Origin of the sequence: Mesorhizobium sp. B283B1A, from assembly GCF_020165735.1 — a bacterium.
GTDB classification, from domain to species: domain Bacteria; phylum Pseudomonadota; class Alphaproteobacteria; order Rhizobiales; family Rhizobiaceae; genus Mesorhizobium; species Mesorhizobium opportunistum.
In genome coordinates, this window is sequence record NZ_JAIUIQ010000014.1 from 110,369 (window position 1) to 164,951 (window position 54,583).

47 protein-coding genes (1 of these 47 only partly in view) are annotated in these 54,583 nt (G+C 61.8%); 24 read left to right on the forward strand and 23 right to left on the reverse strand.

Going from position 1 to position 54,583, the window contains the following annotated elements; all coding sequences use genetic code 11:
• The 5 genes in view from LB577_RS14620 to LB577_RS14640 are tightly spaced (each overlapping or abutting the next) and all read right to left on the reverse strand, a layout consistent with a single transcriptional unit that may run on beyond the window.
• Window positions 1-517: the 5' portion of a c-type cytochrome gene (locus tag LB577_RS14620; RefSeq protein WP_224687216.1), read on the reverse strand. 26 nt of this gene lie to the left of the window's left edge; the window shows 517 of its 543 coding nt (coding positions 1-517); it begins with the start codon at window positions 515-517; its stop codon lies beyond the left edge, outside the window.
• On the reverse strand, window positions 514-1,041 hold the full coding sequence (locus LB577_RS14625; protein ID WP_224687217.1) for a DUF3341 domain-containing protein: 528 nt from the start codon (window positions 1,039-1,041) through the stop codon (window positions 514-516). Before LB577_RS14625 ends, LB577_RS14620 begins: the two co-directional genes overlap by 4 nt.
• Window positions 1,038-2,429: an NrfD/PsrC family molybdoenzyme membrane anchor subunit gene (gene nrfD, locus LB577_RS14630; RefSeq protein ID WP_224687218.1), complete on the reverse strand. Its 1,392-nt coding sequence runs from the start codon at window positions 2,427-2,429 to the stop codon at window positions 1,038-1,040. The genes LB577_RS14625 and nrfD overlap by 4 nt, the downstream gene beginning before the upstream one ends.
• Complete coding sequence (locus LB577_RS14635; protein WP_224687219.1) at window positions 2,422-5,406, reverse strand: TAT-variant-translocated molybdopterin oxidoreductase; 2,985 nt, start codon at window positions 5,404-5,406, stop codon at window positions 2,422-2,424. The genes nrfD and LB577_RS14635 overlap by 8 nt, the downstream gene beginning before the upstream one ends.
• Window positions 5,390-6,046, reverse strand: a complete 657-nt coding sequence (locus tag LB577_RS14640) for a cytochrome c3 family protein (protein WP_224687220.1) — start codon at window positions 6,044-6,046, stop codon at window positions 5,390-5,392. Before LB577_RS14640 ends, LB577_RS14635 begins: the two co-directional genes overlap by 17 nt.
• 194 nt (window positions 6,047-6,240) lie before the next feature.
• On the opposite strand from LB577_RS14640, the gene LB577_RS14645 reads away from it, so the two are divergent.
• The 13 genes from LB577_RS14645 to LB577_RS14705 all read left to right on the forward strand — a co-directional run bounded on the left by LB577_RS14645 (window position 6,241) and on the right by LB577_RS14705 (window position 22,332).
• Window positions 6,241-8,688, forward strand: a complete 2,448-nt coding sequence (locus LB577_RS14645) for a membrane-bound PQQ-dependent dehydrogenase, glucose/quinate/shikimate family (protein ID WP_224687221.1) — start codon at window positions 6,241-6,243, stop codon at window positions 8,686-8,688.
• Window positions 8,689-8,694: 6 nt separating this feature from the next.
• Window positions 8,695-9,786, forward strand: coding sequence for an FAD-dependent oxidoreductase (locus tag LB577_RS14650; protein ID WP_224687222.1), 1,092 nt, complete (start codon window positions 8,695-8,697; stop codon window positions 9,784-9,786).
• Between the two features lie 609 nt (window positions 9,787-10,395).
• A complete protein-coding gene (locus LB577_RS14655; RefSeq protein WP_224687223.1) occupies window positions 10,396-11,529 on the forward strand; it encodes a transporter substrate-binding domain-containing protein in 1,134 nt (377 codons plus the stop codon).
• A 4-nt stretch (window positions 11,530-11,533) separates the two neighbouring features.
• Window positions 11,534-12,178 (forward strand): ANTAR domain-containing response regulator, encoded by a 645-nt coding sequence (locus LB577_RS14660; RefSeq protein ID WP_224687224.1) that lies wholly within the window; start codon window positions 11,534-11,536, stop codon window positions 12,176-12,178.
• 249 nt (window positions 12,179-12,427) lie between these two features.
• Window positions 12,428-13,273 (forward strand): nitrilase family protein, encoded by an 846-nt coding sequence (locus LB577_RS14665; protein ID WP_224687225.1) that lies wholly within the window; start codon window positions 12,428-12,430, stop codon window positions 13,271-13,273.
• A gap of 53 nt (window positions 13,274-13,326) precedes the next feature.
• Window positions 13,327-14,478, forward strand: a complete 1,152-nt coding sequence (locus tag LB577_RS14670; protein ID WP_224687226.1) for a substrate-binding protein — start codon at window positions 13,327-13,329, stop codon at window positions 14,476-14,478.
• A gap of 64 nt (window positions 14,479-14,542) precedes the next feature.
• The gene (locus LB577_RS14675; protein ID WP_224687227.1) at window positions 14,543-15,376 is read left to right on the forward strand and encodes a branched-chain amino acid ABC transporter permease; all 834 of its coding nucleotides are present in this window, start codon (window positions 14,543-14,545) and stop codon (window positions 15,374-15,376) included.
• Window positions 15,363-17,141 carry an ABC transporter permease subunit gene (locus tag LB577_RS14680; RefSeq protein ID WP_224687228.1) on the forward strand — a complete coding sequence of 593 codons (1,779 nt, stop codon included), beginning with the start codon at window positions 15,363-15,365 and terminating at the stop codon, window positions 17,139-17,141. The genes LB577_RS14675 and LB577_RS14680 overlap by 14 nt, the downstream gene beginning before the upstream one ends.
• Entirely contained in the window at window positions 17,134-17,856 is a 723-nt protein-coding gene (locus LB577_RS14685) for an ABC transporter ATP-binding protein (protein WP_224687229.1), read from the forward strand. Before LB577_RS14680 ends, LB577_RS14685 begins: the two co-directional genes overlap by 8 nt.
• A gap of 965 nt (window positions 17,857-18,821) precedes the next feature.
• Window positions 18,822-19,106: a hypothetical protein gene (locus LB577_RS14690; RefSeq protein WP_224687230.1), complete on the forward strand. Its 285-nt coding sequence runs from the start codon at window positions 18,822-18,824 to the stop codon at window positions 19,104-19,106.
• The gene (locus LB577_RS14695; protein WP_224687231.1) at window positions 19,099-20,058 is read left to right on the forward strand and encodes a hypothetical protein; all 960 of its coding nucleotides are present in this window, start codon (window positions 19,099-19,101) and stop codon (window positions 20,056-20,058) included. The genes LB577_RS14690 and LB577_RS14695 overlap by 8 nt, the downstream gene beginning before the upstream one ends.
• 28 nt (window positions 20,059-20,086) lie before the next feature.
• Window positions 20,087-21,190, forward strand: a complete 1,104-nt coding sequence (locus LB577_RS14700) for an HNH endonuclease (RefSeq protein ID WP_224687232.1) — start codon at window positions 20,087-20,089, stop codon at window positions 21,188-21,190.
• A gap of 83 nt (window positions 21,191-21,273) precedes the next feature.
• Window positions 21,274-22,332: a hypothetical protein gene (locus tag LB577_RS14705; RefSeq protein ID WP_224687233.1), complete on the forward strand. Its 1,059-nt coding sequence runs from the start codon at window positions 21,274-21,276 to the stop codon at window positions 22,330-22,332.
• 103 nt (window positions 22,333-22,435) lie between these two features.
• Here the strand turns inward: LB577_RS14705 and LB577_RS14710 are convergent, their stop codons facing one another.
• Both LB577_RS14710 and LB577_RS14715 read right to left on the reverse strand, forming a co-directional pair.
• The gene (locus LB577_RS14710; RefSeq protein WP_224687234.1) at window positions 22,436-22,825 is read right to left on the reverse strand and encodes a hypothetical protein; all 390 of its coding nucleotides are present in this window, start codon (window positions 22,823-22,825) and stop codon (window positions 22,436-22,438) included.
• Window positions 22,822-23,901 (reverse strand): LPD7 domain-containing protein, encoded by a 1,080-nt coding sequence (locus LB577_RS14715; protein WP_224687235.1) that lies wholly within the window; start codon window positions 23,899-23,901, stop codon window positions 22,822-22,824. Before LB577_RS14715 ends, LB577_RS14710 begins: the two co-directional genes overlap by 4 nt.
• 473 nt (window positions 23,902-24,374) lie before the next feature.
• Here LB577_RS14715 and LB577_RS14720 point away from each other — a divergent pair, with 473 nt between their 5' ends.
• The 5 genes from LB577_RS14720 (at window position 24,375) to LB577_RS14745 (ending at window position 30,472) form a co-directional block, all read left to right on the forward strand.
• Complete coding sequence (locus tag LB577_RS14720) at window positions 24,375-24,863, forward strand: hypothetical protein (protein ID WP_224687236.1); 489 nt, start codon at window positions 24,375-24,377, stop codon at window positions 24,861-24,863.
• Between the two features lie 475 nt (window positions 24,864-25,338).
• A complete protein-coding gene (locus LB577_RS14725) occupies window positions 25,339-26,130 on the forward strand; it encodes a hypothetical protein (protein ID WP_224687237.1) in 792 nt (263 codons plus the stop codon).
• Window positions 26,131-26,444: 314 nt separating this feature from the next.
• Complete coding sequence (locus LB577_RS14735) at window positions 26,445-26,813, forward strand: hypothetical protein (protein WP_224687265.1); 369 nt, start codon at window positions 26,445-26,447, stop codon at window positions 26,811-26,813.
• A gap of 120 nt (window positions 26,814-26,933) precedes the next feature.
• Entirely contained in the window at window positions 26,934-29,516 is a 2,583-nt protein-coding gene (locus tag LB577_RS14740; protein WP_224687239.1) for a DEAD/DEAH box helicase, read from the forward strand.
• A gap of 299 nt (window positions 29,517-29,815) precedes the next feature.
• On the forward strand, window positions 29,816-30,472 hold the full coding sequence (locus tag LB577_RS14745) for a hypothetical protein (RefSeq protein WP_224687240.1): 657 nt from the start codon (window positions 29,816-29,818) through the stop codon (window positions 30,470-30,472).
• Window positions 30,473-30,749: 277 nt separating this feature from the next.
• Here the strand turns inward: LB577_RS14745 and LB577_RS14750 are convergent, their stop codons facing one another.
• Window positions 30,750-31,376, reverse strand: coding sequence for a hypothetical protein (locus LB577_RS14750; RefSeq protein ID WP_224687241.1), 627 nt, complete (start codon window positions 31,374-31,376; stop codon window positions 30,750-30,752).
• Window positions 31,377-31,771: 395 nt separating this feature from the next.
• Here LB577_RS14750 and LB577_RS14755 point away from each other — a divergent pair, with 395 nt between their 5' ends.
• On the forward strand, window positions 31,772-32,026 hold the full coding sequence (locus tag LB577_RS14755) for a helix-turn-helix transcriptional regulator (RefSeq protein WP_013530375.1): 255 nt from the start codon (window positions 31,772-31,774) through the stop codon (window positions 32,024-32,026).
• Here LB577_RS14755 and LB577_RS14760 read toward each other — a convergent pair.
• The 5 genes from LB577_RS14760 to LB577_RS14780 all read right to left on the reverse strand — a co-directional run bounded on the left by LB577_RS14760 (window position 32,007) and on the right by LB577_RS14780 (window position 37,746).
• Entirely contained in the window at window positions 32,007-33,260 is a 1,254-nt protein-coding gene (locus tag LB577_RS14760) for a tyrosine-type recombinase/integrase (RefSeq protein ID WP_224687242.1), read from the reverse strand. The two genes, LB577_RS14755 and LB577_RS14760, sit on opposite strands and share 20 nt — an antisense overlap.
• Before the next feature lie 315 nt (window positions 33,261-33,575).
• A complete protein-coding gene (guaA, locus tag LB577_RS14765; protein ID WP_023767418.1) occupies window positions 33,576-35,138 on the reverse strand; it encodes a glutamine-hydrolyzing GMP synthase in 1,563 nt (520 codons plus the stop codon).
• A 55-nt stretch (window positions 35,139-35,193) separates the two neighbouring features.
• On the reverse strand, window positions 35,194-35,859 hold the full coding sequence (locus tag LB577_RS14770) for a 5'-methylthioadenosine/S-adenosylhomocysteine nucleosidase (protein ID WP_224687243.1): 666 nt from the start codon (window positions 35,857-35,859) through the stop codon (window positions 35,194-35,196).
• On the reverse strand, window positions 35,859-36,317 hold the full coding sequence (locus LB577_RS14775; protein ID WP_224687244.1) for a PaaI family thioesterase: 459 nt from the start codon (window positions 36,315-36,317) through the stop codon (window positions 35,859-35,861). Before LB577_RS14775 ends, LB577_RS14770 begins: the two co-directional genes overlap by 1 nt.
• A 139-nt stretch (window positions 36,318-36,456) precedes the next feature.
• Window positions 36,457-37,746 (reverse strand): RsmB/NOP family class I SAM-dependent RNA methyltransferase, encoded by a 1,290-nt coding sequence (locus LB577_RS14780; protein WP_224687245.1) that lies wholly within the window; start codon window positions 37,744-37,746, stop codon window positions 36,457-36,459.
• A gap of 318 nt (window positions 37,747-38,064) precedes the next feature.
• Between LB577_RS14780 and LB577_RS14785 the strand changes: the two genes are divergently transcribed.
• The gene (locus tag LB577_RS14785) at window positions 38,065-38,742 is read left to right on the forward strand and encodes an MIP family channel protein (protein WP_023767421.1); all 678 of its coding nucleotides are present in this window, start codon (window positions 38,065-38,067) and stop codon (window positions 38,740-38,742) included.
• A 69-nt stretch (window positions 38,743-38,811) separates the two neighbouring features.
• Here LB577_RS14785 and katG read toward each other — a convergent pair whose 3' ends face one another.
• Entirely contained in the window at window positions 38,812-41,022 is a 2,211-nt protein-coding gene (gene katG / locus LB577_RS14790) for a catalase/peroxidase HPI (RefSeq protein WP_224687246.1), read from the reverse strand.
• Window positions 41,023-41,184: 162 nt separating this feature from the next.
• Between katG and LB577_RS14795 the strand changes: the two genes are divergently transcribed.
• Window positions 41,185-42,093: a hydrogen peroxide-inducible genes activator gene (locus tag LB577_RS14795; protein WP_224687247.1), complete on the forward strand. Its 909-nt coding sequence runs from the start codon at window positions 41,185-41,187 to the stop codon at window positions 42,091-42,093.
• Between the two features lie 36 nt (window positions 42,094-42,129).
• Here LB577_RS14795 and LB577_RS14800 read toward each other — a convergent pair whose 3' ends face one another.
• The 4 genes from LB577_RS14800 to LB577_RS14815 form a co-directional block, all read right to left on the reverse strand.
• On the reverse strand, window positions 42,130-42,882 hold the full coding sequence (locus LB577_RS14800; protein ID WP_167313596.1) for an amino acid ABC transporter ATP-binding protein: 753 nt from the start codon (window positions 42,880-42,882) through the stop codon (window positions 42,130-42,132).
• A 50-nt stretch (window positions 42,883-42,932) separates the two neighbouring features.
• Complete coding sequence (locus tag LB577_RS14805) at window positions 42,933-43,877, reverse strand: amino acid ABC transporter permease (RefSeq protein ID WP_224687248.1); 945 nt, start codon at window positions 43,875-43,877, stop codon at window positions 42,933-42,935.
• 56 nt (window positions 43,878-43,933) lie between these two features.
• Window positions 43,934-44,791 (reverse strand): ABC transporter substrate-binding protein, encoded by an 858-nt coding sequence (locus LB577_RS14810; protein ID WP_224687249.1) that lies wholly within the window; start codon window positions 44,789-44,791, stop codon window positions 43,934-43,936.
• A 121-nt stretch (window positions 44,792-44,912) separates the two neighbouring features.
• Window positions 44,913-45,926 (reverse strand): isopenicillin N synthase family dioxygenase, encoded by a 1,014-nt coding sequence (locus LB577_RS14815; protein WP_224687250.1) that lies wholly within the window; start codon window positions 45,924-45,926, stop codon window positions 44,913-44,915.
• 103 nt (window positions 45,927-46,029) lie between these two features.
• Here LB577_RS14815 and LB577_RS14820 point away from each other — a divergent pair, with 103 nt between their 5' ends.
• Together LB577_RS14820 and LB577_RS14825 are read left to right on the forward strand one after the other, a co-directional pair.
• Window positions 46,030-46,974 (forward strand): nucleoside hydrolase, encoded by a 945-nt coding sequence (locus tag LB577_RS14820; RefSeq protein ID WP_224687251.1) that lies wholly within the window; start codon window positions 46,030-46,032, stop codon window positions 46,972-46,974.
• Between the two features lie 125 nt (window positions 46,975-47,099).
• Entirely contained in the window at window positions 47,100-47,774 is a 675-nt protein-coding gene (locus LB577_RS14825; protein WP_224687252.1) for a TetR/AcrR family transcriptional regulator, read from the forward strand.
• 58 nt (window positions 47,775-47,832) lie between these two features.
• Here the strand turns inward: LB577_RS14825 and LB577_RS14830 are convergent, their stop codons facing one another.
• Window positions 47,833-48,357 carry a hypothetical protein gene (locus tag LB577_RS14830; protein WP_224687253.1) on the reverse strand — a complete coding sequence of 175 codons (525 nt, stop codon included), beginning with the start codon at window positions 48,355-48,357 and terminating at the stop codon, window positions 47,833-47,835.
• A 99-nt stretch (window positions 48,358-48,456) separates the two neighbouring features.
• On the opposite strand from LB577_RS14830, the gene LB577_RS14835 reads away from it, so the two are divergent.
• Window positions 48,457-49,365: a LysR family transcriptional regulator gene (locus LB577_RS14835; protein ID WP_224687254.1), complete on the forward strand. Its 909-nt coding sequence runs from the start codon at window positions 48,457-48,459 to the stop codon at window positions 49,363-49,365.
• 48 nt (window positions 49,366-49,413) lie between these two features.
• Here LB577_RS14835 and LB577_RS14840 read toward each other — a convergent pair whose 3' ends face one another.
• The 4 genes from LB577_RS14840 to LB577_RS14855 all read right to left on the reverse strand — a co-directional run bounded on the left by LB577_RS14840 (window position 49,414) and on the right by LB577_RS14855 (window position 54,478).
• On the reverse strand, window positions 49,414-50,517 hold the full coding sequence (locus tag LB577_RS14840; protein WP_224687255.1) for a calcium:proton antiporter: 1,104 nt from the start codon (window positions 50,515-50,517) through the stop codon (window positions 49,414-49,416).
• Window positions 50,518-50,735: 218 nt separating this feature from the next.
• Window positions 50,736-52,508, reverse strand: a complete 1,773-nt coding sequence (locus LB577_RS14845) for an AMP-binding protein (protein WP_224687256.1) — start codon at window positions 52,506-52,508, stop codon at window positions 50,736-50,738.
• A 147-nt stretch (window positions 52,509-52,655) separates the two neighbouring features.
• Window positions 52,656-53,360, reverse strand: a complete 705-nt coding sequence (hisG, locus tag LB577_RS14850; RefSeq protein ID WP_224687257.1) for an ATP phosphoribosyltransferase — start codon at window positions 53,358-53,360, stop codon at window positions 52,656-52,658.
• Window positions 53,357-54,478: an ATP phosphoribosyltransferase regulatory subunit gene (locus LB577_RS14855; RefSeq protein WP_224687258.1), complete on the reverse strand. Its 1,122-nt coding sequence runs from the start codon at window positions 54,476-54,478 to the stop codon at window positions 53,357-53,359. Before LB577_RS14855 ends, hisG begins: the two co-directional genes overlap by 4 nt.
• Window positions 54,479-54,583: the final 105 nt, after the last annotated feature.

The following is a 54,583-nucleotide window of genomic DNA, read 5'->3' on the forward strand; positions in this document are numbered from 1 at the left end:
TCGCACGAAGATCGTCGGGCAAGGTGCTGGCAGGCACGTCGTGTGAATATTGCAAAGCCCTGATATAGGCGACGATCGCCCAGCGGTCTTCCGGCGGCACGCGCGCGGCATAGGGAAACATGGCGCCATAGCCATTGCTGATGACGTCGAAGAAATGCCGGTCCGTCGCCTTGCGCAGGGCATCCTGATGATAGCTCGGCGGTGGCGGAAAACCGCGCTGGACCACCATGCCGTGACCGTCTCCGGTGCGGCCATGGCAGGGCGAACAGAAGATGTCGAAGCGTTGCTGGCCGCGCTGGAGCAACGCCAAGGTGATCGGATAGGGAAATTTATCCGGCGTTGCCGTCAGGTCGGCGTCCCTCGTCACGGTGCCGTCGGCCGGCATCCTGGCCGACATGCCGTCCGCGAACTGTGTGCTGCTGGCGAGCGGGTCGTAGCGCGGCTGGTCGGCCATATCCTGCTTGCAGCCGGCGATGACCAGGAGCAGCGGCAAGAGAAGCTTCAGCGCCTTCTTCATGCCTCCACCTCCTCGACCGTTACCGCGCCAAGCCGCGTCAGTTGGGCCTTGGTGATGCCCTTGCGATATTTCGGGTCGGTTGCCTCGACGAGCAGGTAGAACTTCCCACCGCCTGCATAGGTGAAGCTCTTGGCGTTGAAGACCGGGTGATGATATCGCGGCAGACCATTTGCCCACAGCATGCCGCCGAAGCCGGCAAGGGCCGCGCCGAGGATGGCAGCCTCGAAAGCGATCACCGTGAAGGGCGGCCAGGAATGCAGCGGCCGGCCGCCGACATTGATGGGAAAATCAACCTCGACCGAATAGAGGATCAGCGTGTAGACGAACACCGCGCCGGCAACGGCGCCGGCCAGCACCGCCCATGGCAGCCGCGTCTTTCGCATGCCGAGACTATCGGCAAGGCCGCGCACCTCGAATGGCGAGAATGCATCCATGCGCCGATAGCCTTTGTCGCGCATCGTGAGAGCCGCCTCGGACAGCGCGTCCGGATCAGCGAAAGCCGCGATGACACCATAGAGGCTCACGTCGCGCCGCCCTTCTCCTCAGCCAATTCCTCGACCTCGAAGATAGTGATCGCCGGCAGGATGCGGATGAACAGGAAGACCAGCGCGAAGAAGGTGCCTATCGAACCGAACAGGATGCCGAAATCGAGCCAGGTCAGCGATTGCTCGCCCCAGGAAGACGGCAGGTAGTCGCGGCTCGGGCCAGTCACGACGATGACATAGCGTTCCAGCCACATGCCGATGTTGATGACCAGCGCGATCGCGAACAAAAACGGCATGTTGAGCCGCACGCGTCGTACCCAAAGCAGCTGCAGCACGACGCAATTGCAAAACAGCATGGTCCAGAACAGTGGCGCATAGGGGCCGACGGCGCGTTGGACCATCATGGCGCGCTCGTAGGGCCGTCCTGAATACCAGGCAAAGAAGGCTTCCGATGCGTAGCCGTACATGACCACCATGCCCGCGGCGATCATCAGCTTGGCGGCATTGTCCATATGGCGAAGCGTGATCAGGTCTTCGACCGCGAAGGCCCAGCGCAAGGGAATGGCGATGGTCAACACCATGGCAAAGCCGGAGAGCAGCGCGCCGGCGACGAAGTAGGGCGGGAAAATCGTCGAATGGTAGCCCGGCGTGATGGCGAAGGTGAAATCGAGCGCGACAATCGAATGCACCGACACGACCAGCGGCGTCGCCAGCGCGGCCATCAGGAAATACACGGTCTGGTAGCGCGCCCAATGGAAGGCTGAGCCGCGCCAGCCGAGCGCCAGGATGCCATAGAAGACTTGCCCGGCACGCGATTTTGCACGGTCTCGCAGCACACCAAGATCCGGCACCAGGCCCATGTACCAGAACAGCAGCGAGACGGTTGCGTAGGTGGAGATCGCCGCGAAATCCCAGACCAGCGGGCTTCGCCATTGCGGCCAATGCATGTGCGTGTTGGGCAGGGGCAGCAGCCAGTAGAAGAACCATGGCCGGCCGAGATGCAGGATCGGATAGAGCCCGGCCATCGCCACGGCAAACAGCGTCATCGCCTCGGCGAAGCGATTGATCGAGGCGCGCCAGGGCTGGCGTAATAGAAGCAGCACGGCCGAGATCAGCGTGCCGGCATGGCCGATGCCGATCCACCACACGAAGCTGGAGATCATCGTTCCCCAGACGACGGGAATGTCGACACCATAGGCGCCGACACCGACAGAGATCAGATAGGTGATCGAATAGAGAAATAGCAGCACGAGAACGAAACAGGCGAAGAACGCCGCCCAGAAGAACCGCGGCAGCTTGCCTTGCAGAACGATCGCACTGATGCGGCCGCTGATTTCCGGAAAATCATGACGGCCGCGCAGCACCGACGGGCCGGACGGGTTCCCGTTAGCGTTAGCCTTGGCCCTGGCCGCGACCGCCTCAGCCATCGCCGGTCTCCGTGCCAGACTTGCCGGCGATGCGGCCATTTGGATTGGTGATCTTACCGAGATAGGTGGTGCGCGGTCGCGTGTTCAGCTCTTCGAGCAGCGCATAATTGTGCGGCGTACTCTTTTCGCGCACGACTCTTGAGCCCTTGTTGTTGAGATCGCCAAAGCTGATCGCCTCGGTCGGACAGGCCTGCTGGCAGGCGGTCACCACCTCGCCATCGGCGATGTCGCGGTTTTCGATCTGTGCGCGAATGCGCTTTTCGGAAATGCGCTGGACGCAATAGGTGCATTTTTCCATGACGCCGCGCGAGCGCACGGTGACGTCGGGATTGTGCACGGCCTGCTGTGGGCCGGCGCTGTCCTTATCGAAGTCCTGATAGCCGAAGAAGTTGAAGCGACGCACCTTGTAAGGGCAGTTCTGCGAACAGTAACGCGTGCCGATGCAGCGGTTGTAGACCTGTGCATTCAGGCCGTCATGTGTATGGGTGGTTGCGTTGACCGGACAGACCACCTCGCACGGCGCCTTCTCGCAATGCATGCAAGGCACCGGTTGGAAGAAGATGTCCGGATCGTCGACGGTGCCCTCGTAATAGCGGTCGACGCGCAGCCAGTGCATTTCGTGGCCACGTGCTACTTCGTCCGGCCCGACCGTCGGGATGTTATTCTCCGCTTGGCATGCAGAGACACAAGCCATGCAGCCTATGCAGGCCGACTGGTCGATCGCCATTCCCCAGGCTTCCTGGTCATAGCTCCAGTCGGGATAGAGCGACTCCGTCGGAACTGGCGGCACGCCCTCGCGCACGAAATGCGGATTGCGCTTGAAGGCATCCAGCGTGGCGTGGCGCACGATCGCCCTGCCCTCCATCGCCTGATGGTGCTGGGTCGTCACCACACGCGCCGAACCATCGCGCGCGGTCAATACGAGACCATCCGCGGACCAGGGCGCATCGGCGGTCCGCAGCGCAAAGGCATCGTACCCGCCAGCCAGCGCGGCCACCGACCCGATCTTGCGCCCGAAGCCCAGCGACAGCGTCACCGTCTCGTCCGGTTGGCCGGGCGTGATCCAGACCGGCGCGTCGATATCCCTGCCATTGCGCGCCAGGTTGACGGCCTGGCCGTTCTTGAGCCCGAGACGCTCCGCTGTGGCGGGCGAGATCAGCGCCGCATTGCCCCAGACAAGCTTGCTCAACGGCCGAGGCAGTTCCTGCAGCCACGACGCATTGGCATTGCGCCCATCGCGCAGCCAGGGATCTGCGACGAAGCGAACCTCCAGCCGGTCCGCGACAGGCGGTCTTGGCGAAGCGGCGTCAATATCTGACGGCATGGCGATGGCGACAGGGGCAGTGGCACTGTCAGGCACCACGCCATCGCGCAGCGCCTTGCGCCAGCCGTCCTCGTCCATGGCCTTCCACGTCGCACGCACCAATGCCCGCGCGTCGGCATCGTAATCCGCGCCGAGCGCGGCAAGCAGCTGATGCAGGCTCTTGCCGCCAAACAGGGGCTGGATGAGCGGTTGCACGATCGAAGCTGTGCCGTCATAGGCACGGATATCGCTCCAGCCTTCCAGTTCGTGCGCGGCGGGAATGTGCCAATGAGCCAGAAATGCCGTCTCGTCGCGGTAGAGTCCCCAATGGACAAGAAGCTTGAGCCTCGAAAAGGCCTTGCGGACATCGACGTCTGAGGGTGCCGTGTGCAGCGGATTGGAACCGACAACGACGACCGTGTCGATCGAGCCGCCGGCGATAGCCTGGCAAAGCACGGCAAGGTCGCCATCGTTCGGCATGACATCGGGAGGCTCGATGAATTCCAGCGTGTTGCCGATGGCGCCAAGCCCGGCATTCATGGCAAAGGCCACCGAATGGACAAACGGTCTCTGGTGCGCACCGGGCACCACCAGCGCGTTGCGGCCGGCGGTGCGGAGATCATCGACAAGCGCGCTTGTCCAAGCCGGCTCCAGCGGCGACGAGGCGGCCACCGCGTTGCCGTCGTCGACCGCGGTCTTGATCGCCGCCGCAATGCTTTCCACTGCACTCGGCCTGACGGGATGGCGGTGATCCGCCGCGGCGCCCGTGATCGTTGGCGTCGACTCGACGACGTAAAGACGGCTCATCGTGTCCGAGGATTTGCGCACGCGACGCCGTCCCGCGAAATCGCGGGCATAGGCCAGACGACCTGGCCCCTCCCCGAGAAAGTCGGCATCCAGGCTGACGATCACATCGGCGCGGTCGAAATGGTAGATTGGCGTCAGCGCTCTGCCGAACAGCTTCGTCGTCGCCTGCTCACCGGAGATAGCCGCCAGTGGATCGTGCCGGAAGACACGAAGCTTGGGATAGCGTTTCTTGAGCCCCTCGATCTGAGCTTTGGTCGTCGGCGATGTCGTCACCTCGGTCAGCAGAGCGAGGCCTTGTCCGCCTGAGGTGGCCCATCCACCGGCAAGCCCTGCGATGTCCTTCAGAAAGTCATCATAGCTGGCCGGCTCGCCCTGTTTGAGCGGCGTGCGAGATCGCTCGGGATCGAACAGCGACAGCACCGAGGCTTGCATGATGGCATCGGTTGCACCGCGCGATGCCGGGTGATCCGGATTGCCCTCGACCTTGGTCGGCCGGCCTTCATGACACTCGACAACAGCGCCGATGCCGTAGCCATCACTGGAGAGAGCTGTCGCGTAGTTGAGCGGCTTGCCGGGAATGACGTTTTCCGGCTGGCGCACATAAGGCACGATGTGCTCGGCCTCGCTGCAGGCCGTCAGGCCGGCCAGCGACAGCGACGCGCCCATCAGCTTCAACATGGTGCGGCGATCGACAGCCAGAGGCATGCGTTCGGCGATCGCCGGAAACTCGGCTTCGACGAAGCGTTGAAATTCGGCTGTGTCGGCCAGTTCGTCCAGGCTTCGCCATGGTTCATGCCTCGTGCCGGCGAGCCGAAGTGCCGCAAGATCCGAGGCCGAGACCGGCTTGATGTCAGCGGTGGCAGACATAGCAATCCGTCATGGTCTCTGGGTGGATGTCGAGGATGCTGATCAGCGACCGCCTGATCTGTTCGATGTCCCGCGGCGGCTTCCAATGCAGGAGGAAGACATCCTGCGGCGGACGAAGATTGGGGCCGGGATCGCGGTGGCAGCCGAGGCACCATTCCATCGACAGCGAATGTGCCTTTTGCATCAGCGGCATGTCGTCGACTTCGCCGTGACAGGTCTCGCAGGCGACACCCTTGGCGATATGGATCGAATGGTTGAAATAGACGAAATCCGGCACCGAATTGACGCGCAGCCACTGCAGCGGCTGTCCCGAGACGAGGCTCGCACGCACCGGCGCCAGCATCTCGGCATTGGTGAATATTTGCGAATGGCAGGTCATGCACACTTCGGTCGCGGGCAGTCCCGCCGATGCCGACGTCTCGACGCCGTTGTGGCAATAGCGGCAGTCCAGCCCGATCTCGCCGACATGGTGCTTGTGACTGAAGGGGACAGCCTGCGCGATCGGGCGTCCGACGCCGGTGATAAAGCCGGAACGCAAAAGCGCGGTTCCGCCGATGGCGACAAAAATCGCGAAAAAGCAAACGCCCCACAACACAAAGCGGGCAATCCCATTGGCATTGCTGGAAAAAACCTGCGGCATCCCCTGGCCGATTTGCGTGGAGACAGCTTTTGGATTGAGCGCTTAACGGGGGCGATGCAGCAAAGGTTCCGCCAGCGCGACCGGCTCACAAAATGGTGACCCCAACCCGAGGCTGAAAAATAGACAAGCCCGCAACCATGGGGAATGGCCTGCGTTCGAGATGATCACCACCGACAGACACGGGAAATTTTGCCATGTCCACCGGCCTCGCCAATTCGCCCACTGACTTCAGCCGTTCCGGCCTCGCCTTCTGGTGGACCGTGTTCGTAGGAGTGTTGCAGGTGATACTTGGGTTGCTGATTGGCGCCGGCGGTGGCTGGCTTATCGCACTGGGCGGCTCCTGGTATTATCTGCCAGCCGGAATAGCACTCTTGATTTCAGGCGCTCTGCTGTTGCGCGGCAACGTTGCCGGCGTCTGGCTCTACGTCCTGACCTGGATCGCCACGCTCGCCTGGGCCTATTGGGAAGTCGGCATGGATGGCTGGGGCTTGATGCCCCGCGTGCTGGCACCCACCGTGATCCTGGTTTTTGTCCTCTTGACCCTGCCCGCCTTCGGCCGTCGGCGCGTGAATCGGCTTGGCGCATACGCGACCACATCGGCAACCCTGGTTCTTGCCTGCGCATTCGGCTTCCATCATCTCACAATGACGGCGCGGTCGCAGGAAACGCCCGCAATCGCCCCCGCCACCACAGCGACGCCAACGAACGGCGCCACCGGGCAACCCGACATGGCGGCACACCCTGCCGGACCCGATTGGCCGGTCTATGGCGGTTCCGAACTGGCGACCCGCTATTCGCCCGTCAAACAGATCAATGCCGGCAATGTCTCGCAACTGACCAAGGTCTGGGATTTCCACACCGGCGACATGCCCGACAAGGCCGCCAAGGACATGTATTCGCCGGAAAACACGCCGCTTGAGGTAAATGGTCATCTCTATGCCTGTTCGGCCAAAGGCATCGTCATCTCCGCCAATGCAGCCACCGGCAAGGAGGAATGGCGATTTGATCCAAAAGTACCTGACGATGCCATCCCCTACGGTGCCAGCTGTCGCGGCGTCGCCTACTATGCCAAGCCGGGCGCAGGCGCCGGTCAGCCATGCGCCACGCGCATCGTGTGGGGTACGCTGGACGCCAAATTGATCGCCATCGACGCCATGAATGGCAAGCTCTGCGGCGACTTCGGCCAGCAGGGGATTGTCGACCTGACGCAAGGGATCGGCGAGACCGTGCCAGGCTGGTACTCCGTGACGGCTCCGCCGATCATCGTGCGCGGCATCGCCGTCGTGGGTGCCCAAGTAAAGGACGGTCAAGCCGAGGATGCACCATCCGGTGTCGTGCGAGGTTACGACGTGACCTCGGGCAAACTCGTCTGGGCCTGGGACATGGGCCATCCTGATCGCACGGGCGCGCCACCCGCGGGCGACACCTACACGCGCGGCACGCCGAACATGTGGACCGTCGCCGCCGCCGACCCGCAACTCGGCTACGTCTATCTGCCGCTCGGCAACGCCGCCGTCGACTATTACGGGGTCGATCGCAAGGATTTCGAAAACCAGTACAATTCCTCGATCGTCGCCATCGATGTCACGACAGGCAGGCCGGTGTGGCATTTCCAGACCGTGCATCACGACCTGTGGGACTACGATCTTGGTTCCCAGCCCACGCTCGTCGATTTCCCGACGGCGGACGGAAAGGTTCCCGCAATCGTCGTGCCCAGCAAGCAGGGGCAGATTTACGTGCTCGACCGCAAGACCGGCAAACCGCTATTCCCGGTCGATGAGCGGCCGGTGCCGTCCGGTGGTGTCGAACCCGACAAGCTGTCGAAGACGCAGCCCTATTCCGGCTACGCACATCTCGATCAACCCGCGCTGACCGAAAAGAAGATGTGGGGCATGAGCCCGCTCGATCAACTCTATTGCCGCATCCAGTTTCACCGCGCGTCTTATCAAGGCGAATATACACCGCCGACAGTCGACAAACCCTTCATCGAGTACCCCGGTTACAATGGCGGCTCCGACTGGGGCAGCGTCGCTGTGGATACGGACGACGGCATCCTGATCGCCAACTACAACGACATGCCGAACTACGATCAGTTGCTGCCGCGCGAAAAAGCCGATCAGCTCGGCTTCAAATCCATCGCCCAGGGAGGCAGTTCCAAAAAGGCAAAAGATATTGGCGACCCGCAGATGGGCTCTCCCTATGCCATATCAGTCAATGCCGGCTGGCGGCTGTCGACTGGATTGCTCTGTTCCGAACCCCCGTACGGTCATATCCGCGCCATCGATCTGAAAACCGGCAAGACGCTGTGGGACGAACCGCTCGGCAGCGCGGTCGAAAATGGACCGTGGGGCATTCCCTCGATGCTGCCGCTCGACATCGGCACACCGAACAATGGCGGGCCGCTGGTGACGGCGGGCGGGCTGATCTTCATCGCTGCTGCGACGGACAACAAGCTGCGTGCCATCGACATCAAAACCGGCAAGCTGGTTTGGCAGACCGACCTTCCGGCCGGCGGGCAGACCACGCCAATGACCTATGAGGTCGGTGGCAGGCAGTACGTCGTCATCGCTCCCGGCGGCCATCATTTCATGGAGACGAAGGTTGGCGATGATGTCATCGCTTACGCATTGCCGAAAAGCTGATGTCCAATGGCGCGCGATCCCTCCATCCTGATTGTCGGAGCCGGCCCGACAGGCCTGACCCTGGCGCTTGAACTGGCCAGGCGCGATGTCGCATCCCGCATCATCGACCGCAAGGACGGACCGACACCGCTCGCCAAGGCGGTCGGCATCAGTTCGCACAGCCTCGATATTCTGGAACCCAGCGACGTCTCCGCCCGGCTGCTGGCCAATGGCCTGAAAATCCGCGGAGCCTGTTTTCACGCCAACGGCCAACCCCTCGGAAGGATCGATTTCTCGGTTCTGCCTCATCGTTACAATTTTCTGCTGTCGCTGCCGCAAAGGGAAACGGAAACCATAATGGCTGCGCGGTTGGCGGAATTCGGTATCGCGGTCGGATGGCGCAATACTCTGGTTGACCTGCAGGAAGCCAGCGACGCGGCCACAGCGCGGATCGACGCCCCCAACGGCCAAAGTGAGGAAACTTTCGACTACGTCTTCGGAGCCGATGGCGCGCAAAGCGTGGTGCGCCACGCCATGGCCGTGGAGTTCGAAGGATATGCGCATCGCAGGCAATGGAGCATCGCCGATGCCGACATCGACGAATGGCCGTACGAACCGGTGGCTGCCCACGCATTCCTGCACCGAAATGGCGATGTCGGTTTTATCATTCCGATCGGCCAGAACCGCTACCGCGCGGTATCCAACACCGACGATGCGCTTGCCCGCGTCCCTGGCGCCTACCAGGTCGTCCGCCTGTTGCGGACTGACCGGTTCCACATCCCCGCGCGGCAAGCGACGCGCTACCAGAACACCCGCATGTTCCTGGGAGGCGATGCGGCGCATGCGCATTCTCCGCTGGGCGCCCGGGGCATGAATCTCGGCATTGAGGATGCGGCATGTTTTGCCAGGCGTTTTGCCGAAGGCACGCTTACCGGCTATACCGGTGAGCGATGGCCGGTAGGGCGGCGCTGGATCAAACTCAGCGAGCGTGTCCTGTCGATGGCGCAATCGGACAGTCCTGTCCTGCAGACATTCAGGAATGCGGCCTTTCGGGTGGTCGGCCGCTTGCCGACACTCCAAAGGCCATTTCTCAAGCGCGTCGCCGGTTTGAAGGAATGACGCGCCCATCGTAAACCCAAGCCTGGAATTGCAGCCTAAACGGCATCTGTCGGATAGTTGGTGCGGTCTGGTGAGTCGCTTTGGAAAGCGATTGATAATCGACGGGACGGAGCCGCAGGCTGACCGAGGTTCGGGCGGCCCACAACGGGCCTAAAGCGTTTTGGGTTGAGTTGAATTTTCAACTACAAAATCGATGGTTATAGTGGCCCCGGGGGGTCAGTACTTTCTACACAAATCAATATTTTAGCGGCTGGTTCGCCAACCCATATCTCTCGTATGATCTCGTATGGTCTGGCGAACCCGATAACAATGACTCCGCTTGAATGTCAGCTCCGCGCCGCATGTCAGCTGTTGACGTGATCTTTGCTGTTGCCAGATTGCAGACATTGCCGGCGCCCCTGAACATCGTAGTTGCGTCAACTTTGGTTCGATCAGAGAGCCCGCTAGATCGTCGCCCTCTGGGCGTGTTCCCAATATATTAGAAAAAACGCAGGGATGAAGATCAACTCTCCGGGACCGGTCGCAACTACGGCCGGCTGTCCCGATGGCGATTGCCATGAGGCCTCGCGTGCAATAGGCCTTTGCCGGAAAAGAGCAGGGAGGATTGCCGTGACAGGAACAGCCCAGACATGGCGCGTCGGCATCCTTTTTTCGCGCAGCGGCATCACCTCGGTCACCGAAAGCGAGCATTTCTACGGGACGGCGCTTGCCATCGAGGAGATCAATGCCGGCGGCGGCGTGCTGGGGCGGCAGATCGAGCCCATAGCCTACGATCCTGGTAGCGACCCCGAGGCGTTTCGATCGCTCGCCCGCAGGCTTCTGACTGAGGACGACGTCAATGTCATCTTCGGCTGTTCGATGTCGGGTAGCCGCAAGGCCGTGCTGCCGATCGTCGAGCGCTACAACGGCCTGCTTTGGTACCCCTCGATCTATGAGGGCTTCGAATATTCAGAAAACGTCCTCTACACCGGCGCCACGCTCAATCAGAACACCTTCGCGCTGGCCGACTTCATCCTGCAGCGCTACGGGCCGCGCGTATTCATGGCCGGGTCCGACTACATTTATCCGCATGAATCCAACCGGGTCATGCGCGACCTTTTGGAATGCAAGGGCGGCACGATCGTCGAGGAACAATATGTGCCGCTCAATGCCGACGAACGCCGGATGCGCCGGCTGATGGCCGACATCGAGAAGGCCGCCCCGGACGCGGTGTTCTCGACGGTGATCGGGCGCAGTGCGCAAATCCTCTACAGGCTCTATGCCGAAGCCGGCATCGACCGGGCAAAGCGGCCGATCGCCAGCCTGACCTTGGCCGAAGGCGAGATCCGCGTCATCGGCGCCGAGCATTGCACCGGCCATGTGCTGGCTGCCCCTTATCTGGCGAGCGTCGACAGCGGCGAGAACCAGCGCTTCGTCGGCGAGCTCGCCCGCCGGTTCGGCGACCGGACGACGGCGACCATGTGGTCGCAAACCGCCTATACGCAAGTGCATCTGTTCGCCCGCGCGCTGGAGAAGGCGGGAACCCTCGACACCTTCCGCCTCAGCCAGGCAGCGCTTGAAGTCGACTATGCGTCGCCGGAGGGACGGATGATGTTCGACCAGGAAAACCGCCACGTCTGGTCGACACCACGCATCGGCATCGCCAACGCTGCCGGCCAGTTCGACATTGCCTGGCAGTCGCAGGTCGCGATCCGGCCCGACCCCTATCTCGCCTCGACCCATTTCGAAGAGCCGTGGCTGTAAAACTATGACGGCAACGCTCAAACGCATCCTCAACGATCTGCGGCAAGCGAAGATCCTCGTCATCCATCCCAAGGACGAGGATGGCGCGGCACTTGTCGATCATTTGCGGCGCCTCGGCTGTGAGGTGAGGGCGGCGTGGCCGCCGCCGGCTGCGATCCCTGGCGACATCGATACGGTGTTCGTACAGGTCGGCGAGGCGCCGACAGACGCGATGGTGTCACTGATCGAAGGCGTCAGTGCGGCGGTGGTCGCCATCGTCACCTATGAAAGCCCGACCTCGATCAAGGCGATCATCGATCTCAACGCCCATGGCGTCATCACCAAGCCGCTCAGGCAGCTTGGCGTGCTGACGCAGTTTGCGCTCGCGCGCTATCGCTACGGCTATGAAGGACGGCTGGCCAACAAGGTGCGCAAGCTGGAGGATACGCTGAAAGGGCGCAGGACCATCGAGAAGGCGGTCAAGGTGTTGGTCGAGATGAACGGCGTCGACGAGGAGACTGCTTACAAATTGATCCGCGACCAGGCGACATCGAAGCGCGTCGCGCTGGTTTCCGAGGCCGACGGCATCCTCGCCGCGCAGGAAGCGATGCGGGCTTTCGGCTTCGGGATTTCCGCGCAAGGCAATCAGAAACAGCCGAACGATCGATAAGGTGTTGACGGCGGGGCGCGGTAGAAATCTCCTATAACCGGCTGATTTAACTTCTATAAATTGAACTCATCACCGTCCCTTGGTGTCGGAATCTTTGGCTCTTGACGCAGTCTTCGGTCCGTGCAACTTCTTAAAGCACGAGCAGGTTTGCTCTTCGGCAGGAATGCCGTTTCACATTGATGGCTATGTAGCCCTTGGCTCGCGGATGACTTCCGCGCCCAAGGGTTTTTTGCGTTTGGAGACAGGCCTTTGGCACTATCGGCGACAGCATCCGCGGACCTCCGTCTGGCCTGCATCCAGTTCCAACCGGCGATCGGCCGGCTGGACAAGAATCTCAGATCGATGGAGCGGCTGATCCGCCAGGCCGCCGGCCTCGGCGCCTCGGTCGTGGTGCTGCCGGAACTCGCCGACAGCGGCTATGTCTTCGACAGCCAGGAAGAACTCGCCGAACTCGCAGCACCCATTCCGGAGGGACGCAGTGCAGCGCTGCTGTGCTCGCTGGCCAGCGAACTCGGTCTCCACATCGTCAGCGGCCTTGCCGAGCGCGACGGCGACCGGTTCTTCAACGCCGCCATGCTGTGCGGGCCTTCGGGTCCCATCGGCACCTATCGCAAGCTGCATTTGTGGAACCGCGAAAAACTCTACTTCCAGCCGGGCAATCTCGGCCTGCCGGTGTTCGAGACCGCGATCGGCCGCATCGGCGTGGCGATCTGCTATGACGGCTGGTTCCCGGAGACCTACCGGCAGCTGGCGCTAAAGGGCGCCGAGCTGGTCTGCGTGCCGACCAACTGGGTGCCGATGCCCGCTCAGGGCGACCACCCGGAGCCGATGGCCAACATCCTGCACAAGGCGGCCGCCCACAGCAACGGCATCTACATCGCCTGCGCCGACCGTGTCGGCATCGAGCGCGGCCAGCCCTTTGTCGGCAGGAGCCTGATCGTCGGCCCGACCGGCTGGCCGATCGCCGGGCCGGCCAGCGAAGCCGACGAGGAAATCCTCATCGCCACGATCAACCTCGGCGAGGTCGCCAAGGCGCGGGCGCTGAGCGAACGCAACGACGCCATCGGCGACCGCCGCAGCGACGTCTACGGATAACCAAGAAGAAGCCGGCACTACCCGGTACGATCAACCAGAGAAAGGGGAATACCATGAAGAACAGAGCAGTGATCCTTGCCTTCGCCAGCGCCGCCCTGAGCAGTGCCGCCTTCGCCGCGGACGGTCCGATCAAGATCGGCATCCCGGTCGGCTTGTCCGGCGCCAACAGCGTCGTCGCGCCGTCGGTGGTGCAATCGGCCGAACTCGCGGTCGCCGAGATCAACGCTGCTGGCGGCGTACTGGGACGCCAGCTTGCGCTGGAGATCGCCGACGATGCCTCGGGGGCAGCGGGCGCCCAGAAGGCCTTCGATTCGCTGGTCTTCCAGAAGGAGGTCAACGCCGTCATCACCATGGAGACCAGTGCTGCCCGCAATGCCGGCCTGCCGATCATCTCGAAGGGCGACATCCCCTACATCTACACCTCGTTCTACGAGGGCAAATCCTGCAACGCCAATCTGTTCGTCAATGCCTGGGTGCCCGAGCAGCAGGTGCCGCCGATCGTCGACAATTTCATCAAAACGCAAGGCGCCAAGAAATTCTTCCTGATCGGCTCGGACTACGCGTTCGGTCGCGGCATGCTGGAATTCGCCAAGGCCTATATCGAGAAGTCTGGCGCCAGCGTCGTCGGCGAGGAGTATCTGCCGATGGAAGGCAGCGACTGGACAGCGATCATCTCCAACCTGAAGAGCTCCGGCGCCGATGCGGTGATTACCTCGACCGCCGGCGGGGCACCCAACGTCACCTTGACCAAGCAGCTGCGCGGCGCCGGGGTCACCATTCCCTATGGCAACCTCGCCGTGGATGAGGGAACAGCCAAGAGCATGGGCGCGGACGCTGCCGGCATCTTCATTTCCGCTTCCTACGTGACCAGTATCGGCAGCGACGCCAACAAGAGCTTTCTTGCCGCGATCGAGAAGAAGTTCGGTGCCGAGCTGCGCACCCCCAATGACCTCTCGGTGCCGGAATATGAGGGTATCTATCTCTACAAGGCCGCGGTCGAGAAAGCCGGGTCAACCGACACCGCCGCTGTGCTCGCAGCACTTGCCGAGGTATCCTTCGCCGGCCCGCGTGGCATGGTCTCGATGAGCAAGCAGCACCATGCTCCGCTGACCATGTATCTCGGCCAGGTGAAGGCGGACGGCTCGGTGACGGTGGTCGACAAATTCGAAGGCGTCGACCCCGGCCAGCAGTGCCCGAACCTGTAATCGCCCCTCTAATCGCAACGGGGCGGCCGTGTGCCGCCCCGTTCCACACCATCGGGGACCTGCCATGACGCTTCTCCTGGACATGGTGACGACGGCGGCGATCCTGTTCATCGTCGCTGCCGGCCTGCTTGCGATCTTCGGCGTGCTGAAGATCATCAATTTCGCCCACGGCGCCTGGCTGACCATCGGCGCTTACTGCGCGGTGGCGACGGCCGGCCTCGGGCTCAATCCCTGGGCAGCGCTGCCGATTGCCTTTTCCGTCGGCGCAATCCTTGGCGGCATCACCGAACTGGCAATCGTGCGGCCGCTCTATCGCCGGCCGCTCGACGCCATCCTGGCGACCTGGGGGCTGGGCATCGTCATCGGCCAGCTGATCACGCTGTGGTTCGGGCGCGACGTGCAGTTCACTCCCAATCTTCTGTCGGGCACGGTCGATGTGTTCGGCATAGGCTATTCGCTTTACCGGCTGTTTGCCGTCGCGGCCGCACTGATCATCGGGCTTGCCTTCACCTTCCTGCTCGAAGGCACGCGGCTCGGCCTGTCGGCGCAAGCGGTCATCATGAACGAGATGCTGGCGCGCGCGCTCGGCATCGACACGGCGCGCGTGCGGCTCGCCACCTTCATGATCGGCACCGGACTGGCGGCACTCGCCGGCGTGCTTCTGACGCCGCTGACCAGCGTCGATCCGAACATGGGCGTCGCCTGGCTGATCGGCTCGTTCATGCTGGTCATGGTTGCCGGCTCGTCTTTCTCGACGCTGGCCATCGCCTGCCTCGTTTTCGGTGGCGTCCAGGTTCTGGTCAGCACCTTCGTCAGCCCCATTCTTGGCGGCATCACGGTGGCGGTCCTATGCGCCCTGGTGCTGCGCATCAGCCCGAAGGGATTTGCCCGTGCCTGAGAGCCGTTCCATCCCGCCGAGGGCCTGGGTGTTTGCAGCGCTCGCGCTTGCGACGGCGGTCGTCATCATCATCGGCCCTGCGCTGTTCGACCGCTTTACGCTCAACGTGCTGACCCGCTCGATGATCTACGCCATGCTGGCGGTGACCGTCGACATCCTGTGGGGCTACACCGGGGTGCTGACCTTCGGCCAGGCGGCGTTCTTCGGCACCGGCGCCTATGCCAGCGCCATGGTGCTCAGCCATCTCGGCTCGACGCCCGCCTTTCTGGCATTGGCGTTTGCCCTGGCGATCCTCGTGCCGGTGCTGCTCGGCGCCTTCGTCGGCTGGCTGTCGTTCGGCCATGGCTCGACGCCGCTCTATGCGACGGTGATCTCGCTGGTTGTGCCGATCGTTGTGACGCAGCTGGTGTTTTCGGGTGGCGTGTGGACTGGATCGAGCAGCGGGCTGGTCGGCTATTCCGGCCTGCCGCTTGGCCTGCCGGGATATTTCAGGTTTGCCGGCATCTGCCTGATTGTCACCACTGTCGTCGCCCTGGTCTTCACCCGCTCCGACGCCGGCAAGCTGCTCATCGCCATTCGCGACAATGAAGCGCGCTGCGCCTATCTCGGCCTCGATCCGCAACGGCTGAAGATCGTGCTGACAACGATCCTCGCCGGCGTCGCCGGCATTGCCGGCTTCGTCTATGCCAATGCGTCGGGTGTGGTGGCGCCGGAAAATACCGGCTTCGTCTTCGGCACCGAAATCGTCATCTGGACCGCCCTTGGCGGCCGCGGCACCATCATCGGGCCTGTCATGGGCGCGATCGGCATCGACTATCTAAGCGCCCAGCTTTCGGGCGACTTGCCCTTCCTGTGGAACCTGGTCGTCGGCGCTCTTTTCGTGGTCATGATCATCCTGTTGCCGAACGGGCTGGCGCAATTGTTGGCAATGCTGATGCCACGCCGCAATGCCGCGCAGACCAACCAAGCCGGCAGCCCGGCCATCGCCGTCGAGACGGCCGGGAACCGCAGCGCCGAGGGCGACCGCGTGCTCTCCGTCAGCGGCCTCGGCAAAGCCTTCGGCAGCCTGCAGGTGCTGCAAGGTATCGACCTCGACGTTCGGTCGGGCGAACTGGTCAGCCTTGTTGGCCCCAATGGCGCAGGCAAGACGACACTGATGCGATGTCTCAGCGATGGCACTGAGGCCACAATCGGAAGCGTCAATATCGCAGGCCGCAACATCAGCGGCATGACACCGGATAAAATCGTGGCGCTTGGCGTCGGCCGCAAGTTCCAGGTGGCGAGCGTTTTCGATAGCCTGACCGTAGCCGACTGCCTGCGCATGGCACGCGCCTCGCGCCAGGCGCCGAGCCTGCTCCACCGCTCCGCCACGCTTGGATTGCCGGCCGCCGCCACCGATATCTTGCGTTCCACCGGCCTCGACCAGATGCTTAGCCAACGGGTGTCGCTGTTGTCGCATGGGCAGAAGCAGAGTCTCGAGCTCGCCATGGTCGTTGCGCTCGAGCCAAAACTCATCCTGCTCGACGAGCCGACGGCCGGGCTCACCAAGGTCGAGCGCACCACCATCGGTGCGACGCTGCAGAAGCTGACCGGCGACCTTGGCTTCGCCGCCATCCTGGTCGAGCACGATCTCGATTTCGTCCGCGACATCTCGACCAGGATCGTCGTTCTCCACCAGGGCAAGCTGGTGCTCGACGGTAGCGTCGACGACGTCGTCAATTCCGAAATGGTCAGGACGATCTACTCGGGAGCCGCCCATGCTTGAGGAAGCCAAAACCACCGTGCCGAAACTAGCGCTGTCGAACATTACGAGCGGCTATGGGCCGGTTGCCATTATCGAGGCGCTGTCGCTCTCTATCGCGCCCGGACAGATTTTTGCGCTGATGGGCAAGAACGGGATGGGCAAGACCACGGTGCTCAAAACCATTCTCGGTTTCGTGGCATTGCGTTCAGGCGACATCCGCCTTGACGGTACGTCGATATCAGGCCTCTCTCAGGCCTCGCTGATCTCATCCGGTGTCGGCTATGCCCCTCAGGAGCAGGCCCTGTTCCAGGATCTCAGCGTGCGCGACAACCTGCGGCTCGCTCTGCGGTCGGATCGCGGCTTTGCGCAAGCAGTGGAGCGGGTCTGTGGGCATTTTCCGTTCCTCGGGGACCGCCTGTCGCAACGAGCCGGAACCCTATCCGGCGGCGAGCAGAAGATGCTTATTCTGGGCCGCGCTCTGATGTTGCGGCCAAAGCTGCTGCTGATCGACGAGATTTCCGAAGGCCTTCAGCCGTCGGTCGTCGAACGCATCGCCGCTGTACTCAAGGAAGAGCGCCGGGCCAACGGCACGACGATCCTGATCGTCGAGCAAAACCTGCCCTTCGCGCTGGGCATCGCCGACAGTTGGGCTGTGCTGAAGCTTGGTCGGATCGATGATGCCGGCGAGGTTGCGGAGGGAACGGCGGGCCGAGTTCTTCAGCACCTGAAGATCTAAGACGTACGCATCTGGCCTGGATACTCCGAACCCATTCAGCCCCTGGACTGCGGTGCGGTGCATTCCGCCTCCGTTGCAACCGAGTCCACGGAAGCCCACCATAAATCAACAATATCAATGCGATGCGCGGAGGTTCGCCAGTCTTGACTTGGCTGACCAAGTCAAAAAATTCCGCTAAGTCATTGATAAACAACGATAATGGTGGGCCCGGAGGGCGAACGAAAATTGATGATTTTGTTGAGTTTTTCCTGGGCCAAGATCTGAAAGCTTCCCGTATCGTTCCGCATGCTCCCGTGGCAGTCAACTGTGGCTAACCTCGTTTGCGAACGTTCGGAGACATGCTCCAGAATGACCGCATTGGGGACGGGAGCGGACTGGCAGCTTACGGTATGATGATTTGCGATGCAGCCGTTCCGCTCCTGGCCCATCTAGCTGACGGTCAAAACCTCCTTGGGTATGTCCGATAGTATGAAAATCGTATTTCACACTGGCGGGCGCGATCTACACATGTCTGCCGCCAGGCGAGTGAGCACGCCCTTCATACGGGTGGGGTCGCAGGTACAATCCCATCGCCCCCGGACGGCATCGAACCGCCGACCTTCGGTTACAAAATCGATGGCCGGTGATGTCGGTGAGTCGTTTTTGGAACGCAATTGAATCAGCGCGAAGGAACCGCAACCAACCGAGGCGCGGGCGGCCCACAATGGGCCCAGAACGTTTTGGGCTGAGCCGAATTTTTGACAACAAAATCAAAGGTTATGGTGGGCCCGAAGGGACTTTGCGAGGAATCCGCCCGTAAGTATTTGATTCTAAAACACGAATAGCGCTGGCGAAAATCGCTCAAATCAAGAAACGTACACCTGATTGGTGTACGTGCAGGTGTACCGTCCCAAGGATTCCCTTGTCAACAATTGAGAAGCAAGAGGGAATCGGTCAGAGATCAGACAGGGTGGAGGAAGCGAACGATGAGCGTCAATTGGGGCGAAGACGACTTGGCGCGGCTGCTGGCTCTTGAGCACGCCTTTCATGCCCTTGCCCTATTCTCAGCCTACAACTACGCCCATCTCGATGGAACTACCCCAAGCGCCGCCGTGAAGCAGTTCCGGGAAGCTGTCGAAGGCTCCGTATACGATACCGGACAGGCTCCGAAGGCCGTACAAGTGCTCATGAGCAAGCATCTGAAGAAGATGTTCGACCACGTGGCCGCAATGGCTGTCCACGCGGACCAAGGATTCAGAGGCGATGAATGATATCTACGAGAACGCCATCGCCTCGATCAGGCTTGGTATCCAGGATTTTCAGTCCAACGACGATCTTCGGCCGATAAGCGCGCTACGGAACTTCTACGCGGGGGTGCTGCTTCTCGGGAAACAGTGCCTTTTGAATGCTGCGCCAGACGACGCCGATCCCATGGAAATCCTTGCATCGAAATTCGCCCCCATTTTGGACGACGACGGCGAGGTAGCATATGCAGCCAAGGGCCAGCAGACTATCGACCTTGCGGAACTCCGTGAGCGCTTCAAGGGTTTCAAGCTCACATGGCCTGCTGGCGACATCAAAGGCCTTCAAAAGCTCCGGAATGACTTTGAGCACTACCACTCTGCAACGCCGAAGCCAGCGATACGACAGGTGATAGCCGATTGCTTTCCTTTGGTGGAAGGATTCTTCGCAATACTGGAGAAATCGCCCAAGGTTGAGCTTGGCGGCACGTGGGATTTGATGCTTGCAGAACGCGCGTTCTTCAGAAAGCTGAAAGACACGTGCAACGCGACATTTCAGGAAATTCCCTGGTGGCCAGAGATCGCCGAGCGCGATGATATCTCGTGCCCGAACTGTAGATCGTCGCTCGTTTACCAGAAAGACGACGCCAACGGCGAACCGGGTGACATAGAGGGATGCTGCAAGGCATGCGGCGATACATTCTCGGCCGAGAAGACCGTCGAGATAATTGTAGAGGCAGGCTTCGGCATTGACGGCTATATGGCAGCCAAAGAGGGGCTGGAGCCGACGATTCACGACTGTCCTGAGTGCTACAACGCCACATATGTGGAAACAGGCATCACCGTAAAATGCTTCTTCTGCGGCTACGCGGTGGGCGGCGACTGCGCGAGGTGTGGTGAGTCACTTAGTATAAGCAACAAGTCTATCAACAATCCTCGACTCTGCGACTACTGCGATCACATGTTGTCGAAGGATGACTAGAGTCCTGAGACCTGACAGGGCGTGCCGGATGGCACGATCTCGAGCTCGCGACCCGTTCCTGTTCAGTCCCCGATCGGAGCGTATTCGCCATCATGTTGAATCGTCCACACTTCGTGTTTTTGACAAAGAACTGAATGCTGCCATCAACGACGGTTCTTATATTCCCCTAAAGCAGTTACAAATTCTCCGCCCTATAACGGGAAACAGCTTCGTGGCCAAAGAAGAGGCAGACACCTGGGAACTCGACGAACCAGCGGCGCGCACCCACTCCCCTCCAGGTTGGCCGATCGAAGTGATCGAGTTCAATGCAAGTGGGAAGGCGCCAAAGAAGTATGGACCGAACACCTATCGGTTCGGAGCTTCCCTCACGCTGAGCGTGATTCTTCCAAGGCGGGGATGGTCGCTTGTCAAGCAGACGAAGAACTACGCCTACTTAACACCACCAGCAGATCAGCCAGGCCCCAACTTCCGGATCTCAATAGCAGTTCCACCCGCTTCTGAATGCTTGGCCATCGCGCGGAGGTGTCACGCTCGTGCCGAATCCTGGGCATACCAACTTGGCGAGTGGCCGGCATGGTATCTCCATGAACGAAATCGCGACATGCGCCGCTTATGGCGTGACCCGGTGACAGGAGAGATGGTATCGGAGTTGCATCCCGCCCCGCCGGAATCCAGCCTTTCCATTGGTCAGTGGGGTATCTGGGAGATGCACGTCACCGGGGTCGCGGGGGACTTCGTGATCGGACGGGTCCCTCCCACCACGGCGACGGACGGCGGTCTGGGCGTCCCCGCCGCCGTCCTAACCGAAGGCGAGCTAAAAACGGTTGAACTCACGAAATACGAACGCAACGCTGAAGCTCGACGAGAGTGTATCAGGCACTTCGGCTACCGATGCCAAGCATGCGATCTCAGCTATGAGGATAGGTATGGCCCGATTGGCGCCGATCTCATCCACGTTCACCACCTAACGCCTCTCTCGCAGATCGGCGAAGCCTATCAGGTCGACCCAATCCGCGATCTGGTGCCGCTCTGCGCAAATTGTCATCACGTCGTGCATCGCCGAAATCCGCCGTATTCAATAGCCGAGCTGAGAAGTGTGATCACGGAGCGGGCAAAACGCACATTGGCGTAGCCCGGAACTTGCAGCGAACAGCGAATATTCTTGAACAGAAGCAATACGATACCGATCTTACGGTCACACTGGAGTTACCCTGCATGGCTGATGATAGCGAACCCATCACCGTCGGTGATTCCGAGGAGCCTACAACGCTGCCAACTAACGTTGGTGTTAGCCTCAGCGGCCCATTTGAGAGCGAGGACAAAGCTCGCGAGTTTGCCTATCGAGTATTAGGGTCGATGAGGGTTCTCGGCAGATCGATGGACCTCAGCGGGGTCGATGGCGTTACCATTTCTGGGGACTACCATGAAGCTTTGACCGCCCTCGATCGCGGCATTGAAGGCCTCCGACCTTTGACGGCCTCCACCGACGAAGACGGCGTAATCGGCATAGCAATGGCACCAGCGGTTTTAAGAAACGGAAAGCTCAAAACCCACTTGGTCTTCCACGTCCAAGCGATCCTCGGCCTTGCAGAACCTGAGTCCGAATTATTCCCGTTGGCTGTCCATACCCTTGCACACGAATGCGCTCATGCGATGCTGCATACAGCATTCGACAAGCGATTTCCGAATGTGATTTTACGTGAAGGCGCATCGAACTACTTCGACCGTTTCCGACTAGAGGTCACCGATGCATGCTGGGAAGAATACGGCGCTACGCGGGCGAGCGCAGACTGGGGTACAGACCCGACGGACGGTTATGTCAGCACGTTCGTCAAGGCACTCTCGGAAACAGACCAATCGGCGAATGAATTCATTTTGTCCTATCGGACACATGGCGACATCGACCAAATTCTTGCAGAGGTCCCGCCGCTATATGGCAACCTCATCAAATGGGCATCCTATCTGATTGGAACGATGCATGGCCTTGATAAGAAGATCGCTGATCTTCCCGAATTGGCCGAAGCACTCAACGGTCGTTGGTTCTCCGAGTATTTCGAAAAGCTCGAAACCGCTTATAGGAAACTCTGGGAACGGCTTGGCGAGTGGGATGAGCGGGCCGAATTCGATCCAATCGGTGACATCGCGATCGACGTTCTCGAAAGGGGCGGAATAAAGCTGATCAAGACCTTCCCTGACAACACCAAGGTCGAGATTCCTTTTCGAACATGGAACACCCCTATGGGCGGCCTGCTCAATCTAATGAGGCAGTTCTAGTCGGCCAGCGTCAAAACCTTTTCAGGGAGCGCATCCCCTGGCCGGGCATCCGGAACTCCTCGGCGAGGGCGGAAGGCAAGCACACGTCAGGGCCATGCGCCGCCTACATCCGGACACGGGACAGGATAGCAAGGCCTTCGCGGCGCCAGTCGCGGAGAGCCTGACGACGGTTGCGGGTGACTTCCTTGAACAGACGCTGCCAGTCGTGCGTTTCGCGGGCGCGCAATTCGAAAAGAGCCTGAAGAGCGTGGTCTTCGGCAATGCGGGCGTCCAGTCCCAGCCATGGGCACCATGGGAGGCCGGGGCGGCGTACCAGACGGAAGGCTTTCCCGTCGCGTCGGCCGGCGGCCTCGGTGGCATTCGATTCCACCCAGCATTGCGTTGCCGGATCGAAGCGCGCGAACTCAGGATAGGTCCGCCCGTGAGCGCGGGCGGACACATAGCGCCGGAGGGCGTGGGCTTCGTCCTGATTTTCGTGGCTCACGAAATTCAACGGGGCCTCCTCTCCTCATAGTCGAGGTCTGGGAACGGCGGAGGAATATCCATGTCGTCGGCCAGCACGGGGAGCCCTTCCTTCTTCCTGCGGGCTTCCTCAGCCTCGCGGGCGGTCCTGCCGAAGCTGCGGAAGGCAGGGAGGGCGGCAACGACGTCGGCCTCGGGTTTCCCGACCATCTTGCCGCGCTGCTCGTCGTCCAGGTGCATGGTGACGAAGGCGGCAAGCTCGCGGTCGTTTCTTTCGAGCTTTTCGAGAGCGGCGGCGTCACCGGCGGCGGCCTCGAGAACGAGGCTGGCGACAGCCTTGTGGTTCCGGATCGCCGACATCTCGTCGTGCTCGGCGCGGACTCTGAGCTGGTCGCCCTCGAACGCGCGGCGGACATCCTCCGAAGGCTCGTAGAGCTTGCCCGTCTCGGCATCGTAAACAACGACGCCTTGGCGCCGGGCCTGAAGCCATGTGGCGTCCTTGAAGGAGCGTCCGCCGAAAACCTCCAGCGAGGAATCCCACTCGTCCACGGCTTTCGTGATCATCGCGCGGACAGCGGCATCGCTGGCGGCGGGGCCGTGGATTCGCAGTTCGTCGCCGAGATCCTGGAGCCTGCATTTTCCGATCTCGATCCAGACGCCATCCGGGGCCTCCACCACCTTAGTGAAGCCACGGCTGCGCCACCTGTCGGACAGGGATTCGACGCGATCCGGAGGAAGCTGCGGAACCTCGTCCGGGTTCCGGCGAGGACGGGCACCGTCGGCCTTGCGGCGGAGGCTCTTAAGCTCCTCAAGCCGCTCGATGTCGTCCAAGTCGTCGGCCGCCTGGAGAGCGGCGACAAGGGCGTCGGCCTGGCCGCGCCGGCCGAAGACCTTCGCCATACGGTTCTCGATTTCGGCATGCCCGCCGTCCTTAGTGGCGATGCGGATAAGACCGGGGTTCGACGTGTCAATGAAATGCAGGGAACCCGCCCAACTTTCGGCGTTCGGGAGGTCGGGGAAGCGCTCGCGGAGGAGTTTCTGTTTGAAGTCGGCGCGGCTCCGTGGGTGGATGCCTGCGCGGCCTTGGCGGGTTGCGTTCGTTGCCATGATTTCCTCCTCGGTTTCGTGCAATTCGTCTTCAAGAATTCTGGCGTTGCGGATGCTTGAAACAAGCGCGGTGCGACGGTCGTGGCGCTTGCGCTTGCCCTACGGCGCGGCGGTGGGAACGTTCGCGTCGGCGCTGGGCTTTCTCGCCAGCCTGTTCCTCGGATACCACATCATCGTCGGCATCGTGTCTTCCGCCCATTCGGGGAAGGTGCTCGGCGACAAATTCCATCAGACATGGGCACCGCTGCGCGTTGTCATCGGCTTCGGGATGCTGATCCCGATCGCGGGCGGGTTCTCCGCCGCTCACTACATGCTACGCGATCTCGTCGCCTTGCCCGGCATCAACTTGGGCAACGCGGCATGGCTGACGTTCGAGGTCGCAACGGATGACACACCGATCGTTGCCCGCCCGGCAGGCGGCTCCAGACTGGTGCTTGATATCATGGAACATGAGATCTGCGCGGCAGTGACAAATGCGGCGGGAAACACCTGGGGCTTCTACCAGGCCCTTCCGCCGGCGAACGGCGACGAAGTCGGCGCGGGTCGCCGACCCGCTGCCGCCCGTTCCTCTGCGGGAGGAAAGGGAATCCGTCTATGGAGAGAGATACACGGCCTTCGCCGGCGCGATCGGCGTGACGGAACGGTTCCGGCTCTCCGGCAGGCCTTCGCGGGCAGAGCTATACGAAGCGGCGGAGGCGGTCGGCGGAGCCGTCGATCGGCCGCGCGCGAAGCTGCGGCGGCAGCACGTCCTATACTCCCTGGAAGCGGCGGGGATTCCCGTAACCTGGCGGCTGAAGAAACTGTCCCTCGCACAGCTCCAGGAGCATTCCGAGTTGCTAGGCTTAACGGTGTATGTCCCCACCGTCGCGCCGCGTTCCGGCACGGCGATGAAGGCGTTGAAGGAGGCCGGATTCGGATTCTCGAAACGGCCAGACGGCTCCCTCGTCGGCTTCGACCTGTAGGCGAGATTCTGCTGCGCAACGCGCACCGCTGGATCATTGCGGATTCGGAGAAGGCGGCCGAGCTTCTGGAAGCGGCCACGGCCGGGGAGAGGCAGGAAAAAGCGGCATATCAGGAGAGGGTCAGGGAGTCGGCTGCGCAGCACGAAGAATCCATGAAGCCCTTCCGCAACGCTTGTGCGGAGCGCGGGATCTCCTTCGGCATGACTATGAGCGATGCGGGGAAGGAACTGTTCTACGAGGTGTGGGAGGAAGTAAGAAAGAGGGACCAACTTTCAGTTAGTCCCAACGACCCAAGGTTAGGCCCTGACGGGCCTCCCCGTGGGAACAACGGGCCGCCGGAATGACCGTCAAGTGCGGTTCCGGACATGACAGGGAAGGGAAATGGAAGGGCTTCCGACAGGAGCAACAGGGAGCACTGCCTACGGACGCCTCTATCCGATAAAATCGCCGTGGGCTGATTCTAAGGGAGGGGCGAATGTTTTGGGGGCGGCTGCATGGCGCAAAGTTTTTGGACGGCGCAGCGTTCGGAGCGTTTCTTTCCTCCGTCTTTTTCTTGATCTTGTTCTGGTTGATCGACATCGCCGACGGCGAGCCGTGGCACCAATACCTGACAGCTCTAATGGTAACCGTCGCAACTCTGGGGGCTGCGAGCATCGCCGTTTATACGTCAAGAATTCAGATTCAGCAGAACGGCGACCAGGAGCGCCAACGGCAAGAAAAATCCAATCGGGCTGCCGTTGCTATGCTGCCCTTGGCTCTGAGCAACATGTCAGAGGTTTGCTGCAACAATATGAAGCGACATTTCTCGGCGGAAGACCTCGTGCTGGGTGGCGCCCCTGTGATGGAGTTTATGGCCATTGATTCGGAAACGGTTGCGATCCTCAAAGAATGCATCCAATTTGGAGACGACTATACCCAAATGAAGCTCGCCAACATGATCCGAGCCTACCAAGTGTTGAGGGCACGAAACGAAGGCATACGTCCTGGGCGTCATGTTCGACCGGACCAACAGAGCGTAGCCATCGATCATGAGCTAACCAATGATGTCCTGCATTGGGCGACTTTGCACGCGCTGGTGGACAACGCGTATAGCTATGCGCGGGGCGAAGTGGAGACGATCGCAAGAGATTGGGACAAAGATCTCGTCCGGAATGCCATGGAGACAAACGGCATCGATATGGAGACCTTCCCCAACATCAATGCAATCTACGAGAGTCGCTTAGAAAAAGGACGACTGGAGATGTTCCGAGATCGGCCCGGGACCTGATGATTTCCCCGGGGACTTCAACAGGAGCGACCCGGGGATCGGCTTGGCCCCGTAAGGATGCTAGACGCTAGAGGAGGACGGGAGCCCTTGTCTCAATGTTCTACCGGGGGATTTCCCAGCTCGATGTATCGGCCCAGTGTGCGCAGGTAAGCGACGATCTCGCCGCGCAAATGATCGCGGTTCCCATAGACACGCTGGATTCGAGCCAGGTCTGGGCAAGCAGCCCTGTATTCTGCTTCGGATAGATCAGAGTCCCCGACAACGTACCTGTCGTCTCCGACTGCCCAGATGTTGCACCCTGCCTCGATCACGTCATGAACAAAGGCGGGGATTTCCTCAGCCTTCATAATGGTATTCCTCCTGTCCTGATGCCGACATATGCAACCGACAGTGGATGCGCAATTTTGAAATTCACCCAACTTCAACCGACGACGTCGTCACAGACGGCGGGACTAGCCCTGGCGGTAAGGGCCTCCGAGGACAATCGCGGCAACAAGAGGCAGGCTTGGAAAGTCGTCGTTCGACTCATCTGCCAGAATAAGTATGTCGAGCCAACTCCAGACATTCCCGACGCAATTCCATTTGCGGACAACCATGCAAAAACGGAATTTGCCCTTGCCAGAACACTTCCACCATCAATGAACCTTGTCCATCTTGGAATAAACCCCGGAATTGACGTCTAGGGGGCGTGCAATTTCGGGAGAATTAGATATTCCGAGGCAGCATAGGGTACCCAACCTCTGGATCCGGCGAACAACCACGGCGTTGCAAGTCAGAACGGCAGCGCAGCAAGGAAATACGGCATGGCATTCAAGCTCGGTGGAACTTCCAGTATCTCGCTCGATAGCCCCGAGCGCATGTTTCTCGACTTTAGCGATCGCGCGTTCAAAGGCCTGTTGACCCACCAAGGTCATGTTCTGGCTGAGTATCAGGCGAAAGCATTAGGCGCGGGTAATGTCGCTATCAAGCTGCCCACAGGAAGCGGGAAGACGCTCGTCGGAATTCTGATCGCCGAATGGCGCCGGCGGCGAATGCAGGAGCGTGTCGTCTACGTTTGCCCAACCCGGCAGCTTGCTCACCAAGTAGTCGAGGAAGCTCGCACCAAATACGGAATGCGCGATGCGGTTGCTGCGTTTGTCGGACGTAAGGCCGACTACAATCCTGCGGACAAGGGACGCTTCCAATCGGGTGATGTCATCGCGGTCACGACCTACGGTGGCCTGTTTAATGCCCGGACTTTCTTCGATGAACCGCACTGCCTAATCTTCGACGATGCGCATGCCGCCGAGAACTACATGGCGCAGCATTGGACCCTCCAGGTTAACCGGATCGGCCACCCAGCGCTCTTCAGCGTCCTGGTCTCGATTCTAAGTTCAGTCCTGTCGCCGCTTGACGCCAAGCGTCTGCGCGATGATGCACAAACGGCGTGGGACATTTCGTGGGTCGAAATGGTTCCCGCCGAGTTTGTGGCATCGATCGAGCCGCAATTATTGGCGGCGCTAGACGAGCATCTTTTGGATGATGATCTGCGATGGCGTTGGCGAGAGATTCGCAATCATCTCAGTGCGTGCCGGCTTTACATCAGCACGAGCGAGATCATGTTTCGTCCGCTGATCCCCCCCACATTGCGCTACGAACCCTTTGCGAAGGCCAAGCAGCGTATCTTCATGTCGGCAACGCTCGGCGAAGGCGGCGATCTCGAACGGGTAACAGGCGTTCCCCGCATCCAGCGGCTAAGCGTATCCGACGATTTCAACGCGCAGGGCGTCGGTCGGCGGTTCTTTATCCTGCCTGGCCGGGCGCTCGCGGACGATGAGCAGCACGCCTTGCAGTGCGCTGCCATTCAGGAAGCCCAAAAGGCGGTTGTACTTGTCCCTGACTTCAGGACGGCCAAGATCGTGGAAGAGGAGATCGCTTCGACAATCCAATACCCCGTGTACTCCGCGAGTCAGATCGAAGAATCCAAGCAGGCCTTCGTCCAAGCGCCGCAAGCGGTGGCAGTACTCGCAAATCGCTACGACGGAATTGACTTCCCAGACGAGCAGTGTCGTCTGCTGATCATGCGTGGGCTCCCTGCGGCCGCTAATCTGCAAGAGCGGTTCTTGGTATCTCGCATGAGCGCGGGCCTCCTTCTCGCCGACCGAGTTCGCACCCGCGTGGTGCAGGCCGTAGGTCGCTGCACGCGGTCAGCAACCGACTATTCAGCGGTGATACTCCTCGGGGAAGATCTTCACACATATATTAGCAAGCGCGAGACGCGAAGCGCGCTCCATCCGGAGCTTCAGGCTGAACTAACGTTCGGCATAGAGCAGTCCGGGACAAGCCAGGAGATGCTCGACAATCTCCTTCTTTTCTATGCTCGCGGCGAAGAATGGCGCGGTGCAGAAAATGAGATCAGGCGCCTACGAGGCTTGGCCACACAATCGAATTTGCCCGCGCTCGAGCAATTGCGCCATGCAGCCGATCACGAGGTCGCCTACCAATACGCTATGTGGGATCACAATCCCACTGGCGCACTGGAGGAAGCGAGGCATGTGCTGACACTTCTGCAGGATGGGGGGCTGAAGGGCTATCGCGCGCTGTGGAATTATTTGGCAGGAGATGCAGCGAGTCAGGCGACCCGCGCTGGGGGCGTCGACTTGAGTGGCGTGGCTCGCGAGTACTACACAATTGCGGCGAAAGCATCATCCGGCATAACTTGGCTGCGGCAGCTCGCCGGGCTGCGAGAGGCGCAACTTGTCGAAGACAGCAAGCCCGGAATCTCGGCCGCTCCTCTGATTGAGCGGCTTGAGCTGCGGTTCGCTGAACTGGGAACGAGGCACGACGAAAAATTTGCGAAAGTCGAGCGCTTGATCCTTGAGGGGATCGGGCAAGATGCCTTTGCCCCGTTCGAAAATGCGCAGAAGGAGCTCGGACTCCTGCTCGGTTTCGACGCTGGTAATGAGGAAACAGACGGGGCGCCGGACCCCTGGTGGGTAGCAGATGAATCCTTTGCGATCGTATTCGAAGACTTCACGGAGGCACAGTCAACTACGCTGCTTCCTGTCAACAAAGCACGTCAGGTTGCGAGCCATCCAACATGGCTGCGACAGCGCCTTGGTCTGGGCGACCAAGCGAAAATTGTCCCGGTTCTTGTTAGCGGGATCTCCGGGGCGGCACCCGAGGCAGCGGTTCATCTTCAAGACGTTGCCTTCTGGCGCACCTCCGAGTTCCGGGTGTGGGCCACTAACGCGCTTAGGACAATTCGTTCGCTAAGGACAACTTATCCAGGACCTGGTGACATGTTTTGGCGCGAGGAGGCGATGGCAGCATACGCAGCGAATGGAATGGATCCAGCTAGTTTGAGTCAGCGACTTCAACCGATCAGGGGGGTGGCGACATTCTGAGCTGCCTTCTAGCCAATCAGCTCGCGATGCGGTTTGACGGAAGTCGTGCGCTCGGCCCGCACTGAGACCATCAAATAATCGCGCTACTGAATGTGGCGTCCGGACCGAGGGACCAAGCACGGAAGAGCAGAAAGGGGTCGGTCACGCCTTTCGGTCAACGGAAGTGCCAGCCGGAGCGCCTTTGCGCCACGCTCCACGAAGTCCGGCACGCCAGCCTTCAAGACCGCGACAATCGCGTCGGACGACGAAAGGAGCGGCATCCCACGACCGCGACAATCGTCCAGCGCGTGAAGTGTGAATTGCTGAAGGCAATTGCCTCCCCCTACACCGGACCAAAGTTGGAACAGCTTCACTACGTGATTGGCGTGTCCTTATCACTGACGGTAAACGACAGTGGCGAGCTTGCGCCCTCTTTGTCGTATATTTCTAACGCCCAGTTTACCTTCGACGCTGGCTTTAAGATCGCTAAGGCCCGTGAGCAAAACTTCACGCAGAATCTTTACTTCTCCGTCGATCGGCTGATTGCCGACCGCAAAATCGCCGCTGCATACAGTCGAAAGACAGGAACAAAAAATCGGTTCGAGGAATGCCCCAGCCCGTCCGAGACAAATCTGGATGGCGAGCTTGGCCTAGACAAGGTCGTTGCGCTTGCCTTTACCGCCCAATACTCAGATTCGAACGCGAAGCTGAATGGTGCCGATGGCGAGTTCGGCGGGTACGTACAGTTTGAGGTTACTCGTAACGTAAATGGTTTCGGACCTAATTGGAGCCTCAGCCATTTTACAGGACCCGGCGGTCTCATTGGCGCCTCGAAAGTCAACACAGATAGGATTTCTTATGGCTTCGCCCCAAGCTCTGGTGACGCGGAGGATACCTCTGATGCAGCCATTAGTGCACGACTCCAGAGCCTTCTCTTCCAGCTGAACCTCAATCAGATACAGACATCGGTACGCTAAAGTGTGCTGGCTGACGGAGCGTCTGAATGAGTAGAGGCGCAAAGCGGTCGCCCTTACGGGCAGGTTTTGACCTATTGTGCTGATCGGAGTTTCACCTCAACAGGTGAACTTGGTTGCAGCGCTATATTGGCGGAAGCTCTCTCCGTTACCACCAGCGCAACGCCTGGAGGCTTGTTGGGAATTCGCCTCAGCGACGAGCCCTCGCAGTTTGGCTGAAGGCGATAGGCAGAAAGTTCGGAAAGCTTCCAGGCAAGCTGGACGCAGCCGACAATGCGGTTCATGGGTTCCCGACGATCATCCGAATTGGAGCGGTCAATGTCGTCGGCAGAAGAGCGTAGGAAAGAGCTCTCGGCGGCTCCGCCGTGGGAACGAAAAAAGAAGGGAAGCAGAACTTTCGTGTGCGATTTCTGCACACAACATCTCGTAATGCACTTCCAGCGTAGCACGATCGCCTGATCGCACGCGTGCATGTAACGCGGCGAAGCACCGTACTTGAACTTGACTCCTTGGATGTGGCCAGATCCATCTCGCCTATGGTCCCTCGCGCGAAGTCGTCCTGCCAAAGTAGTGACGGAAGCTTGGACGAGAGCCATTGCTCGGCTCTCTCGAGCAGATATCGTTCGTGAACCTCGGCGATCGGGATCTGGAACGTCACGTCCACGAAGACACTCAGACCCATCTTCTCCAGCAACTCTGATGCGGGACGCCACAACACCCGCATGCGCATCCGCTCCTCCTCGCCATAGCCGCTGGTCTCCATCCGCTTGCACTCGACGGCATAGAGTATGCCTCCGATAGTGACGTCGAGGTCAGCCCACGCAATTACGCGACGCAAGCGGCCTTTCTGATCGTACTCCGCAAGCTTATGGCCAGTTGGGCGGATTTCGACATCGCCGCCGCGCATTACTCCTATGGCTACAACCTGCTTTGCATTGCGGATCAGGGCAAGCTGGTCTCAAATTCGATCTTCGGGGCATAGCACGCCGCCGATGTCCAGGGCGTGTTCGCCGTCCGCTCAATCACGTGATGGATGTCGCCGCACTCGGTGTGGCTCGTGAGCAAGACCTAGGCTTGCCGACCATCGCAAAGCTCGCCGGTTGGTAAAGGAGACGATATGATCGTAGTTGAGAGCTATGCTCAGATTGGAGTAGATGCGCGATCATTGGCCCGAAGGAGCCCTTCGGTATGCAAATGGTCAAACGCCAGAAGCAACCTCAACGCGAAAGTTGCCAGGGCATAGAGGCCGCGCCAGCGGACCGCCCCCTTCCGGTTCTATCGCACATTGAGGCGCGACGGATTGTGCGAACTGTTCGCCGATCGCAATTGCGAGAGATCGTCCCATTGTCGGACACGACCATTTATGAAATGGAACAACGAGGCGAGTTCCCCCGACGGTTCAATCTGACCCCCCGCTGCGTCGTTTGGGACCTGGGAGAAGTCGAAGCGTGGATTCAGGAACGGCGGAACGCGTCCTCTGCTGGTTCGCTCGAACTGGCCCCGGGACCAGACGTTCGGTCGCGGAAGACGAGACCCGTCAAATGGGATCGAGGATGACAGCCGCCCCGGAAATCGGCTGCAGTGTGGGTGCGTGTTTATTGCCAGCCGCCCACGCTTCAATCATATCGGCCCATTCCTGCAGCATGTGGCGCCGCTGCGGTTCGTATTCCGCCTTGTTATAGACGCCGCGGGAGGAGCGACTGTCTTCGTGGGCAAGGCATTTTTCGATCCAGTCGCGATTGAATCCGATCTCGTTTAGGAGCGTGGAGCCGGTCCGACGTAAATCGTGCACCGTAAAGGGAGCAAGCGGCAGGTCTTGTTTTTTTGCGCGGTCCACAATCGCCATGGTAATCCGATTGAAAGTCGCGCGCGACATAGGCTCGTCGGCGTCATAGCGAGATGGAAGCACGTATCGAGAGTTCGCAGCGCAAGTCTTGAGCGCAATCATGATGTCCAGGGACTGGCGGGAGAGATAGACGTTGTGGGGCTTCTTCCGCTTCATTCGCTCTTTGGGAATGCTCCATACCGCGTTCTCGAAGTCTACCTCATCCCACGTCGCGCCCAGAAGCTCACTTTTCCGAACCATCGTGAGCAGGATCAGCTTTACGCCCAGCCGGATGGTCGGCAACGTCGGCACATTTTCCAACTCTTTCAGCATGAGTCGAATTTCTGGGGGTGACAACGCTCGGTCTTTCGCCTCGAAGGTGGCTATGGAAGCTGGCCCTACCTCGTCCGCCGGATTGGCGATCTTCTCGCCGTGCAGAATGGCATAACCATAGACCTGCTTAACGATATCCCGGACATGAATTGCCGTTGCCGGTGCGCCACGGTCCCTCACCTTTGCGCACAGCGCCCGCAAATCGTCCGATGTTATTTCTGTGAGGACCCTTTTGTCCCAAATCGGCAAGATGTCTCGATCGAAGACGGCTTTGCGCATCGAGCGCGTGCTGTCCGCCATCTTCGCCTCTTTAAACCATCTTCTGCCAGCATCGCCGAACGTGGCCGTCCCAGACCGGCGCCGCTTGTCACGCTGCTTTTCCTGGGCTGGCGATTTTCCGGCTGCAACCATTTTTCGTGCGGCAAGACAGCGGTCACGCGCCTCTGCTAGCGAGATGCCTCCCTCACCATAGCGGCCAAGCGTCACTGTCTCTCGCCGACCATTCACTCGGTAGTCGTATCGGAACGATACCTGCCCTGTGGGAGCCACGGTCGCGTACATACCGTCACGATCAGTGACTTTGTATATTTTCTCTTTTGGTTTCAGCTTCTTAAGTGCGATGTCTGTGAGCATAGGAGGAGACGGACGGGCGCATCTAGGATTGTGAAACGCCTAGTTTTACCGTCATTCGTTTTACCGTCAAGTCACTTGGAGAGCCCATTCGATTCAATGCCTTACCTCGAAAGATGCCACGTGCTTGAGTCCGGCGCACTGACGGCATCAGTCTGCAGCGAAGATGACGCGAAAAGGAATGCCGTCAGATATACCGTCAAATGATTCCGCTTAGGGGCGATAGTCAGCGATAGACCTAGAGATAAAAGCAGGTAAGATTCAGAGGTTTAATGAAGTTTCTTCGATAGTCGCCGAATGCTGGCGAACGACCGACCTCTATTCCCACTCGATTGTCCCGGGCGGCTTCGAGGTGACGTCGTAGACGACGCGGTTGATGCCGCGGACCTCGTTGATGATGCGCGTGGCGGCGGCGCCGAGGAAGGCCATGTCGTAGTGGTAGAAATCGGCCGTCATGCCGTCGACCGAAGTGACGGCGCGCAGCGCGCAGACGAATTCGTAGGTGCGGCCGTCGCCCATCACGCCGACGGTCTGCACCGGCAGCAGCACGGCGAAAGCCTGCCAGATGGCGTCGTAGAGGCCGGCCTTGCGGATTTCGTCGAGGTAGATGGCGTCGGCCTCGCGCAGGATCTCCAGCTTTTCCCGCGTGATGCCGCCGGGGCAGCGAATGGCGAGGCCGGGGCCGGGGAACGGGTGGCGGCCGATGAAGCTTTCGGGCAGGCCAAGCTCCTTGCCGAGCGCCCTCACCTCGTCCTTGAACAGTTCACGCAGCGGCTCGACCAGCTTCATGTTCATGCGCTCGGGCAGGCCGCCGACATTGTGGTGCGACTTGATGGTCACCGACGGGCCGCCGGTGAAGGAGACGCTTTCGATCACGTCAGGATAGAGCGTGCCTTGCGCCAGGAAATCGGCACCGCCGAGCTTCTTCGCCTCTTCCTCGAACACTTCGATGAACAGACGGCCGATGGTCTTGCGCTTCTTTTCCGGGTCGGACTCGCCTTCCAGCGCGGAGATGAACTTGTCCGAGGCATCGACCAGGATCAACGGCAGATTGTAGTGCTGGCGGAACATCGCCACCACGCCCGCTGCCTCGTCCTTGCGCATCAGGCCGTGGTCGACAAGGATGCAGGTGAGCTGGTCGCCGACCGCCTCGTGGATCAGCAGCGCGGCGACGGAGGAGTCCACGCCACCCGACAGGGCGCAGATCACCTTGCCCTTGCCGACCTGCTTGCGGATCGTCTCGACAGCATGTTCGCGATAGGCGCGCATCGTCCAGTCGCCCTCGATGCCGGCGATGTTGTGGACGAAGTTCCTGAGCAGCCTGGCTCCATCAGGCGTGTGCACCACCTCGGGATGGAACATGATGCCGTACATACGGCGCTCGACATTGCCGAAAATGGCAAAGGGCGAGCTCTCGGACTTGCCGAATACCTCGAAGCCCGGCGGCAGGGCGATGACGCGGTCGCCATGGCTCATCCAGACCTGGTGCCGCTGCCCGGTCGCCCACAGGCCCTCGAACAGCGGGCTGTCCTTCTCGATCTCGACGAAGGCGCGGCCGAATTCGCGATGGTTGGAGCTTTCAGCGACACCGCCCATCTGCACGCACATGGCCATCTGGCCGTAGCAGATGCCGAGCACCGGCACGCCGGCGTCGAAGACGATCTGCGGCGCACGCGGGCTGCCAATGTCCGACGTCGAGGCCGGCCCGCCCGACAGGATCACGGCTTTCGGATTGATGCGCTTGAACGCCGCTTCGGCCGACTGGAACGGCACGATCTCGGAAAACACACCCGCCTCGCGGATGCGGCGGGCTATGAGCTGGGTAAACTGGCTGCCGAAATCGACAATCAGGACGGTGTCGGGATGATTGGCTGTTTTCATGGCGAGCGTTTAGAGAAAGAAATGAGTCGGCGCAATGGGTTGCGGTGCCTGACTTTCAGACTGGCCTCGGGTCTTCACGGGTCGGCTGGACGCGAAGCAAGCCAGAGCCGATCGCCTGTTCGAGGCGAATGACGGCGTCCGCCAGCTTTTCGTCGATGACATGCAGATACTCCGTCCAGTCACCGACATGCCTGAGATCGGCCGCTCCGTCGGAAATGCCGCGCAGGCCGATCAGCGGGATATCGAACAGCTGGCAGGCGCGCAGGCAAGCGAAGGTCTCCATGTCGACCATGTCAGCCATGATCGTGTCGTAGGCCGCGCCGGTGATGATCGCGCCGCCGGTCGATAGCGTGGCTTCCTTGATCTGCGGAATCCTGAACGGCAGCGGCACGGTCACCGGCAGGTCGAGGAACGGCGTCGCGCCTTTCTCGAAGCCGAGTGGCGAGGCGTCGATGTCGCGATAGCCGACGGAGACGGCCTGGTAGATTTCGGTCTGCTCCAAGGTCCGGCTGCCGGCTGAGCCGAGCGATACGACAAGATCCGGCAAGGCTTTTTCAGACTTCAACCGGGAGAGTTCGGCGCCGAGGCGCACACCTGCCTCGACCGGGCCGACACCGGTCATCAGCGGCGTGAACAGTTTTTGCAGATGTGGGCCGTATTCGGCTTGCGCCGCCATGACGAACAGGACGTCCTTGCCGCCAATTCGCACAACGTTGCCCATCAGCCTGCAATCCCGTCGCGGCCGACCACCGTCATCATGGTCCCGGTCATGGTGGCGATCAGCTTGGCCTCGCCGTCGGCGGCGAAGGCGTAGGCCTGGCCATCGGCGACGATGATGGTGCGGCCGGGTTTGGTCACCGAACCGCGGAACAGGAACCGTTCGCCTCGGCCGGGCGCCAGCAGGTTGACCTTGAACTCGATGGTCAGCACGCCGGAATTCTCCGGCATCAGCGAGAAGGCGGCATAACCACAGGCCGAGTCCAGCGCGGTCGAAATGACGCCGGCGTGCAGAAAACCATGTTGCTGGGTCAATGCAGCCGAATAGGGCATCTCGATCTCGATGATCCCCGGCGTCACCAGCGTCAGTTCGGCGCCGATCGTCGCCATCGCCTGCTGGCGCGCAAAGGACGCCCTGACGCGACCCTCATAGTCTGGAGCCGGTACGATCTTTGCCGCCATCGCCATTGCCTTCACTTTTGCCGGAAAAGCTTATTGCAGAGGCACGGGCGGCAGGCAAACGCTTTTGCTGCAGTGCAGCAATCGGCTTGACCCGCGACAGCGAACCGAACCCGCCACGCATCGGCGCCAGCCGATACGTTCAGCCGGGCCTGCGCATGGCACAGACATAAAAACCATCGGTGCCGCTCAGCGCCGGCGACAGCGAAATATCGCCACCGGCGCCGATCCGCGCGGCCGCCTCGTGCCCCGGGAAATGGCTGTCCCACAGCGCGCGGTGATCGACCGGGACAAAGCCGCTGTTACGCCCGCGAAACGCGGCGACCTGTTCGCCATTTTCCTCAGGGAATACCGAGCAGGTGATGTAGACCAGCAGGCCACCGGGTTTGACATAGATGCTGGCGGCATCGAGGATCGCCGACTGCTCGCCCTTGCGGGCATCGAGCTGTCTTTGCGTCAGGCGCCATTTGGCGTCGGGACGGCGGCGCCAGGTGCCGCTGCCGGTGCACGGTGCGTCGACCAGCACGACGTCCATATGACCCGAGAGCGGCGCAAGCTCGGCCGGCTTGGTGACCACCTGCACATTGCGGTTTTCCGAGCGGCGGATGCGGTCGAAGATCGGCGCCAGCCGCGCCTTTTCGGCATCATGGGCGAAGATCTGGCCCGTATTGCCCATCTGAGCCGACAGCGCCAGCGTCTTGCCGCCGGCGCCGGCGCAGAAGTCGAGCACCTGCATGCCGGCCTCGGCACTGGCGAGCGCGGCCGCTATTTGCGAGCCTTCGTCCTGGACCTCGAACCAGCCCTTCTGGAAGGCCGGCTCTGCCTGCACATTCGGATGCCTGCCGTCGCCATCGATGGGCGGAATGCGGATGCCGTTTGGCGCTATGCGAGCGGGCTTGGCACCGGTATCGGCCAGTTCCGTCAGCACCTTCTTGCGATCGGCCTGCAGCGTGTTGACCCTGATGTCGAGCGGAGGACGTGTCGCCAGCGCGGCGCCCTCCTCGACCCAGCTCGCTCCAAAGGCCCGTTCGAAAAGCGGTTCGCACCAATCGGGTATGTCGGCCCGCACCGCGGACGGCGCGTCGGCAAGCCGGCGTTCGGCGATTGCCTGGAGCTCGGTGGCGCCGAGCAGCGGCGGCGCGAACTTGTCACCGTCGAGCGCGTCGTTGAGCGACTGCGCCGTCTGGCCCCATTCGAGCAGCAGCGCGCCGAAGCCGATGGCGCGCGGCGTGTCTTCGCCGAGCAGCCAGCCGGCGGAGCGCTTGTGGCGCAACGCGTCATAGACGATGTTGCCGATCGCCGCGCGATCGCCGCCGCCGGCGAAACGGTGCGAGAGGCCCCAGTCCTTCAGCGCATCGGCCACCGGCCGGTGACGCCGGCCAATGTCTTCAAGCACTTCGATGGCCGCAGCCAGCCTTCCGCCCAGTCGCATTCGTCATTCCATCAAATCGAGCACAGCATCTCGGCCTGCTCTTAGAACCTTTCACGTCCGGATTGAACCCCGCTCCGTCTCGCGGCGTGGCACCATCCCGACTGTTGCCAGCGAAATTGGCCGACCAGTAACTCTCCCTGGCAATCAACAGCAGATCGATCAATAGATGAAAGATCTCTAATGTTCATACTGGCGCGTTCAAGCACGGCGCGTGGCGCAACAGCTCTGCTTTCCAAGTTTTTCGGTTGGGAATACTCTTGCCGCCATGATTCGCGGCGCAGAAAACGTAGACCGGCGGATCGACACGAGGAGAGGGCAATGAAGACTTATCTGGCGGAAGTTCTAGGCACATTTCTGTTGGTGTTCATCGGCACGGCGTCGGTGGTGACGGGCGGCTTCGGCGGCGCGCTGCCGCTCGGCCAGGAAGGCATCGGCCTGGCATTCGGCATCGGCCTCATCGCCGCGGCCTATGCGATCGGCCCCATTTCGGGCGCACATCTCAATCCGGCTGTGACACTCGGTGTCTTCCTTGCCGGACGGCTGCCAGCCAAGGACGTCATCCCCTATTGGATCGCGCAGATCATCGGGGCCATTCTGGCTTCGCTGGCGCTTTGGATCATTGTTTCCGGCCAGGCCGGCGGCCACACCGGCGGCTTCGGCGCCAATGGCTGGGACGAGACGAAATGGGGCATAAGCTCGGCCTTCCTGTGGGAACTGATCGGCACCTTTACCTTCGTCACCGTGATCCTCGGCGTCACCGCTGAAAAGCACTCGACGGCATTTGCCGGCCTGGTCATCGGCCTTACGCTCGCGGGCATTCACTTCGCCATGATCCCGGTCACTGGCACCTCGGTCAATCCGGCGCGCTCCATCGGTCCGGCGCTGTTTACGGGCGGTGCGGCACTCAGCCAGCTCTGGCTGTTCATCGTCGCGCCGCTGATCGGCGGCGCCATTGCCGGCGTCGTCGCCAAGGCACGCATCTTCGAGAAGGATTGATCTCGAAAGCTGAAATAAAAGGCGCGGGCCACGGCCCGCGCCTCTTTTTGTCGGGTCCTTACGCCGGAATCAGCCTGCGATGTCGAAGCGGTCGGCGTTCATCACCTTGGTCCAGGCCGCGACGAAATCCCTGGCGAATTTCTGTCCGGCGTCGCTGGATCCGTAGACTTCGGCAAGCGCACGCAGTTGCGCATGCGAGCCGAAGATCAGGTCGGCGCGGGTGCCGGTCCATCTGACAGCCTTGGTCTTGCGGTCACGGGCCTCGTACACTTCCTCCGAACCCGGAACCGAACCGGCTGCCGGATCCCAGACCGTGCTCATCGAGAGCAGGTTGACGAAGAAGTCGTTGGTCAAAGTGCCCGGCCTATCGGTGAACACGCCGTGCTTCGAGCCGCCAGCGTTGGCGCCGAGCACGCGCAACCCGCCGACCAGCACCGTCATTTCGGGAGCGGTCAGCGACAGCAACTGCGCGCGGTCGACCAGCATGGCTTCGACCGACATCGGCTGCTTGCCCCTGACATAGTTGCGGAAGCCATCGACTTTCGGCTCGAGCGCGGCAAAGGAGTGGACATCCGTCTGCTCCTGCGAAGCGTCCATGCGACCGGGCGTAAACGGCACCTTCACCTCATGGCCACCGTCCTTCGCCGCCTTCTCGACCGCGGCGACGCCGCCGAGGACGATCAGGTCGGCGAGCGAGATCTTCTTCTCGCCCGTCTGCGCCGCGTTGAACTCCTTCTGGATGCCTTCGAGCTTGGCAAGCACTTTCGATAGTTCAGCCGGCTGGTTGACGTCCCAGTCTTTCTGCGGTGCCAGCCGGATACGGGCGCCGTTGGCGCCGCCACGCTTGTCGGAATTGCGGAACGTCGAGGCCGATGCCCAGGCGGTCGAGACGAGTTCGGAAACCGACAGGCCCGAGGCCAGGATCTTCGCCTTCAGCGAGGCGATATCCTGCTCGCCGACCAGTTCGTGATCGATCGCGGGGATCGGATCCTGCCAGATCAGTTCTTCCTTCGGCACCAACGGGCCGAGATAGCGCACGACCGGACCCATGTCGCGATGCGTCAGCTTGAACCAGGCGCGGGCGAAGGCATCGGCGAACTGATCCGGATGCTGATGGAAACGCCGCGAGATCTTCTCATAGGCCGGATCGACGCGCAGCGCGAGGTCGGTGGTCAGCATGGACGGCGCGCGGCGCTTCGAGGGATCGTGCGCATCCGGCACCGTGCCGGCGCCGGCGCCACCCTTGGGGGTCCACTGATGGGCGCCCGCCGGGCTCTTCGTCAGCTCCCATTCGTAGTTGAACAGATTGTCGAAGAAGTTGTTGCTCCATTTGGTCGGCGTCGTCGTCCAGGTCACTTCGAGGCCCGAAGTGATGGCGTCGCCGGCAATACCGCTGGCATGCTTGCTCGACCAGCCGAGGCCCTGCGCTTCGATGCCGGCGCCTTCCGGCTCGGCGCCAACCAGCGATGCATCGCCGGCGCCATGGGTCTTGCCGAAAGTGTGGCCGCCGGCGATCAGCGCCACGGTTTCCTCGTCGTTCATGGCCATGCGGCCGAAGGTTTCACGGATGTCGCGGGCCGAAGCCAGCGGATCGGGCTTGCCGTTCGGTCCTTCGGGATTGACGTAGATGAGGCCCATCTGCACGGCGCCGAGATGGCCCTGGAGTTCGCGATCGCCGGAGTAGCGCTGGTCGTCCAGCCACTTGGTTTCCGAACCCCAGTCCACGTCCTGCTCAGGTTCCCAGACGTCGGCGCGGCCGCCGGCGAAGCCGAAGGTCTTGAAGCCCATCGATTCCAGCGCGACGTTGCCGGTGAGGATCAGCAGGTCGGCCCAGGAGATCTTGCGGCCGTATTTCTGCTTGACCGGCCACAAGAGCCGGCGCGCCTTGTCGAGATTGGCATTGTCCGGCCAGCTGTTCAGCGGCGCGAAGCGCTGCTGGCCGGCACCGGCGCCGCCGCGGCCATCACCGATGCGGTAGGTGCCGGCGCTGTGCCAGGCCATGCGGATGAAGAGCGGTCCATAGTGGCCAAAGTCCGCCGGCCACCAGTCCTGCGAATCCGTCATGACCTTGTGCAGGTCCTGGATGACCGCATCGAGATCGAGGCTCGCGAATTCCTTGGCGTAGTCGAAATCCTCGCCCATCGGGTCCGACAGGTTCGACTGCTGGTGGAGAACGCCGAGGTCGAGCTGGTTCGGCCACCAGTCACGGTTGGTCCGGCCGGCGGATCCATGCGCCACAGGGCATTTGCCCGCGCTGTTGTCGTCGGTTTTCGCGTCCATGTTCGTCTCCGATTTGCCGAGGTTTGATCTTTGCCAAGATTCTGGGGGCAGCCAGTGGCCGCACCAATCTGGAATGGTTCCAGACTAGGCTGCCTTGCCGATAAAGACAAATTGCCTTTCCTGTTTGTTTTGATAGGAATTCCTTATGGTAGGATTGCCCGCATGATAGGATTGACCGTTCGCCAGATGCACTATTTCGAAATGCTGGCCCAGACGCTGCATTTCGGGCGTGCGGCGAAACTGGCCGGCGTCAGCCAGCCGGCGCTGTCCGCGCAGATCGCGGAGATGGAGCAGCGGCTGAACTGCCGGCTGTTCGAACGTGGCGGCAAGTCGGTCAGGATGACCGACGAAGCGGCAGCGCTTTTGCCGCGCATCGAACGTATCCTGGCCGACATACGCGACGTTGAAACGACGGCCCGGCGCGGCCGCATGGCCATGGAGGGACGCTTCCGCCTGGGCATCATCCCGACCGTCGCGCCCTATCTCTTGCCGCGCGCCCTGCCAGAGCTCAAAAAGCACTTTCCGGCCTTGCTGCTCGAACTGCGCGAGGCTGTCACCACGTCCCTGGTCGAAGACACCGCATCGCGAAAGCTCGACGCCTTCATCGCCGCGCTTCCGCTCGATCATCCCGGCCTGACCACCGAGGCACTGTTTCCCGACAGGTTCTTCCTGGCCGTGCCATCAGGCGATCCCGCCTTCGCCTCGCCGCCGGTTCCGCCCGAGAGCCCGGCACTGGAGAGGCTGATGCTGCTGGAGGAAGGTCATTGCCTGCGCGAACAGGCGCTGGCCGTCTGCGGCAATGTGCGCCCGGTGGCGATGGCAAGCTACGGCGCCACCAGCCTGACCACGCTCTTGCAGATGGTGGCGCACGGGCTCGGCGTCACGCTCGTCCCCGAAATGGCGGCCGGGCCAGCGGGCACCATCCCGGACCTGAAGATCGTGCCGTTCCAGGAGCCGATGCCGCAACGCATGATTTGCCTTGCCTGGCGTCGCAACAGTACCAGGCACGGCGAATGCGTCGAACTTGCCACGATCATCCGCAGCCTGGGTCCAGCGGCATTGGCGGCGTGATCCCGAGAGTGGCAACCGCGCCCCGACAAGGAGACCTCACAGAACCCGGGACAGGAACTCGCGGGTTCGCGGCGATTTTGGGTTGGCGATCATCTCGCGCGGCGCGCCACGTTCGACGATCACGCCGCCATCCATAAAGACGAGCTGATCGCCGATCTCGCGAGCAAAGCCGATCTCGTGGGTGACGACGACCATCGTCATACCGCTCTCGGCCAGGTCGCGCATCACCTGCAGCACCTCGCCGACCAGTTCCGGATCGAGCGCCGATGTCGGCTCGTCGAACAGCAGGACCTTCGGCTTCATTGCCATGGCGCGCGCAATCGCAACACGCTGCTGCTGGCCGCCGGACAGTTCGCGCGGATAGCGGTCGATCTTGTCGGCGAGGCCGACACGCCGCAGCAGCACCTCCGCCTCGGCCTTGGCCTGATCGGCGGGAATGCGCCGCACCTGCGTCGGGGCCTCGATCAGGTTCTCCATCACCGTCATATGCGAGAACAGGTTGAACGACTGGAACAGCATGCCGATTTCTGCCCGGCGCCGGCACAGGAGATCGTCCTTGACCTCGTAGAGCTTGTCGCCCTGGAGGTCATAGCCGACGAACTGGCTGTCCACCAGCAGGATGCCGGCGCTGAGTTTCTCCAGATGGTTGATGCAGCGCAGGAACGTGCTCTTGCCGGATCCCGACGGGCCGATGATGCAAGCCACCGATCCTTCGGGCACGTCGAAGTCGACACCCTTGAGGACTTCGAGCGGGCCATAGGATTTGCGCACGCCGCGCGCGAACACCATGGAGTTGGCCGGCACGCCGAAGCGGGCGCGATTTTCGGACTTCACATCGCTCATCGGGCGACGCCGCGCAGGCTGACGGCGTTGCGCAGGGCGCGCATCGTCAGGGGCTCGCGGCGCGTGTCGCTGCGGCCGAAATGGCGCTCCAGGAAATGCTGTCCCACCGACATGATGCTGACCACCGCAAGGTACCAGAAGGCGACCACGATCAAGAGCGGGATCGTCTCGAAGGTGCGCGCATAGATGCTTTGCGCCGTATAGAACAGGTCATCGACGGCAATGAAGGTCACCAGCGACGTCATCTTCAGCAAGTTGATCGCCTCATTGCCGGTCGGCGGCAGTACGAAGCGCATGGCCTGCGGCAGGGTGATGCGCTTCAGGATCATGCGGTAGGGCATTCCGAGCGCACTCGCCGCTTCCGACTGGCCAGACGGCACCGACTTGATGCCGGCGCGTATGATCTCGGCCATGTAGCCGGCCTCGCACAGCGAAAGCGCAACGACAGCCGAGAAGAACGGCGTCATGAAATCATTGGTGCGCACGGCAAACAGCGTGCCCAGGAAGGGCAAAGTGAGCGAGATTTCGCGCACCAGCAGCGACAGGTTGAACCAGAAAATCAGCTGGATCAGGGCCGGGACACCGCGGAAGAACCAGACATAGACACCCGCGAAGGCGCGCAGCACCGGGCTTGGCGACACCCGCATGATGGCAATGACGGTGCCGACGACGATCGCCAGCACCATAATGATGACGGTGAGCATCAGCGTGTTGCCAAGGCCGCGCATGATCGAGGGATGGAACAGGTAGCCGGCGGCCGTGCCCCAGGCGAAGGCCGGATTGCTGGCGAAGGCGCGAATGATCACAAACGCCAGCAGCAGCGCAAGCGCCGTGCCGACCCAGATGCCGTAGCGGCGCTGCGGCACGACGGTCAATCGCGACACGGCGGCGGCGACACCTGCTGGCTCGACGCCGATCTCGGTCGGGTGGGCCATGCCCATCGCTGGTCTCCTGATCGCTGGCCGGCGCCTGACGGACCACCAGGCGCCGGTAATTTCTATTCTGCGCGAAGCGCGTCCATGGTGCCGACGAAGTAGGGTTCCTTGATGGCATAGACGCCCATGCCGTACTTCTCGAGGATAGCCTTGTAAGTGCCGTTGTTGAACAGCTCGGAAAGCGCGCCCACCATCATGTCGGCGGTCTCCTTGTCGTCCTTGGCGATCGCCATGCCGAGCGGCGCGACCTCGTAAAGCGTCGGCAGGACCACCAGCTGGCCCTTGCTCGTCACCTCGAAATAGCTCGATGCGGTCGCATCGTCCATGCGGGCATCGACCCGATCGGACAGCACGGCCTGGACGATATCGGTCGATGAGTTGAAGACCGATTTTTCGATGGCCGCCTGACCCTTGTCGGTGCAGTCCTTGCCGAGCTTGTCGACCAGGAAGTCCGAGGCGCTGCCGGCCGAGACGCCGACACGCTTGCCGCAGAGCGGCGTATCACCGCTGAAGCTCGCCTTCTTGTCCGGCGATGTCGAGACGGCGAGGCCGGCCTTCAGGAACATGACGAAATCGACCTGCTTCAGCCGCTCGGGCGTTGCCGAAAACGTCTCCCAGGCGATCTTGAAGCGGCCCGCGGCCAGGCCCGGTATCATCGAGGGAAACGGCGTGCGCTGCACGTCGAGCTTGGCGTCGACGAGCTTGGCCACCTCGCCGGCCAGTTCGATGATGATGCCAGTCTGCTTGCCGTCGGCGTCGAGATATTCGAATGGCGCGTAGTCCAGCGTGTTGGCGACGGCGAGCGTTCCGCTCTGCTTGACATCGGTGGATTTCGGAACCTCGGCAGCCCAGGAAACCCCACCCCAGGCTATAGCGGAGATCGCCAGCGTGAGACTGGCCGTTCGCAGATATGCATTCATTGTTGTTCCCCTTTCTTTTCCTTGTTGGCAGTGTTTGCAGTCTTTGTCAGGCAAGGCCCGACTTTATCAGGCAAGGCCCGAGCTGGCCGCTGTTCGGGGCCAGCTCGGGCTTGGCATTCACTCAGGCGCCGGTGGCTTCCGCCGCCTTCTTCTTGCGATAGTGATAGTTCTTGTCGATGCGCTCCATCAGATAGTCGCCGTAGAGCACCGGCCCGTATTTCGGCTGCGTGCCGGCCGGCACGCAGACCGGCAGCGCTTCGATCGTCTCGTCCATGGACGGATCGAAGAAGAAGGGCTGCGAATAGCGCTCGCGCCCGGACCGGTTGATGACACGGTGCGGCGTCGAGACGAACTGGTCGTTCGACCAGCGCGCCAGGATGTCGCCGACATTCATCACGAAGGAGTCCGGGACCGGAGGTGCCGGAACCCAGTCGCCAGCCTTGTTCTTGACCTCCAGGCCGCCGACATTGTCCTGCGCCAGCAAGGTGATGAAGCCGTAGTCGGTGTGCGGCGCCGAGCCGAAGAGACCTTCTTCCTGGGGCTGCGTCGGATAATGCAGCAGGCGCAGAAAGGTCGTCGGCTGCTCGAAATAGCGGTCGAGGCTGCCGGGGGGCAGCCCGAGCGACAGCGCGATGGCGCGGACCATCTTGCGCGCCAGCGTGCCCATCTCCTCGACATAGCGATCGATCGTCTGCCGGAAGCCAGCCAGCGCTGCCTCGTCCGGCCACTGGTTGGGGCCTTGCAAGGGCTTTTCGGCCAGGGCCCTGGGATCATCGGCGCCGACCTCGTGCATGAAGAAGATCGATTCGCTCTGGTTCGGCTTGCTCACCGTCGCGACCGAGGAGGTTACGATGGTCGAGCCGGCGAAGGGCAGGTAGCCGCGGAAATTCCGGTCGATCTTCAGCTTGAGCTTTTCCTCCTCCGGCAAGGCAAAGAAGCGCTTGCTGGCTTCGCGGACGGCTTCGACATCGGCGCGCGGAATGGGGTGGCCGGTGACATAGAGGAAGCCGATCGTCTCGAGATAGCGGCGCAGCGTCGCCGCCGTCTCGCGGATCGCGCCTTCGTCGTCGCCGTAGAGCGCCGACACGTCGAGGATCGGGATTTCGGAAAAATCGCCGCGCGCTTGTGCATCCATTTTCGAACACCCTGTCTTGAACATAAGATACAGTACTGTATTTCTACACATCCGAACGGCCTCATCAATAGGCTTTCGACCGCAAAAGGAAGAGCGCTGAAACATGGCACCACGCAAGATCATCATCGACACCGATCCGGGCCAGGACGACGCGTTCGCCATCCTCTTCGCACTGGGATCTCCGGCCGAACTCGAGGTGATCGGCATCACCACGGTCGGCGGCAACGTGCCGCTTGCCCTGACGTCGAAGAACGCGTTGAAGGTCGTGGAACTCGCCGGGCGCGCGGACGTGCCGGTGCATGCCGGATGCCCGGCGCCGATGGTGCGCAAGCTGATCACGGCCGAGTATGTCCATGGCGAAACCGGGCTGGACGGCGCCGATCTTCCCGAACCCGTGACGCAACTGCAGAGCGAACACGCGGTGAATTACCTGGTGCGCACGATCATGGAGGCGCCGGAGGGCGAGCTGACCGTCTGCACGCTCGGGCCGATGACCAACCTCGCCATGGCCATGACCATGGAGCCGAGAATCGTGCGCCGGCTGCGCGAAGTCGTGCTGATGGGCGGCGGCTTTTTCCAGGGCGGCAACGCCACGCCGGCGGCGGAATTCAACATCTTCGTCGACCCGCATGCGGCCCACAAGGTGTTCGACAGCGGCGTGCCCGTGACCATGGCCGGCATAGACTGCACCTACACCGCCCTGATGACGCCCGAGTGGCTAGACCGCCTGCGCGCAACCGGCAGCCGCGCCGCGGTCGAAGCCGCCAATCTGGCGGACTTCTACCGCCAGTACGGCACCCACAAATTCGAAACGCCGGCGCGCCCCATCCACGATGCCTGCGTCACCGGCTACCTCCTGGCGCCGCATATCTACGAGCAGCGCCAGTGCGCGGTGACGGTCGATATCGTCTCGCCGGAGACGATCGGCATGACGGTGGTCGACTGGTGGCACGTGACCGGCCGCGCCAAGAACTGCAACGTTCTGCGACGCATCGATCCGGCGCCGTTCTTCGAACTCATGCTGGAGCGGATCAGCGCATTGCCATAGAGCGGTTCCTGGAATTGCTCTGGTCGCGCGTTCCGCGATAGATGGACCCTCGAAGAGTCGCGAAGCGCATCGAAGCCGGCGAACGGATTGGAGGCGTCGCGCATGGCGATGAAGGTCTTGATCACATGAAAGCCGACAGCGCCCCGGCCAGAGGCAAGAGACCGTCCAAGGCCGCCCCGCGTTCGAAGACCGCGCGGCAGACGCTCAGCCGCGACGCCTGGATCGCCGCCGCGCGCAAGGTGCTGGAGAAGCGCGGCATCGCCGAGGTGAAGATCGACCGCCTCTCCAAGCAGTTGAAGGTCACGCGCGGCAGCTTCTATTTCCACTTTGCCAGTCTGGACGATCTTCGTGGCGGCCTGCTGCAGGAATGGCGCAACATCAACTGCGCACCGTTCTGGGCGATGCGCGAGATGCACGACATTGACGGGCTGCAGTTCTTCACCGACATCGTGCATGTATGGGTCGACGAAGCGCCGTTCAGTCCGCTGCTCGACCTGGCCATCCGCGACTGGTCGCGAACCTCCCGAAAACTGGCTCAGGAGGTGAAGGACATCGACGATCTGCGCATCGCGCTGCTGATCCGCTCGTTCCGCGCCATGGGCTATCCCCCGGACGAAAGCCTGGTCAGGGCCCGCATCACCTATTTCCACCAGATCGGCCAGTATGCGCTGTCCTTCAAGGAGGATCCGGCGGTGCGCCGGAGCTACCAGCCGCTGTTCGGAGAGGTGCTGCTCGGACCGCTCGTGCAGGAGCGCGGTACGGCGCCACGGCCGAGCGAGATGGGGAGCGGACGGCGGTAGCATCCGCTTTTCGCCCCGCCGCCATTGCCTTCGAAAGCGCAGCCGGGTTCCCGGATGACTAGGACGCCGTCGCGGTGTCGGTGACGGCGCGAGACGCGCTGCGGCGGGGGCGCAGCAGAAAATAGAATGCGGCGATATGGGTGATCATCAGCAGCGGCACGTAGAGGATCGGGATCGCGTAGGCGGCGCCCAATTGCTCCGCATGCGCGGGAAGACCGGCCTGGATAGCGTGGTAATAGTCGGCGATGAGGTCGACCGCTCCCACGAGATTGAAGGCGACGACGAACGACCAGAACAGCCAAGGAATCCTTATCGAGACCAGCGCCAGCAGGGCCAGTATCCCTGTCGCGAAGTCGCCATAGGCGGCGAACGCGGCGAAGCCGGCGGGTAGATTCGGGCCGACAACGCCCGGAAGGATGAAGACGAGGCCGAAGAAGCGGAAGCTGTGCAGGGTGGCAATGGCGCGTTGCGCCGCGGTTCGGTCCATCGAGTTCAGCCACGGCAGCCCGTATGCGCCGAAGCAAAGCAGCCACGCGACATAGCCTAAGACCAGTTGGATCTGGAACAGCACTTCCGTGGGCATTTGGGCTCCTTGTTGGCAGGGCATTGCGGCCTCCCCGCTTCAGCCGATTACCTAAGCCCGCTTCCATCGTTCGACTATCCGTTGTAATCACAACGACCCATGAAGCAGAACTACACAGTCAGACATGGTACGCTGGAGGGCGTCGAGGTGTTCCTGGCCGTCGCCAGGCGCCGCAACTTCCGCCGCGCCGCCGCCGATCTCGGCGTGACGCCATCCGCCGTGAGCCAAGCGGTGCGCGCGCTGGAAGCCCGCATCGGCGCAGCGCTGTTCGTCCGCACGACGCGCAGCGTCGGTTTGACCGAAGCCGGTCAGCGGTTCCTCGATCGTGCCGGCCCTGCTTTCGAACAAATCGTCGCCGCTGGCGAGGCCGCCCGTGACGTCGGCCAACGGCCAACCGGTCTGCTGCGCCTGTCGGTGCCCCGCGCCGTGGTGCCGTTGATCCTGGAGCCGGTGATCGCGTCCTTCTGCCAGGCTTATCCCGAGGTCGAACTGGAGATCGCCGCCAGCGACGAGATGGTCGATCTCGCGACCGGCGGCTTCGATGCCGGCATTCGTCTCGGCCAGTTCATCGCCCCCGACATGGTCGCCGTGCGGTTGACGCCCGCATTTTCGTTCGTGGTCGTCGGCAGCCCGGACTATTTCGAGCGCCACGGGCGCCCCGAGCGGGTGGAGGATTTGCGCCGCCACGCCTGCCTGCGCTTGCGCCGTTCGAACGGCGCCATCGCGCCGTGGTCCTTCATCGACGGCAACGAGGCGATCGAGGCGATGGTCTCAGGCCCGTTGATCGCCCACGACTACCCGACATTGCTCGGGGCCACGACGCGGGGGATTGGGCTGGCCCAGATCCCCCGGCCCGTCGCCGAAGCTCCGATAGCGCAAGGAAAACTCGAGCCGGTACTGGAGAGCATCGCCGCCACGACGCCGGGCGTCTTCCTCTATCATCCCGGCAAGCGCCAGATCCTGCCGAAGCTGCGCGCTTTCATCGACCACCTCAAATCGGCGGCCTGAGGTACCGAGGGATGCCGACCCCCTGGCGCTTCGCTCGCACCAAAGCCTTCATGGTATGAATATCAGAAATACATAGGTGAAAAAAACTACGAGATGGACCATTCCGGTCAAGAACGTCGTTCTTTCAGTGCTGAAGCTTACATTGCATATGAAAAGCGCCAAGACCAAAAGGACCGCATCGGCAGCCGGCAGCCCCAAGGTCAGTCCTCTCCCCGTCAGCAGGCTGGCGGCAGCGACTCCCGGTATGGTCAGGCCGATCGTGGCGCAAGCCGAACCCATCGCGACATTCAAGCCGCGCTGCAGCTCATTGTTGAGTGAAGCGCGCACCGCCGAAATGGCCTCCGGCATCAACACCAGCCCCGCGATCATTGCCCCGACAATGCTGTCAGCCTGGGTCACCTGGTAGGTGACGAGCGTATTTTCGACACTTGCCGCGACCTGCTCGGCGAGCATGACAATTCCGATCAGTCCGGCCACCAGCAGCAGAGCGCTGGCAGAGATGTTCTCGTGAGGGGCAGCGAGCACCGGAACGTCGTGTGGCTGTCCCTGGATAAAGTCTTCCCGGTGCCGGACGGTCTGCGCGAACACGAAGCTTGCATAGAGCAGCACTGAAAGGACGCTGACGAAACCAAGTTGGGCTGCCGAAAACGTGCCGGGACCCGTGGTCTGGGTGTAGGTCGGCAGAATAAGCGTCATGACGGTCAGCGCGATCAGAACCGCCAGATAGGCACTGGTCCCTTGCCGCACGATGGCCTGCTTGCGATGACGCCAGCCGCCAAGTGCGAGACACATGCCGACAACGCCGGTGGACGTGATCATCACCGTCGAGAAGACGGACTCCCGTGCCAGCGTCGGGTTGTTCTCTCCATGCAGCATCATGGAGACAATGATCGACACTTCGATCGCCGTGACGGCAAACGTCAGCACCAGCGTGCCGTACGGCTCCCCTACCCGCCGAGCTACCGCCTCTGCGTGGTCGAGCACCACGAAAATGGTGACGAACATGATCGCACTCGACAATGCACCGACAAGTATCCTGGCGTTCAACGAACCCTGGTCCACCGACAGCCCGCTGGCTCTGACCGCGACAGCCATCGCCAGCGCAGCGAGGGGCATCGCGTAGGAAATCGCCGATCGTCCGAAACCAGTCATGCAAGCCCCCCATGTGTTCTGCGAACTAGGTGTCTCTGCAAACCAGGTGTTTCTGCGAACTAGGTGTGGGGAGCCCCTCAGCCAATGTCATCGCAAAGCCAGAAAGCCCATCGCCCGGCGTTCGGCAAACGACGCTTACCCGCAGCTCCTGAAGATGCCGCGAGGTCGCGCGACCTTGGCATTATCGAGCGCAACGACAAAATCGAGGCGCCCACCCTTCACGCCGTCTTCTGCGTCACCAGTCCCAGTTCCTCCACCATCGCTTCGCGCATCAGGAATTTTTGCGGCTTGCCGGTCACCGTCATCGGCAATTCGCTGCGGAAGCGGGTGTGGCGGGGGATCTTGTAGTGGGCGATCTGGCCGGCGCAGAAGTTCTTGATCTCCTGCTCGGTGGCGATCTGGCCGGGCTTGAGCACGATCCAGGCGCACAGCTCCTCGCCATATTTGGTGTCGGGAATGCCGAACACCTGCACTTCCCTGACCTTGGGATGGCGGTAGAGAAATTCCTCGACCTCTCTGGGGTAGACGTTCTCGCCGCCGCGGATGACCATGTCCTTGACCCGGCCGACGATGTTGCAATAGCCCTCGGCATCGATGGTGGCGAGGTCGCCGGTGTGCATCCAGCCGTCGGCATCGATCGCCTCGCGGGTCTTGTCGTCGTCGTCCCAGTAGCCCTTCATCACCGAATAGCCGCGTGTGCACAGCTCGCCCGGCGCGCCCACGGCAACCGTGGCGCCGTCGGCATCGACCGCCTTGACCTCGACATGGGGATGAATGCGTCCGACGGTCGAGACGCGCTTTTCCAGGGGATCGTCGACGCCGCTCTGGAACGACACCGGGCTGGTCTCGGTCATGCCGTAGGCGATGGTCACCTCAGACATATGCATTAGCGACACCACCTTCTTCATCACCTCGATCGGGCATGGCGAGCCGGCCATGATGCCGGTGCGCAGGCTGGAGAGATCGAAGGATTGGAAATCCGGATGATCGAGCAGGCCGACAAACATGGTCGGCACGCCGTAGAGCCCGGTGCAACGTTCCTGCGCCACGGCTTTCAGCGTGGCGCCGGCATCGAAGCCCTCGCCCGGGAAAACCATGGTCGCGCCCTTCGAGACGCAACCCATCGTGCCCATCGACATACCGAAGCAGTGATAGAGCGGCACCGGGATGCACAGCCGGTCATCGACGGTCAATTTGATCGCCGAAGTGACGAAATTGCCGTTGTTGACGATGTTCGAATGGGTCAGGGTCGCGCCCTTGGGCGCGCCCGTGGTGCCTGACGTGAACTGGATGTTGATGGCATCGCCGGGCTTCAGCCCCTCGGAAATGCGGTCGAGACTGTCATGCTCGTCGCGGCCGGCCATGGCCAGCACGTCGCCGAAATTGAACATGCCGGGCGAGTTCTCCTCGCCCATACGGATGACGATTTTCAGCGCCGGCAGCTTTTGCGCCTTGAGCTTGCCGGGCGCGGCCTTGGCGATCTCCGGCGCCAGCGTCTCGATCATGCCGAGGTAATCGGAGGTCTTGAAGCTTGCCGCCGTCACCAGCGCCTTGCAGGCGACCTTGTTCAGCGCATAGTCCAGTTCGGTCAGCCGGTAGGCGGGGTTGATGTTGACCAGGATCAGGCCGATGCGGGCGGTGGCGAACTGGGTCACCAGCCACTCCCAGCGGTTTGGCGACCAGATGCCGACGCGGTCGCCCTTTTCCAGTCCCAGCGCCAGGAAGCCGGCGGCCAGCGCATCCACCGTGTCCGACAGTTCGCTCCAGGTGAAGCGCTTGTCCTGGCCAACGAAGACGGCGGCATCTTGCGTGGCATATTTGCTGGCGGTGTCGGAGAACAGCGCGGGAATCGTCTCCTTGAGCAGCGGCGGCGTGCGCTCGCCGGAGACATGCGCCTTGCCATCGACAGGGGCCACGAAGACATTGCCATTGCGAGCGGCGCGGCCACGCAGATTGGTGGCGTTCTTCAGCTCGTCGAGATTGACCGGCATCGCTGTATCCTCCCAGGACGAACCCAAACCTATCAGCCCGCCGGGACGGTGGAAATCCCGCCGATGGTAGTGGAGGTGCTGGGGCCGCGCACTGCCGCAGCGAGCCGCTGTCCGCCTTCAGCGGCTGACTTTCAAGTCACCTGCCCTTCAAGGAGGAGGGAGGAGGGCGCTCATCTTCGACGCGATGTCGCGCAGCAGGGCTTCATCGGCCGCCGCACGCGGCTTCTTCGACGCCACCAGGCAGGCTTGCGACTTCAGGACAACGCCGTCGCCCAGCACCTTGAGGTGATTGGCGCGCAGCGTCGAACCTGACGTGGTGATGTCGACGATGACATCGGCGAGGCCAGCCGCCGGCGCGCCCTCGGTGGCACCTAAGCTTTCGACGATGCGATAGACCTGGATGCCGTGCTTCAGCGAAAAGAACTGCTGGGTCAGCCGCCAGTATTTGGTGGCGATGCGCAGCCGCCGGCCATGACGCTGGCGAAAATCGGCGGCGACGTCATCGAGATCGGCCATGGTGTCGACGTCGAGCCAGATCTCGGGTACCGCCACCACGACATCGGCATGGCCGAAGCCGAGACGGGCGACGATTTCCACGCGCGCCTCCCAATCGGCGAGGTTCTCGCGCACCAGGTCCTCGCCGGTGATGCCGAGATCGACCGCGCCCTGGCCGATCTCGCCAGCTATCTCGGAAGCCGACAGGAGCGCGACCTCGATGCCTTCCGCGCCCTCGATGCGTGCGCGATAGGAGCGCTCGTCGCCGGGCAGGCTGACGGCGAGGCCGGCCCTGGCCAGAACCTCCAGCGCCTGCTCCTTCAGCCGGCCCTTCGAGGGAATGGCCAACGTGATCATGGTGCCGTCTCCCGCAACGCCTCGATGCGGTCGAGCCAAACCGAAAAGCCGACGCCGGGGATCGCGGTCTTGGCGCCGAGCAGCGTCAGCAATCGGTCGTAGCGGCCGCCGCCGGCCAGGGGGCGCTCGCCATCCTGCGCCGCGATTTCGAAGACCACCCCGGTGTAATAGTCGAGCGGTCGGCCGAAAGCGGCATCGTAGCGGATTGTTCCTACCGGCAAGCCATGCGCCTCGATCGCCCTGGCGCGTGCCGCGAACTTTTCCAGCGCCGCACCCAGTGAAAGACCGGCAGCGGCGGCGAAGCTCTCCAGCGCCTGGGCCGCGCCATCGAGCGGCACATCGATGGCGAGAAATCCCTTCAACGCCGCGAAAGCCTCGTTCGACAGCCGCACGCTGCGCAACTCGGCTTTCTCGATCAGCCGCCGTGCAATGTCCGACGGCGAGCGCCCGGCCGACGCCGACAGGCCGGCCTCCTCCATGCCGCCGGCGATGTGCGCCGAAAGACCTTCAACATCGCCGTCGAGGACAAGCGCCGCGACATCGCCTGAAAGCTGGCTGTTGCGCGGCGGATTGGCGAGATCGGCGAGTGCTGCCTCAAGCATCGGCGCCGAGCCGAAGGCGCGGGCGAGCCGCATGCGCCAGCCACGCGGCAGTCCAAGGGCGGCGAGCACGGCCTCGAAAATGGCCTGGTCGCCGAGCGTGACCGCCAGGGAACGGCCGGGCAGCACCAGCGACAGCAAAGCATGCGCGTCGGCCACGGAGCGCGCATCGGCCTCGGCCGTGTCGCGGTCGCCGAGATCCTCGATGCCGGCCTGGAAAAACTCGTTGCCGCCTTCGCGGCGCTGGCGAAACACCTCGCCCAGATAGGAATAACGGCGCGGCGTGCCGGCCTGCGAACTTATATGGTCGAGACAGACCGGAATGGTAAATTCCGGCCGCAGGCACAGCGTCTGCCCGGTCTCGCTCTCGGTAAGGAAGATGCGCCGCCGCAGATCTTCGCCGGCCATGTCGAGGAAGGGATCTGCCGGCTGCAGGATGGCAACCTCGACCGCATGCGTGTTGCGGGTGGCGAAGAGGCTGGTGATGTCGGCTGAGATGGCGGGATAGGGGGAGGTCATGTGCTGCGCCCTTCCCTTCTCCCCTTGTGGGATTGTTGCAAAATTGGGTGGATGTGATTCCCTGTTTTTGAACAGGGGATCGTGCAATGACGACGAAGCCGAGCG

Excerpts from the sequence above, each read along its gene's own strand:
- nrfD (WP_224687218.1), bottom strand. The coding sequence starts at position 2,429 with ATGGCTGAGGCGGTCGCGGCCAGGGCCAAGGCTAACGCTAACGGGAAC.
- LB577_RS14635 (WP_224687219.1), bottom strand. The coding sequence starts at position 5,406 with ATGTCTGCCACCGCTGACATCAAGCCGGTCTCGGCCTCGGATCTTGCG.
- LB577_RS14640 (WP_224687220.1), bottom strand. The coding sequence starts at position 6,046 with ATGCCGCAGGTTTTTTCCAGCAATGCCAATGGGATTGCCCGCTTTGTG.
- LB577_RS14645 (WP_224687221.1), top strand. The coding sequence starts at position 6,241 with ATGTCCACCGGCCTCGCCAATTCGCCCACTGACTTCAGCCGTTCCGGC.
- LB577_RS14650 (WP_224687222.1), top strand. The coding sequence starts at position 8,695 with ATGGCGCGCGATCCCTCCATCCTGATTGTCGGAGCCGGCCCGACAGGC.
- LB577_RS14660 (WP_224687224.1), top strand. The coding sequence starts at position 11,534 with ATGACGGCAACGCTCAAACGCATCCTCAACGATCTGCGGCAAGCGAAG.
- LB577_RS14670 (WP_224687226.1), top strand. The coding sequence starts at position 13,327 with ATGAAGAACAGAGCAGTGATCCTTGCCTTCGCCAGCGCCGCCCTGAGC.
- LB577_RS14675 (WP_224687227.1), top strand. The coding sequence starts at position 14,543 with ATGACGCTTCTCCTGGACATGGTGACGACGGCGGCGATCCTGTTCATC.
- LB577_RS14685 (WP_224687229.1), top strand. The coding sequence starts at position 17,134 with ATGCTTGAGGAAGCCAAAACCACCGTGCCGAAACTAGCGCTGTCGAAC.
- LB577_RS14690 (WP_224687230.1), top strand. The coding sequence starts at position 18,822 with ATGAGCGTCAATTGGGGCGAAGACGACTTGGCGCGGCTGCTGGCTCTT.
- LB577_RS14695 (WP_224687231.1), top strand. The coding sequence starts at position 19,099 with ATGAATGATATCTACGAGAACGCCATCGCCTCGATCAGGCTTGGTATC.
- LB577_RS14700 (WP_224687232.1), top strand. The coding sequence starts at position 20,087 with ATGGCACGATCTCGAGCTCGCGACCCGTTCCTGTTCAGTCCCCGATCG.
- LB577_RS14705 (WP_224687233.1), top strand. The coding sequence starts at position 21,274 with ATGGCTGATGATAGCGAACCCATCACCGTCGGTGATTCCGAGGAGCCT.
- LB577_RS14715 (WP_224687235.1), bottom strand. The coding sequence starts at position 23,901 with ATGGCAACGAACGCAACCCGCCAAGGCCGCGCAGGCATCCACCCACGG.
- LB577_RS14720 (WP_224687236.1), top strand. The coding sequence starts at position 24,375 with ATGCGGCGGGAAACACCTGGGGCTTCTACCAGGCCCTTCCGCCGGCGA.
- LB577_RS14725 (WP_224687237.1), top strand. The coding sequence starts at position 25,339 with ATGTTTTGGGGGCGGCTGCATGGCGCAAAGTTTTTGGACGGCGCAGCG.
- LB577_RS14735 (WP_224687265.1), top strand. The coding sequence starts at position 26,445 with ATGAACAAAGGCGGGGATTTCCTCAGCCTTCATAATGGTATTCCTCCT.
- LB577_RS14740 (WP_224687239.1), top strand. The coding sequence starts at position 26,934 with ATGGCATTCAAGCTCGGTGGAACTTCCAGTATCTCGCTCGATAGCCCC.
- LB577_RS14750 (WP_224687241.1), bottom strand. The coding sequence starts at position 31,376 with ATGCGCGGCGGCGATGTCGAAATCCGCCCAACTGGCCATAAGCTTGCG.
- LB577_RS14760 (WP_224687242.1), bottom strand. The coding sequence starts at position 33,260 with ATGCTCACAGACATCGCACTTAAGAAGCTGAAACCAAAAGAGAAAATA.
- guaA (WP_023767418.1), bottom strand. The coding sequence starts at position 35,138 with ATGAAAACAGCCAATCATCCCGACACCGTCCTGATTGTCGATTTCGGC.
- LB577_RS14770 (WP_224687243.1), bottom strand. The coding sequence starts at position 35,859 with ATGGGCAACGTTGTGCGAATTGGCGGCAAGGACGTCCTGTTCGTCATG.
- LB577_RS14775 (WP_224687244.1), bottom strand. The coding sequence starts at position 36,317 with ATGGCGGCAAAGATCGTACCGGCTCCAGACTATGAGGGTCGCGTCAGG.
- LB577_RS14780 (WP_224687245.1), bottom strand. The coding sequence starts at position 37,746 with ATGCGACTGGGCGGAAGGCTGGCTGCGGCCATCGAAGTGCTTGAAGAC.
- LB577_RS14785 (WP_023767421.1), top strand. The coding sequence starts at position 38,065 with ATGAAGACTTATCTGGCGGAAGTTCTAGGCACATTTCTGTTGGTGTTC.
- katG (WP_224687246.1), bottom strand. The coding sequence starts at position 41,022 with ATGGACGCGAAAACCGACGACAACAGCGCGGGCAAATGCCCTGTGGCG.
- LB577_RS14795 (WP_224687247.1), top strand. The coding sequence starts at position 41,185 with ATGATAGGATTGACCGTTCGCCAGATGCACTATTTCGAAATGCTGGCC.
- LB577_RS14800 (WP_167313596.1), bottom strand. The coding sequence starts at position 42,882 with ATGGTGTTCGCGCGCGGCGTGCGCAAATCCTATGGCCCGCTCGAAGTC.
- LB577_RS14805 (WP_224687248.1), bottom strand. The coding sequence starts at position 43,877 with ATGGGCATGGCCCACCCGACCGAGATCGGCGTCGAGCCAGCAGGTGTC.
- LB577_RS14810 (WP_224687249.1), bottom strand. The coding sequence starts at position 44,791 with ATGAATGCATATCTGCGAACGGCCAGTCTCACGCTGGCGATCTCCGCT.
- LB577_RS14815 (WP_224687250.1), bottom strand. The coding sequence starts at position 45,926 with ATGGATGCACAAGCGCGCGGCGATTTTTCCGAAATCCCGATCCTCGAC.
- LB577_RS14820 (WP_224687251.1), top strand. The coding sequence starts at position 46,030 with ATGGCACCACGCAAGATCATCATCGACACCGATCCGGGCCAGGACGAC.
- LB577_RS14825 (WP_224687252.1), top strand. The coding sequence starts at position 47,100 with ATGAAAGCCGACAGCGCCCCGGCCAGAGGCAAGAGACCGTCCAAGGCC.
- LB577_RS14830 (WP_224687253.1), bottom strand. The coding sequence starts at position 48,357 with ATGCCCACGGAAGTGCTGTTCCAGATCCAACTGGTCTTAGGCTATGTC.
- LB577_RS14835 (WP_224687254.1), top strand. The coding sequence starts at position 48,457 with ATGAAGCAGAACTACACAGTCAGACATGGTACGCTGGAGGGCGTCGAG.
- LB577_RS14840 (WP_224687255.1), bottom strand. The coding sequence starts at position 50,517 with ATGACTGGTTTCGGACGATCGGCGATTTCCTACGCGATGCCCCTCGCT.
- LB577_RS14845 (WP_224687256.1), bottom strand. The coding sequence starts at position 52,508 with ATGCCGGTCAATCTCGACGAGCTGAAGAACGCCACCAATCTGCGTGGC.
- hisG (WP_224687257.1), bottom strand. The coding sequence starts at position 53,360 with ATGATCACGTTGGCCATTCCCTCGAAGGGCCGGCTGAAGGAGCAGGCG.
- LB577_RS14855 (WP_224687258.1), bottom strand. The coding sequence starts at position 54,478 with ATGACCTCCCCCTATCCCGCCATCTCAGCCGACATCACCAGCCTCTTC.